General features: G+C 69.2%; 54 protein-coding genes, 1 tRNA gene and 1 riboswitch (2 of these 56 running past the window's edge). Of the genes, 25 read left to right on the top strand and 30 right to left on the bottom strand.

The window, feature by feature from the left end; genetic code table 11:
- The 4 genes from EDD29_RS42700 to EDD29_RS42685 all read right to left on the bottom strand — a co-directional run.
- A protein-coding gene (locus EDD29_RS42700) for a MarP family serine protease (protein WP_246053305.1) crosses the window boundary here: on the bottom strand, positions 1-56 show its 5' portion. Its footprint begins 1156 nt before the window's first position; 56 of the gene's 1212 nt are visible here — the first part of the coding sequence; the start codon lies at positions 54-56; the stop codon falls past the left edge of the window.
- 85 nt (positions 57-141) lie between these two features.
- The gene (locus EDD29_RS42695; RefSeq protein WP_123671042.1) at positions 142-717 is read right to left on the bottom strand and encodes an NUDIX hydrolase; all 576 of its coding nucleotides are present in this window, start codon (positions 715-717) and stop codon (positions 142-144) included.
- 175 nt (positions 718-892) lie between these two features.
- A complete protein-coding gene (locus EDD29_RS42690) occupies positions 893-3310 on the bottom strand; it encodes an ABC transporter permease (RefSeq protein ID WP_211360173.1) in 2418 nt (805 codons plus the stop codon).
- A complete protein-coding gene (locus tag EDD29_RS42685) occupies positions 3307-4062 on the bottom strand; it encodes an ABC transporter ATP-binding protein (protein WP_123669817.1) in 756 nt (251 codons plus the stop codon). Before EDD29_RS42685 ends, EDD29_RS42690 begins: the two co-directional genes overlap by 4 nt.
- An 86-nt stretch (positions 4063-4148) precedes the next feature.
- Here EDD29_RS42685 and EDD29_RS42680 point away from each other — a divergent pair, with 86 nt between their 5' ends.
- Positions 4149-4754, top strand: a complete 606-nt coding sequence (locus tag EDD29_RS42680) for a response regulator transcription factor (protein ID WP_123669816.1) — start codon at positions 4149-4151, stop codon at positions 4752-4754.
- A 4-nt stretch (positions 4755-4758) separates the two neighbouring features.
- On the opposite strand, the gene EDD29_RS42675 is transcribed toward EDD29_RS42680, so the two are convergent.
- The 3 genes from EDD29_RS42675 to EDD29_RS42665 all read right to left on the bottom strand — a co-directional run bounded on the left by EDD29_RS42675 (position 4759) and on the right by EDD29_RS42665 (position 9491).
- Complete coding sequence (locus EDD29_RS42675) at positions 4759-6843, bottom strand: histidine kinase (protein WP_123669815.1); 2085 nt, start codon at positions 6841-6843, stop codon at positions 4759-4761.
- 95 nt (positions 6844-6938) lie between these two features.
- Complete coding sequence (gene nth, locus EDD29_RS42670; RefSeq protein ID WP_123669814.1) at positions 6939-7679, bottom strand: endonuclease III; 741 nt, start codon at positions 7677-7679, stop codon at positions 6939-6941.
- Between the two features lie 222 nt (positions 7680-7901).
- A complete protein-coding gene (locus EDD29_RS42665) occupies positions 7902-9491 on the bottom strand; it encodes an oleate hydratase (RefSeq protein WP_123669813.1) in 1590 nt (529 codons plus the stop codon).
- Between the two features lie 416 nt (positions 9492-9907).
- Here EDD29_RS42665 and EDD29_RS42660 point away from each other — a divergent pair, with 416 nt between their 5' ends.
- The 10 genes from EDD29_RS42660 (at position 9908) to EDD29_RS42615 (ending at position 23510) form a co-directional block, all read left to right on the top strand.
- Positions 9908-10267, top strand: coding sequence for a YciI family protein (locus EDD29_RS42660; RefSeq protein ID WP_123669812.1), 360 nt, complete (start codon positions 9908-9910; stop codon positions 10265-10267).
- On the top strand, positions 10267-11505 hold the full coding sequence (locus EDD29_RS42655; protein WP_123669811.1) for an RNA polymerase sigma factor: 1239 nt from the start codon (positions 10267-10269) through the stop codon (positions 11503-11505). Before EDD29_RS42660 ends, EDD29_RS42655 begins: the two co-directional genes overlap by 1 nt.
- A 210-nt stretch (positions 11506-11715) precedes the next feature.
- Positions 11716-11916: riboswitch (cobalamin riboswitch) on the top strand.
- Positions 11917-12006: 90 nt separating this feature from the next.
- Positions 12007-14229, top strand: a complete 2223-nt coding sequence (locus tag EDD29_RS42650; protein ID WP_123669810.1) for a ribonucleoside-diphosphate reductase subunit alpha — start codon at positions 12007-12009, stop codon at positions 14227-14229.
- On the top strand, positions 14226-15224 hold the full coding sequence (locus EDD29_RS42645; RefSeq protein WP_246053304.1) for a ribonucleotide-diphosphate reductase subunit beta: 999 nt from the start codon (positions 14226-14228) through the stop codon (positions 15222-15224). Before EDD29_RS42650 ends, EDD29_RS42645 begins: the two co-directional genes overlap by 4 nt.
- A gap of 136 nt (positions 15225-15360) precedes the next feature.
- A complete protein-coding gene (locus tag EDD29_RS42640) occupies positions 15361-15747 on the top strand; it encodes a TOBE domain-containing protein (protein ID WP_123669809.1) in 387 nt (128 codons plus the stop codon).
- 22 nt (positions 15748-15769) lie between these two features.
- The gene (gene modA, locus EDD29_RS42635) at positions 15770-16537 is read left to right on the top strand and encodes a molybdate ABC transporter substrate-binding protein (protein WP_123669808.1); all 768 of its coding nucleotides are present in this window, start codon (positions 15770-15772) and stop codon (positions 16535-16537) included.
- A 230-nt stretch (positions 16538-16767) separates the two neighbouring features.
- Positions 16768-17553, top strand: coding sequence for a molybdate ABC transporter permease subunit (gene modB, locus EDD29_RS42630; RefSeq protein ID WP_123669807.1), 786 nt, complete (start codon positions 16768-16770; stop codon positions 17551-17553).
- Positions 17550-18584: an ABC transporter ATP-binding protein gene (locus tag EDD29_RS42625; RefSeq protein WP_123669806.1), complete on the top strand. Its 1035-nt coding sequence runs from the start codon at positions 17550-17552 to the stop codon at positions 18582-18584. Before modB ends, EDD29_RS42625 begins: the two co-directional genes overlap by 4 nt.
- 96 nt (positions 18585-18680) lie before the next feature.
- Entirely contained in the window at positions 18681-22664 is a 3984-nt protein-coding gene (locus EDD29_RS42620; RefSeq protein ID WP_211360172.1) for a bifunctional nitrate reductase/sulfite reductase flavoprotein subunit alpha, read from the top strand.
- Between the two features lie 159 nt (positions 22665-22823).
- A complete protein-coding gene (locus EDD29_RS42615; protein WP_123669805.1) occupies positions 22824-23510 on the top strand; it encodes a Crp/Fnr family transcriptional regulator in 687 nt (228 codons plus the stop codon).
- A 34-nt stretch (positions 23511-23544) separates the two neighbouring features.
- Here the strand turns inward: EDD29_RS42615 and EDD29_RS42610 are convergent, their stop codons facing one another.
- The 5 genes from EDD29_RS42610 to EDD29_RS42590 are packed head-to-tail and all read right to left on the bottom strand — an operon-like array spanning position 23545 to position 26846.
- Positions 23545-24438, bottom strand: coding sequence for an MBL fold metallo-hydrolase (locus EDD29_RS42610; protein WP_123669804.1), 894 nt, complete (start codon positions 24436-24438; stop codon positions 23545-23547).
- Positions 24438-25265: an NUDIX hydrolase gene (locus EDD29_RS42605; protein WP_211360171.1), complete on the bottom strand. Its 828-nt coding sequence runs from the start codon at positions 25263-25265 to the stop codon at positions 24438-24440. The genes EDD29_RS42610 and EDD29_RS42605 overlap by 1 nt, the downstream gene beginning before the upstream one ends.
- 39 nt (positions 25266-25304) lie before the next feature.
- Complete coding sequence (locus tag EDD29_RS42600) at positions 25305-25763, bottom strand: RidA family protein (RefSeq protein WP_123669803.1); 459 nt, start codon at positions 25761-25763, stop codon at positions 25305-25307.
- The gene (sp36, locus tag EDD29_RS42595) at positions 25760-25918 is read right to left on the bottom strand and encodes a Sp36 family protein (protein WP_123669802.1); all 159 of its coding nucleotides are present in this window, start codon (positions 25916-25918) and stop codon (positions 25760-25762) included. Before sp36 ends, EDD29_RS42600 begins: the two co-directional genes overlap by 4 nt.
- Before the next feature lie 16 nt (positions 25919-25934).
- Complete coding sequence (locus EDD29_RS42590) at positions 25935-26846, bottom strand: slipin family protein (protein WP_123669801.1); 912 nt, start codon at positions 26844-26846, stop codon at positions 25935-25937.
- 141 nt (positions 26847-26987) lie between these two features.
- Between EDD29_RS42590 and bagA the strand changes: the two genes are divergently transcribed.
- On the top strand, positions 26988-27974 hold the full coding sequence (gene bagA, locus EDD29_RS42585; protein ID WP_123669800.1) for an ATPase BagA: 987 nt from the start codon (positions 26988-26990) through the stop codon (positions 27972-27974).
- The gene (gene bagB, locus EDD29_RS42580) at positions 27971-29104 is read left to right on the top strand and encodes an ATPase BagB (RefSeq protein ID WP_123669799.1); all 1134 of its coding nucleotides are present in this window, start codon (positions 27971-27973) and stop codon (positions 29102-29104) included. The genes bagA and bagB overlap by 4 nt, the downstream gene beginning before the upstream one ends.
- 58 nt (positions 29105-29162) lie before the next feature.
- Here the strand turns inward: bagB and EDD29_RS42575 are convergent, their stop codons facing one another.
- Positions 29163-29471: a WhiB family transcriptional regulator gene (locus EDD29_RS42575; protein WP_123669798.1), complete on the bottom strand. Its 309-nt coding sequence runs from the start codon at positions 29469-29471 to the stop codon at positions 29163-29165.
- Positions 29472-29726: 255 nt separating this feature from the next.
- Between EDD29_RS42575 and EDD29_RS42570 the strand changes: the two genes are divergently transcribed.
- Positions 29727-31919 carry a transglycosylase domain-containing protein gene (locus EDD29_RS42570; protein ID WP_123669797.1) on the top strand — a complete coding sequence of 731 codons (2193 nt, stop codon included), beginning with the start codon at positions 29727-29729 and terminating at the stop codon, positions 31917-31919.
- A 54-nt stretch (positions 31920-31973) separates the two neighbouring features.
- On the top strand, positions 31974-34274 hold the full coding sequence (locus EDD29_RS42565; RefSeq protein WP_170201792.1) for a penicillin-binding protein: 2301 nt from the start codon (positions 31974-31976) through the stop codon (positions 34272-34274).
- 53 nt (positions 34275-34327) lie between these two features.
- On the opposite strand, the gene EDD29_RS42560 is transcribed toward EDD29_RS42565, so the two are convergent.
- The gene (locus tag EDD29_RS42560; protein WP_425455002.1) at positions 34328-34777 is read right to left on the bottom strand and encodes a GatB/YqeY domain-containing protein; all 450 of its coding nucleotides are present in this window, start codon (positions 34775-34777) and stop codon (positions 34328-34330) included.
- Between the two features lie 79 nt (positions 34778-34856).
- On the opposite strand from EDD29_RS42560, the gene EDD29_RS42555 reads away from it, so the two are divergent.
- Both EDD29_RS42555 and EDD29_RS42550 read left to right on the top strand, forming a co-directional pair.
- On the top strand, positions 34857-35756 hold the full coding sequence (locus EDD29_RS42555) for a metallophosphoesterase (RefSeq protein ID WP_123669795.1): 900 nt from the start codon (positions 34857-34859) through the stop codon (positions 35754-35756).
- 96 nt (positions 35757-35852) lie between these two features.
- Positions 35853-35929 (top strand) — tRNA-Pro (locus EDD29_RS42550).
- Between the two features lie 63 nt (positions 35930-35992).
- Here the strand turns inward: EDD29_RS42550 and EDD29_RS42545 are convergent.
- The 9 genes from EDD29_RS42545 to EDD29_RS42510 all read right to left on the bottom strand — a co-directional run bounded on the left by EDD29_RS42545 (position 35993) and on the right by EDD29_RS42510 (position 42128).
- Complete coding sequence (locus EDD29_RS42545; RefSeq protein WP_123669794.1) at positions 35993-37156, bottom strand: tyrosine-type recombinase/integrase; 1164 nt, start codon at positions 37154-37156, stop codon at positions 35993-35995.
- Entirely contained in the window at positions 37156-37344 is a 189-nt protein-coding gene (locus EDD29_RS42540; RefSeq protein ID WP_123669793.1) for a helix-turn-helix domain-containing protein, read from the bottom strand. Before EDD29_RS42540 ends, EDD29_RS42545 begins: the two co-directional genes overlap by 1 nt.
- Positions 37341-38744 carry a replication initiator gene (locus tag EDD29_RS42535; RefSeq protein WP_246053303.1) on the bottom strand — a complete coding sequence of 468 codons (1404 nt, stop codon included), beginning with the start codon at positions 38742-38744 and terminating at the stop codon, positions 37341-37343. The genes EDD29_RS42540 and EDD29_RS42535 overlap by 4 nt, the downstream gene beginning before the upstream one ends.
- 50 nt (positions 38745-38794) lie before the next feature.
- The gene (locus EDD29_RS46085; protein WP_170201791.1) at positions 38795-38947 is read right to left on the bottom strand and encodes a hypothetical protein; all 153 of its coding nucleotides are present in this window, start codon (positions 38945-38947) and stop codon (positions 38795-38797) included.
- A gap of 149 nt (positions 38948-39096) precedes the next feature.
- Positions 39097-39417 (bottom strand): hypothetical protein, encoded by a 321-nt coding sequence (locus EDD29_RS42530; RefSeq protein WP_123669792.1) that lies wholly within the window; start codon positions 39415-39417, stop codon positions 39097-39099.
- 11 nt (positions 39418-39428) lie between these two features.
- Positions 39429-40118, bottom strand: a complete 690-nt coding sequence (locus tag EDD29_RS42525) for a DUF2637 domain-containing protein (RefSeq protein ID WP_123669791.1) — start codon at positions 40116-40118, stop codon at positions 39429-39431.
- Positions 40118-40336, bottom strand: coding sequence for a hypothetical protein (locus EDD29_RS42520; protein WP_123669790.1), 219 nt, complete (start codon positions 40334-40336; stop codon positions 40118-40120). The genes EDD29_RS42525 and EDD29_RS42520 overlap by 1 nt, the downstream gene beginning before the upstream one ends.
- An 81-nt stretch (positions 40337-40417) precedes the next feature.
- The gene (locus EDD29_RS42515; RefSeq protein WP_123669789.1) at positions 40418-41785 is read right to left on the bottom strand and encodes an FtsK/SpoIIIE domain-containing protein; all 1368 of its coding nucleotides are present in this window, start codon (positions 41783-41785) and stop codon (positions 40418-40420) included.
- 1 nt (position 41786) lies between these two features.
- A complete protein-coding gene (locus tag EDD29_RS42510; RefSeq protein ID WP_123669788.1) occupies positions 41787-42128 on the bottom strand; it encodes an SCO3933 family regulatory protein in 342 nt (113 codons plus the stop codon).
- Positions 42129-42308: 180 nt separating this feature from the next.
- On the opposite strand from EDD29_RS42510, the gene EDD29_RS42505 reads away from it, so the two are divergent.
- Positions 42309-42803: a hypothetical protein gene (locus EDD29_RS42505; RefSeq protein WP_123669787.1), complete on the top strand. Its 495-nt coding sequence runs from the start codon at positions 42309-42311 to the stop codon at positions 42801-42803.
- On the opposite strand, the gene EDD29_RS42500 is transcribed toward EDD29_RS42505, so the two are convergent.
- The 4 genes from EDD29_RS42500 to EDD29_RS42485 all read right to left on the bottom strand — a co-directional run bounded on the left by EDD29_RS42500 (position 42785) and on the right by EDD29_RS42485 (position 45894).
- Positions 42785-43639 (bottom strand): protein phosphatase 2C domain-containing protein, encoded by an 855-nt coding sequence (locus tag EDD29_RS42500; protein ID WP_123669786.1) that lies wholly within the window; start codon positions 43637-43639, stop codon positions 42785-42787. The two genes, EDD29_RS42505 and EDD29_RS42500, sit on opposite strands and share 19 nt — an antisense overlap.
- 14 nt (positions 43640-43653) lie before the next feature.
- A complete protein-coding gene (locus tag EDD29_RS42495) occupies positions 43654-44487 on the bottom strand; it encodes an RNA polymerase sigma factor sigma-70 region 4 domain-containing protein (protein WP_123669785.1) in 834 nt (277 codons plus the stop codon).
- A gap of 129 nt (positions 44488-44616) precedes the next feature.
- Entirely contained in the window at positions 44617-45039 is a 423-nt protein-coding gene (locus EDD29_RS42490; RefSeq protein WP_246053700.1) for an ATP-binding protein, read from the bottom strand.
- A gap of 69 nt (positions 45040-45108) precedes the next feature.
- Entirely contained in the window at positions 45109-45894 is a 786-nt protein-coding gene (locus EDD29_RS42485) for a Scr1 family TA system antitoxin-like transcriptional regulator (protein ID WP_123669783.1), read from the bottom strand.
- A gap of 252 nt (positions 45895-46146) precedes the next feature.
- On the opposite strand from EDD29_RS42485, the gene EDD29_RS45125 reads away from it, so the two are divergent.
- The 5 genes from EDD29_RS45125 (at position 46147) to EDD29_RS42465 (ending at position 52515) form a co-directional block, all read left to right on the top strand.
- Positions 46147-47214 carry a hypothetical protein gene (locus tag EDD29_RS45125; protein ID WP_148086286.1) on the top strand — a complete coding sequence of 356 codons (1068 nt, stop codon included), beginning with the start codon at positions 46147-46149 and terminating at the stop codon, positions 47212-47214.
- 166 nt (positions 47215-47380) lie between these two features.
- Positions 47381-48541 (top strand): protein kinase family protein, encoded by a 1161-nt coding sequence (locus EDD29_RS42480; RefSeq protein WP_123669782.1) that lies wholly within the window; start codon positions 47381-47383, stop codon positions 48539-48541.
- A 1167-nt stretch (positions 48542-49708) separates the two neighbouring features.
- Positions 49709-50071 (top strand): TauD/TfdA dioxygenase family protein, encoded by a 363-nt coding sequence (locus EDD29_RS42475; RefSeq protein WP_170201790.1) that lies wholly within the window; start codon positions 49709-49711, stop codon positions 50069-50071.
- Positions 50071-51006, top strand: a complete 936-nt coding sequence (locus EDD29_RS45120; protein WP_148086285.1) for a hypothetical protein — start codon at positions 50071-50073, stop codon at positions 51004-51006. The genes EDD29_RS42475 and EDD29_RS45120 overlap by 1 nt, the downstream gene beginning before the upstream one ends.
- A 990-nt stretch (positions 51007-51996) precedes the next feature.
- A complete protein-coding gene (locus EDD29_RS42465) occupies positions 51997-52515 on the top strand; it encodes an HflX-like GTP-binding protein (protein WP_211360170.1) in 519 nt (172 codons plus the stop codon).
- Between the two features lie 374 nt (positions 52516-52889).
- Here the strand turns inward: EDD29_RS42465 and EDD29_RS42460 are convergent, their stop codons facing one another.
- On the bottom strand, positions 52890-53108 hold the full coding sequence (locus EDD29_RS42460) for a hypothetical protein (protein WP_123669779.1): 219 nt from the start codon (positions 53106-53108) through the stop codon (positions 52890-52892).
- A gap of 148 nt (positions 53109-53256) precedes the next feature.
- On the opposite strand from EDD29_RS42460, the gene EDD29_RS42455 reads away from it, so the two are divergent.
- Together EDD29_RS42455 and EDD29_RS42450 are read left to right on the top strand one after the other, a co-directional pair.
- Positions 53257-53643, top strand: a complete 387-nt coding sequence (locus tag EDD29_RS42455) for an NUDIX hydrolase (protein WP_246053301.1) — start codon at positions 53257-53259, stop codon at positions 53641-53643.
- 41 nt (positions 53644-53684) lie between these two features.
- Positions 53685-54533, top strand: coding sequence for a metallophosphoesterase family protein (locus EDD29_RS42450; protein ID WP_123669777.1), 849 nt, complete (start codon positions 53685-53687; stop codon positions 54531-54533).
- A 19-nt stretch (positions 54534-54552) separates the two neighbouring features.
- Here EDD29_RS42450 and EDD29_RS42445 read toward each other — a convergent pair whose 3' ends face one another.
- Together EDD29_RS42445 and EDD29_RS42440 are read right to left on the bottom strand one after the other, a co-directional pair.
- Positions 54553-55725, bottom strand: coding sequence for a PP2C family protein-serine/threonine phosphatase (locus tag EDD29_RS42445; RefSeq protein ID WP_123669776.1), 1173 nt, complete (start codon positions 55723-55725; stop codon positions 54553-54555).
- Between the two features lie 216 nt (positions 55726-55941).
- Positions 55942-56780, bottom strand: the 3' portion of a protein-coding gene (locus EDD29_RS42440) for an aminotransferase class V-fold PLP-dependent enzyme (protein ID WP_123669775.1). The gene runs 355 nt beyond the window's last position; only the last 839 of its 1194 coding nucleotides appear in the window; its start codon lies off the right edge, out of view; it ends in the stop codon at positions 55942-55944.

Here is a 56780-nt window from a genome sequence, read left to right as displayed (position 1 = left end):
GCGAAGAGCACGATCAGAACGATCAGGATGACATCAAGGAGGTGGTCGCCCAGCACCGCTTCAAACTACCGGGAGATCCACGTTTTGAGAGTCCCCTGAGGGGACGAGATGGTGACCGGGCGTGTCACCGTACAGAGTGATTCATCCCCGTGCGGCCAGATTGAGGACTTCTGGGGGAAGGTCCTCCACCCGGGTCTCGTCCCAAGGCACCGCCCAGCCTCCGGCGTCCAGGACATTGGTGAGCAGACCCGCCGTGAAGCCCCAGACCAGCATGTCCCGCACCTTGAAGGCCGGTCCGACGAAACCGCCGGGGGCGCGCAGCGCGATCCGGTTGTCCGGATCGACGAGCTCGGCGATCGGCACCCTGGAGACGGAGGCGACCTCCCCCGGATGGCCCGGAGACACCGCGCAAGGGGTGTGCCACCAGCCGGCGACGGGAGTGACCCGGAAGTCGCTCCGCGAGAGGTAGAGCTCCGGAAGGGCCCCCAGAACCTCCACGCCCGACGGCTCCACCCCCGTCTCCTCCTGCGCCTCGCGCAGCGCCGCGCCCACCGGGCCGCCGTCCTCGGGGTCGAGGGAGCCACCGGGGAAGGCGGGCTGCCCCGCGTGCTTCTTCAGCGTCGCGGCGCGCTCCAGCAGCAGGACGTCGGGGCCGTCAGGGCCCTCCCCGAAGAGGATCAGGACGGCGGCCGGACGCGCGGACGGGGAAGGGCGCATGAAGGGGGGCACCGGAAGGTGCGGCGCCCGTTCGCGGAAGAGATCGAGCCATGAAGGAATCACGTTCGGGCAACACCCCTGGGGACGAGAATATTCACGATGGGCACCGGCGGGCAGGCCCGCGCAGGGGTCCGCCGCCCTCAGTGAGACTACCCGCCGGTATCCTCGCGGCTCCCTATTCCCGGAAGCCCAGCGCGTCAGTGGGACGCGGCCGCAGCGCCGCCCGTCCCGCAAGCAGCAGCGCGGCGAAGGCCGGCAGCACCCCTGCCGCGACGACCGTGGCGTACGTCGTGCCGGGGAAGGTGAGTGCGCCGCCCGCCATCGCCGAGGCGTAGGCGCTCAGCGTGACCAGGGCGATCGCGGTGCCGAGTCCCGTCGCCAGCAGGGCCAGTGGCAGCGTCTCCCAGGCCAGCGACCGCATGATCTGGCTCTTGGTCGCGCCGACCAGCCTCAGCAGCGCCAGTTCCCTGCTCCTCCCGAGGGTCGCCACGGCGAGTGTGTTGACCAGCGAGATCACCGCGAAGGCGATGATCATCCCGAGGGCGACGTAGTTGGCCGATGAAGTCCCGGGCAGAGCCGCGGAAGGCGACGCGGCGCCTACCGACCCGCCCAGCGCGGCGGAGATGTCCGCGCCGGTGATGCCCCGGCCCGCGACCAGCAGGAAGTCGCTCATCGGGTCGTCCACATGGCCCGCGACGGTCGCGTAGGGAAGGGTCACTTGGGCGAAGCCCAGTCCGCTCCTGTACACCGCGACGACTTCCGCCGTCACCGGGGTGCCGTCCCCCAGCGCCATCTCCACCAGGTCGCCTACCGCCATGCCGAGCCGCTCCTGGACGGCCATCGTGCCTTCACGCAGGTCCACGAGGGAGCCTTCGACCGTGCGGAGGTCCATCGTCTTGTCCAGCCCCTCGGGCGTGACCCCTTGGGCACGGTAAGGCGAGGAGACCGTCCGCACCGTCGTCCGCACCACCTCGGTGACCGCCTCCACGCCCGGCATCCGCCGGAGCGCCTGCGCGTCCTGCGCCGGAACCTTGGGACCGACGACGAGGCCGGCGCGGATCCCGTCTCGCAACTGGTCCTCGGCGGCCTCGTCGAGGGTGCTTCCGGCGGCCAGGAGGGTGCAGCCGAGCGCGACGACCAGGGTCAGCGGCGCGACCACCGCGGCGGCCCTGTCCGCGCCCGTGCGCAGCTGCTCGGCCGCCAGCCGGCCCGCCGCGCCCGTCCGGCGCAGGGGAGGCGCGATCACGGCGGCGACGACCCGGACGAGCAGCGGGCCGAGCAGGGCCGCCGCGAGGCTCCAGACGAGCGCGGTCAGCGGAGTGAGCGGGCCCGCGCCGCGGTCGGTGGACACCGACGACAGCGTCAGGGTGAGGACGACGGCGCCGCCGGCCGCCGCGACGCCCGCGGCGACCCTCAGGGGCGCGATGCGGAACCCGCCGGGGGCCGCCTCGCCCAGCGCCTCGACCGGGCGGACCCGGCCCGCCCTGCGCCCCGACAGACGGGCCGCCGCCCAAGCCGCCGCCAGGCTCCCGGCGATCGCGGCGGGCGCCGGAAGAAAGCCGGTCACCAGGGGCAGGTTCGGCGGAATCGCCCCGAGATCGACGAATGCCTCGTGCAGCCTCCCCGCGAGGAGAAGCCCCGTCAACGCGCCCGGCACCGCGGCGGCGAGGGCGACGATCAGCGCCTCCTGCCCCAGCATCCGGCTCAGCTGGGCCGGGGTCGCGGCCACCGCGCGCAGCAGGGCGAGTTCCCGGCGGCGCTGAAGACCGGCGAGCGCGAAGATCCCGGAGACGGCCAGCACGGCGACGATGAGGGAGGTGCCCGCGAGGGCTCCCCCCATGCTCATCAGCCGGGTACGGGCGGCGCTCGCGTCGGGGAATTCGGCGTTCCCCCTGGCGTCGCCCGTGTGGACCTCGGCTTCAGTCCCGGAGAGCTCCGCCCGGAGGTCCGCCGCGGACACCTCGCCGAAGACGCCGAACGCGGCGGCCATTCCCGGACGGGCGAGGGCCGGCGCCTCCTCCGGCGCGAAGAAGACCGAACGCTGGGAGGCCAGCCTTTGAGCGGTCACTCCGACGACGGTGTAGTCGCGCGTTCCCGTCGGAGTGCGCACGGTAAGGACGTCGCCCGGTACCGCCCCTCCGTCGACCGCGATCTCTCCGGACCTCCGCGGCTCCCTTCCTTCCCCGATCGTGAACGGGGTGAGGACGGCCGAGTCCCACGAGTGCCCCCAGGAACGCTCACCCGACCCGCGCTCAAGGTAGACGGGTATCTCCACCTCGGGGACGACCTCGGATACGCCCGGTACGGTACGCAGCCTGTCCGCGACCTCAAGGGGCAGCCACGGCCTTTCCGTCACGGCCTTGTGCTTGATCTTCGTCTTGTCCTTCTTCTGCTTGACGAGGTCGATGCTCAGATCGCCGGAGACGACGACGGGGGTCCCGGCGTACCTCTCGGGCGCGACCGAGCCGCGCAGGCCGGTGTCCATGAGCGTCGCGCAGGCCGACACCAAGGCCGCCGCGCAGAAAAGGGCGACGAAGGCGCCCGCGAAGGCCGACTTGCGGTACCGCAGCGAGTTCAGGACCAGGAACCTCACGCCCAGGCCCCCAGCTTCGTCATGCGGTCGGCGACCTGTCCGGCGGTCGGCGCCGCGAGCGTGTCGACGATCCGCCCGTCGGCCAGGAACAGCACCGCGTCGGCGTAGGAGGCCGCCACGGGGTCGTGGGTGACCATGACGACGGTCTGGCCCAGTTCGTCGACGGTCCGGCGGAGCAGCGTCAGCACCTCGCGCGCCGTCATGGTGTCCAGGGCGCCGGTCGGCTCGTCGCCGAAGAGCACCTCGGGGTCGGCGACGAGCGCCCGCGCGATCGCCACCCGCTGCTGCTGCCCGCCGGACAGCTCGCCGGGCCGGTGCCCGGCCCTGCCTTCCAGGCCCACCCGGGCGAGGATCTCCCGGACGCGTTCGCGGTCGATCCTCGCGCCCGCGAGACGCAGCGGAAGAGTGACGTTGTCCCTGACGGTCAAGGACGGGACGAGATTGAACGCCTGGAAGACGAACCCGATCCTTTCGCGCCGCAGAATCGTCAGCCTCTTCTCGTCCATCCTCGTCAGGTCGGTAGCGCCGAGCCGGACCTTCCCGGAACTGACGCGGTCGAGTCCCGCCGCGCAGTGGAGGAACGTGCTCTTGCCGGAGCCGGAGGGCCCCATCACCGCCGTGAAACGCCCCCGGGGCAGCCCGACCGTGACGTCCCGCAGCGCCGCGACCGCCCTTCTGCCCTTGCCGTAGACCTTGCTCACCCCGTCGAGCGCCACCGCGTGTCCCGTGGCCGCCCTCACCCTGTCGCTCATGCCTTCCATGCTGGTCAAAGGGGGGTCGCCGAGACAGGGACGCCGTCATCGATCACCCATGACCTCGTCATGGGTAGGGTCGTGACGTGATCCGTCTGCTGCTCGCCGAAGACCAGCACGTGGTCCGCGCCGCCCTGGTGACCCTGCTCGGCCTGGAGCCCGACCTGGAGGTCGTCGCCGAGGCCGCCACGGGCGAGGAGGCGGTGGCGCGGGCGCTGGTGGAGCGGCCCGACGTGGCGGTCATGGACATCGACATGCCCGTCCTGGACGGCCTCGGCGCGAGCGAACGGCTCCGCGATCGGCTGCCCGGCTGCCGGATCCTCCTGCTCACCGGCCACGGCAAGCCTGGCCACCTCAAGCGCGCGCTGTCCGCGGGCGTCACGGGGTTCCTGCTGAAGACGGCGCCTCCGGACCGGCTGGCCGCCGCCATCCGCGACGTGGCGCAGGGCCGCCGGGTGCTCGACCCGGAGCTCGCCGTCGCCGCGTGGGACCTCGCCGACAACCCTCTGACGCCGCGCGAGACCGATGTCCTGCGGCTGGCCGCCGCCGGAGCCGACGCCGCGGAGATCGCGGGCTCGCTCTTCCTCTCCGCCGGGACCGTCCGCAACCACCTCACCGCGATCGTCGCCAAGCTCGGCGCGCGCAACCGCACCGACGCGGTGCGCGTGGCCGTGGAGGCCGGCTGGCTGTGACCGCTCAGGAGGGCGGCAGCTCGGCCGCCAGCCTGAACCACCGGCCGTCCCGGCTGACGCTGAGCGCGCCGCCCTGCGCCGCGAGGCGGGTGGCGAGGTTGCCCAGGCCCGCGCCGGGCGGGCCGGGCCGTGCGGCCGGATCAAGCCCGTCGCTGGCCACTTCGAGGCGGACGGGCCCCGGCCCGGACGCCACGGTGATCTCGCAGCGGCCCGCCGCGCCGTGTTTGAGCACGTTGGTCACCGCCTCGCGCAGTACGGGGCCCAGCACGGCCGCGGTCCGATCCGGCACCGGACCGCCGTCCCTGACCGCCACGACGATCCCCGCCGTCTCCAGCACCGCGCGGGCCGACTCCAGTTCCTCGACCAGCAGGGGTGTTCGCGCCGTCCCCGCGGCCCCGCGGAGATCGGCGCGGGCGCGCTCGGCGAGCCCGGCGGCGGCGTCGAGCTCCGCGCGGGCCCGCGGCGGGTCGGCCTCCAGCAGCCGGGCGGCCACCTCGCACTTGAGCAGGACCGCGGCGAGGTTGTGACCGAGCAGGTCGTGCAGGTCCCGGGCCGCACGCAACCGCTCCTGGAGGGCCGCGGCGCGGGCCATCCCCTCCCCCGCGGCCCGCAGCTCCCGCACCTGCCGGGCGAGCAGGACGAGCCCGCGCACCACGACACCCGTCACCAGGACGCTCACGGCGAGGTTCACCACGACGGGCGCGGGCTGCCCGAGGAGTGCCGCCGCCCCCGCGACCACGGCCATGACCAGTGCCGTGAGCGACCACGCCGCCGCGGGCGGCAAGGCGATGAGCAGCGATCCCGCGAAGAAGCCGGGAGCGCCCACCCAGGAGACGCCGAGCCAGGGCAAAGGCAGGAAGCTCAACGCGCCTTGCAGGAGGAGCACGGAAGCCGTCCTGCGGTAGCCGCGCATCCAGCCGAGCTGCACGGCGCAGACGGCGACGAGCAGGACGACCGCGTAAGGCATCAGGTACAGCGGCGTCTGCAAGAGCCCCTTGAAGCAGAACCCCACAAGGACGGTGGCCAGCAGCACCACCGAAAGCCGTGCGGACGCACGGTCGACGGACGGGAGCGCCCCCTCCGTGACGGGAGCGGACGCCTCCACCGTGAACCGGCCGTCGGCGCCCAGCTCCGAGGTAAGGGTCCCGCCCGCCTTCCGGAGCCGTTCCGCGAGCCCGTCGAGGGCGCTCGCGGGCCTTTCCGCGGCGCGGACGCCGTCGTCGCTCACCCGCAGGACGACGCGACCGTCGCGGTGCTCGGTCTCGATGGCGCAGACCCGGGCGGTGCCCTCGGCGACCACCCGGGTGACCGCCTCGCGCAAGGCGGCGGCCAAGAGGGACCCGGTCGCGCCGAGCGGCTCGGTGTGGCCCACGCCGACCCGCGCCTCGATGCCCGCGGCGGCGAGCAGCGTCCGGGCCGCGGACACCTCGGGGGCCAGTGAGAGGCCGCGGAACTCCGCGGCCGTCGTGCGGACCGCCGCGAGGGCGGCACGCGCGTCGGCGAGCAGCGCGCCGAGCGAGGCCGCGGTCGGCCCGGGCCGCGCCGCCTCCCGCGCGAGTGCCGCGAGCCCGGCGTCGAGCCGTCCGCGCAGCTCTTCGGCGATGCGCAGGCGCTCCTCCGCGGCGGCGTTGCCGGCCGCGGTCAGCCGGGCCGCCGCGACCGCCTCGACCTGGGCGGCGAGGCGGGTCAGCCCGTAGACGACGAGGGCCATGATCGCCGCGGTGACCGCCGAGTCCAGCGCGGTGGCGCCGACGCCGCTGCGCAGGGCCGCCACGGGGAAGGCGGCGGAGGCCATCAGCAGCGCCCCGGCCTTCGCCGCGCGGCCTTCGGTGAGCAGCAGGGAACCCGCGAGGAGGCCGAAGAGTCCCACGGAAACGTCGAGGCAAAGCACGGCGGTGAAGGTGAGGACCACCTGGAGCGCCAAGGGCACCGGCCCCGGCCATCGGTAGAGCACGTGCCGTAGTTGGAGCACGAAGAGCGCCAGCACGGCGGCGATGGCGAGCGCGGCGCCCCACGCGCCCGGTGCGCGGCTCGGGGCGGCCAGCACATAGACGGCGCAGAAGCTCAGCAGCACCAGGACGACGGTCACCCGCGCGGAAGCCGCGGCACCGCCGACACGTCCCCTGAAAGCCACTGGATCCCGACATCCCCCCACGAGCGCAGGAGGATCCTAGCCCTGCCCCGTCAGGCGAAGGAACGGTCGCGGATGAGCTTGCGGGCGACCTCCGGATCGGTGGGGCCGAGGCCGAAGGACGGGCAGTCCTGAGCGAGGGGGCAGGCCCCGCAGGCGGGCCGACGGGCGTGGCAGCGACGCCGCCCGTGCCAGATCAGCCGGTGCGACAGGAGCGTCCAGTCCTTCTTCGGGAACATCCCGGCGATCTCGGCCTCGACCTTGACCGGATCGTCCTCCTCCGTCCACCCGAACCGCCGCACGACCCGCCCGAAATGCGTGTCCACCGTCAGCCCCGGCGCCCCGAACGCGTCGCCGAGGACCACGTTGGCGGTCTTGCGTCCGACACCGGGGAGGGTGACGAGGTCGGCGAGGCGGCCCGGGACCTCGCCGTCGAACCTGTCGCGGATCGCCGCGGAGAGGCCCATGATCGACTTGGTCTTGGCGCGGAAGAAACCGGTCGGCTTGATGATCGTCTCGACGTCCTCGGGGTCGGCGGCCGCGAGATCGTCCGGGGTCGGATACTTGGCGAACAGCGCGGGGGTGGTCAGGTTCACCCGGGAGTCCGTCGTCTGGGCCGACATCACCGTGGCCACCAGGAGCTGGAACGGGTTCGTGAAGTTCAGCTCGCAGTGCGCGTCCGGGTAGGTCGCGCCCAGCGTCCGGTTCATCCGCCGGGCGCGCCGTACGAGGCCGAGCCGTGTCTCGTCCTGGAACCGCTTCGCCCTCTGCCGGGAGGTCACCTGCGTCGCCATAGCGCCAGGGTAGGACCTCCGGCCCTGTCCCTGCGCCTTCTCCAGGGAGCCGCGGCTCAGGCGGCGAGCGTCCGGTCCTGCGGCACGAACCCGCCTCGCGGCCCGGACTCGGCGCCGGCGGATCGGCGGGGCGGCGCCCAGGAGACCTCGGCCCTCCCCGCACAGGAATCGCGCGGCGGTGGCGGCCGCGCCCGCAAGGGAACGTGATCATCGGCCTTCCGGTCAGCCCAGGGCGGTGCGCAGAGCCGTGAACGCGACCTTGGGGTCGGTGAGGCCGTGGTACATCGGCGGGATGGGCCTGGTGATCCCGTAGTGGTGGTAGACGGCGATCATGGCGGTGCGCACGGAGTACTCCACAGTGAAGACGACGCCTTCGGGGACCTCCGTGAACTGGCCCAGGAACGCGTAGTTCTGCGCGCCCTTCGGGATCACGTACGGACGGTCGCGCACGGCCCGTGGCATGAACTGGGAATCGATGTAGGGCATCTGGACCGTCGTGATCCGCGTCGTCCGGCGCACCTCGTCGGCGATGTCGTCGAAGCCGAGGTGGCCGAGCAGCTCGTCGAGGACCTCCGCGCCCGTGCAGTCGTCCATGGCCTTGCCCACGTAGTCGCCGGGACGGTCGCCGAACAGGCTGTAACCCCACAGCGTGTACGTGTCCGGGTCCTGGTCCCGGAAGTGCGGCTGCGCGGGGACCACGATGGACAGCAGCCAGGACGAGTCCTTCCACGTCACCAGAGCGCCCGAGCCGGGGACGTTGCCCGTGTAGGCGGTGATGCGGTCGAGCAGAGCGGGGCCGTGCAAGGTGAGGGTGAAGGACTCCCACTTGCTTTCGTCCACCGAGGAGCTGAACGCCTGGGGACGACCGAAGTCGGGGGCCTTGGCGGCGAGCCGCTCCCACAGCCGCCACGATCCGTCGCGCTTGTCCCGGATCAACTCCGGCACGGTGTCCCGGTCGCCGTAGGCGGTGTCGGCGGTCATCGAGCCGAGGGTGAGGAACACCCTGTCGGCGGGGTCCACCTCGATCAGAGCGGTCTCGCCTCCGCGCGTCACCTCGAGCGCGGCCACCCGTCGGCAGGCGGCGTCGGCGAAGCGCACGTCCGTGACGGTCGTCCCGAACTCGGTGCGGACGCCCTTGCCCTCCAGCCAGCGGTGGATGGGCAGGATGACCGAGTCGTACTGGTTGTACTTGCTGCGGCGGACGCCGGACAGCGTGTGGATCCGGTCGAACTCCTGCACGAAGGCCAGGAAGTAACGGCGCAGCTCGATCGCCGAATGCCAGGTCTGGAACGCGAAGGTGGTCCGCCACATGCACCAGAAGTTGGTCTCGAAGAACCCTGGCTGGAAGAACTCGTCGATCCTCCGGGACCCGATGAGCCGCTCGGGCAGGGCCAGCAGGCGCATCAGATCGGCCCGGGAACGGGTGTCGAAGCCGAGGTCCGCGGCGTCGGCGATGGACCGGTCGCCGCGGATGATCCGGGACCGGGAACGCGTCGGGTGCTCGATGTTGAACGCCAGGAACTCCTGCCGGACGGAGATGACCGGATCGTCGAGCGTCGGGATGGACTCCAGGAGGTTCCAGAGGCAGACGTAGTGCTCCTCCTCGAACATCCGGCCGCCGCGCGTCACGTAGCCGCCCTCGGCGGTGGGCGCTTTCGACCCGTCCATGGACCCGCCGACGACCGGGAGCTGCTCCAGGATCGTGATCTCCCTGCCGGGCACCCCGGCGTCCCGCACGAGGAACGCCGCGGCGGCGAGCGCCCCGATGCCGCCGCCGACCAGGTAGACCTTGCCCGAGCCGTAGCGCGCCATCGTGTTCCTCCCTGATCATCGCTCTCGGCAGACCTGCCCGGCTTCTACGCCTTTCAGCGCCGCGCTTTCCCGACGGAACGCCCATTTCTCTGCAACCTCGGTGTCCTGTCGGCGCTGCCGGCCGGTGCCGATCGCCCTCGTCTCCCGTCGGCCGACTACCGCGGGCGCGGGCCTTGACAAGCCGGACCTCCTATGACGAATCAGCTGGTGAACGGCAATGTGGATCACCCATCGGCGGTATGCGGGATGACCGCGAACGGTTGATGTGCGGGCGGGATCTTCGGCCTAACGTCGGTGGGGATGACGAGGAGGCGGAAAAATGTTCGGGAATCCGCGTGCGGGATGTCGAGGAAGCCGGTGCGGCTCCGACCAGGGGGTGACAGCGTGCCGGAAGGGCACCGAAGAGAGGGGCGAAGATGAAGTACCTGATGATGATCTACGGCAACCAGGAGAAGTGGGAGTCGATGCCCGCGGAGGAATGGCCGGAGGTCATCGCCGCGCAAGACGCCTTCAACAAGCGCTTCATGGAATCCGGCGAGCTGCTGGGCGCCTATGGCCTCGCCGACGCGGTGGACTCCCGGCTCGTGCGCCGCGTGGACGGCGCGCCTGCGGTCACCGACGGCCCGTACCTGGAGACCAAGGAGTACATGGCGAGCTTCTACCTGCTGGACGTCGACTCCGAGGCGCGGGCGCTGGAGATCGCCGCCGCGATGCCGGGCGCCGATCAGTTCCCGATCGAGGTCTGGCCCGTACCACACGAGGCGCCCCGCCCGTGATGCCGAGCCGTCCCGCCGAGGACCTGCTGCGCGATCTCGCGCCGCAGGTCCTCGGGGCCCTCGTGCGCCGGTACGGCCAGTTCGAGGCGTGTGAGGACGCCGTGCAGGAGGCGCTCGCCGCGGCCGTCGCGCAGTGGCCGAAGGAAGGCATCCCGGAGAACCCGCGCGGCTGGCTCGTCACCGTGGCCGGCCGCCGGCTGCTCGACGCCTTCCGCGCGGAGAACGCCAGGCGCGCCCGGGAGAACGCGCTGGCGGTCGCCACACCGCAGTCCGAACTGCTGGGCGCCGCCGACTCCCCGCCCGAGCGCGACGACTCGCTCACCCTCCTGCTCCTGTGCTGCCATCCGGCGGTGTCGATGCAGAGCCGGATCGCGCTCACCCTGCGCGCGGTAGGCGGGCTCACCACCGCGCAGATCGCGGCGGCGTTCCTGGTGCCGGAGGCGACGATGGCGCAGCGGATCAGCCGGGCCAAACAGGCGATCCGCGCGTCGGGGGCGTCGTTCGCGCTGCCCGCGGAGGCCGAGCTTCCCGAGCGGGTGCGGGCGGTCTCCCGGGTGCTCTATCTGGTCTTCAACGAGGGCTACACCAGCAGCTCCGGCAGCGAGCTCACCGCCCCGCCGCTCGCGGACGAGGCGATCCGGCTTACCAGGCTGCTGCACGCCGCCCGGCCCGGTGATCCCGAGACCACCGGGCTGCTGGCGCTCATGCTGCTGACCGACGCCCGCCGTCCGGCGCGCACCACGGCCGACGGCGACCTGGTCCCGCTGGGCGAACAGGACCGCGCGCTGTGGGATTCCCGCCTCATCGCCGACGGCCTCGCCCTGGTCGGCGAGGCGCTGAGCGGCGGCCCCCTCGGCCCGTACCAGCTCCAGGCCGCGATCGCCGCGGTGCACTGCGAGTCCCCTTCGGTCGCGGAGACCGACTGGCCGCAGATCCTGGGCCTCTACGACCTCCTGCTCAGGTTCGACCCGAGCCCCGTCGTCTCCCTCAACCGCACCGTCGCCCTCGCCATGGTGCGCGGCCCCTCCGTCGCCCTGGAGACCCTGGCCGCCCTCGCCGAAGACCGGCGCCTGGCCGACCACCACCGCTACCACGCCACTCGCGCCCACCTCCTGGAACTGCTGGGCGACGCCCCCGCCGCCGCGGCCGCCTACCTCCAAGCCGCCCACCGCACCCGAAGCCACACCGAACACCGCCACCTCTCCTCCCGCGCCACCCACCTCCACCCACCCGAATGACCGGCCTCCCCACCCCACTTCGCCCACCCGGTCCGCCCCACACCGAAAGACCCGCCCGCCCCTCCGACCGGGTGCTGGGCTGAGCCCGGTGGCTTGCGACCGGGGCGGGATCGAAGGGTTGTCAGGTGCGGAGGTGGGGCTGGGGTGCTTGGAGGTGGGCGGGATGGGGACTCTAGATGTTGAGGTTGTTGGGGGGTGGGGGTACTAGATGTAGAGTTCTCTTGCGTTGGTCCGCCCCTTGGGGGTGGGGAAAGAGGGAACCCGGTGGGAATCCGGGACTGCCCCGCAGCGGTGAAGGGGAACGGAAGCCGTCACAGTGCACTGGGTCCGGGAGGGCCTGGGAAGCGACGGCCGGTAGGCGAGAGGTGTGCGCCCCTGAGTCCGAAGACCTGCCTGCGCTTGTTTCGTCCATAAGCCTCGAGGGAGGGCGGCGGACGCGTGCGCGGAGATCGCCGTGCGCCGTCCTCGTGCGCCTTCGGGCAGTGCTACGAGGGAGAGCAGATGACGGTGACGGTGGCGGCGCACGACCGCGAGCAGGCCATCCGGGAGGCCGCCGCGCGGGTAGCGACGGATCCGGACCAGTCGCGGGTGGCGGCGGGGCTGCTGGCGGAGCTGATCGAAGACGAGGCGGTGGCGGAGGGCGCCGTGTCGTTCTCGGCGGCGGTCGCGCTGGCCTACGGGCAGGGGCTGCTGAACGAGCGGACCGCGGCGTTCGTCGGCGCGCACGCCGGGGAGCTCGACGCGCTCGTCGACGACGCGGGCGACGCGCGCCTGGAGTACTTCGGGATGCGCACGGTCTACGACAGGTACCTGCTGCGCCACCCCGTCACCCGCAAGGTGATGGAGCGGCCGCAGTACTTCTTCCTGCGGGTGGCGTGCGGGCTCGCCGACACGGTCGCCGAGGCCGGGCGGCTGTACGGGCTGATGTCGCGGCTGGAGTACCTGCCGTCGTCGCCGACGCTGTTCAACTCGGGGGCGGCGCGGCCCCAGCTGTCGTCGTGCTTCCTGCTGGACTCGCCGCGCGATGAGCTGGAGTCGATCTACGCCAGGTACGGGCAGGTCGCGCGGCTGTCGAAGTACGCGGGCGGCATCGGGATCGCCTGGTCGCGGATCCGCTCGCGCGGTTCCCTGATCCGGGGCACGAACGGGCACTCCAACGGGATCGTGCCGTGGCTGCGGACCCTCGACGCGTCGGTCGCGGCGGTCAACCAGGGCGGGCGGCGCAAGGGCGCGGCGTGCGTCTACCTGGAGCCGTGGCACGCCGACGTCGAGGAGTTCCTCGAGCTGCGCGACAACACCGGCGAGGACGCCCGGCGCACCCACAACCTCAACCTCGCGCACTGGATCCCCGACGAGTTCATGCGGCGGGTGGACGCCGACGCCGACTGGTCGCTGTTCGACCCGAAGGAGGTGCCCGAGCTCGTCGACCTGTGGGGTGCGGAGTTCGACGCCGCCTACCGGGCGGCGGAGGAGGCCGGCAAGTACGTCAGGCGGGTGTCGGCGCGCGCGCTGTACGGCCGGATGATGCGGACACTCGCGCAGACCGGCAACGGCTGGATGACGTTCAAGGACGCCGCGAACCGGGCCTGCAACCAGACCGCCGAGCCCGGCAACGTGGTGCACCTGTCGAACCTGTGCACCGAGATCCTCGAGGTGACGAGCGACGGCGAGACGGCGGTGTGCAACCTCGGGTCGGTGAACCTCGCCCGGCACGTCGGGCCTGAGGGGTTCGACTTCGCGCGGCTGCGTGAGACCGTCCGGACCGCGGTGCGGTTCCTGGACCGGACGATCGACCGCGGCTTCTATCCGACGGACGAGGCGCGCCGCGCGAACCTGCGGTGGCGTCCGGTGGGCCTGGGCGTGATGGGTCTCGCCGACGTGTTCTTCACGCTGCGGCTGCCGTTCGACTCGGCCGAGGCGCGGGAGCTGTCCACCGCGATCGCCGAGGAGATCGCGCTCGCGGCGTACGGGACGTCGTCGGAGCTCGCCGAGGAGCTGGGCGCGCACCCGTCGTACGGCGCCACCCGGGCGGCGCGGGGCGTGCTGCACCCCGACCATTTCCCCGGCGCGGCGCGCGCCGCGGAGTGGGCTGGCCTGCGCGAGCGGGTCGCCCGGACGGGGCTGCGGAACTCGCTGCTCGTCGCGATCGCGCCGACCGCGACGATCGCCTCGATCGCGGGCTGCTACGAGTGCGTCGAGCCGCAGGTCAGCAATGTGTTCAAGCGGGAGACCCTGTCGGGCGAGTTCCTCCAGGTGAACCGCTACCTGGTGCGCGACCTGCGTGAGCGCGGCCTGTGGATCCCCGAGATCCGGGACGCGATCAAGCGCGCAGAGGGGTCGATCCAGGACATTCCGGTCCTCGACGACGACCTCAAGGTGCTCTACCGCACGGCGTGGGAGCTGCCCCAGCGGGCGCTCATCGACCTCGCCGCCGCGCGCACCCCGTTCATCGACCAGTCGCAGTCGCTCAACCTGTTCATGGCGACGCCGACGATCGGCAAGCTCTCCTCGATGTACTCCTACGCCTGGAAGTCGGGGCTGAAGACCACTTATTACCTGCGGTCGCGCCCGGCCACCCGGATCGCGCAGACCACGGTCCCCGCCCAGGCCGCCGCCACCGCGCCCGCGACGGCGCCCGACGGCGTGGCGCCCGTCGCCGTCATCGACGCGGACGCCGTCGCGTGCTCCCTGGAGAACCCCGAGATCTGTGAGGCGTGCCAGTGACCCTGCTCGACCCCGGCATGGACCTGACGCTCCGGCCCATGCGCTACCCGGACTTCTACGACCGCTACCGGGCGGCGATCCGCAACACCTGGACGGTCGAGGAGGTGGACCTCGCCTCCGACCTCGCCGACCTCGGGAAGCTCACGCCCGAGGAACTTCACCTGGTGAAGCGGCTCGTGGCGTTCTTCGCCACGGGCGACTCGATCGTCGCCAACAACCTGGTGCTGAACCTGTACAAGCACGTCAACAGCCCGGAGGCGCGGCTGTACCTTTCGCGCCAGCTGTTCGAGGAGGCCGTGCACGTCCAGTTCTATCTGACGCTGCTGGACACCTACCTCACCGAGGACGCGGAGCGCACCCAGGCGTTCGCGGCGATCGAGCACATCCCGTCGATCCGGGCGAAGGGCGAGTTCTGCTTCAAGTGGATCGACTCGATCTCCGGCCTCGACGAGCTGCGGACCGTCGAGGACCGCCGGGGCTTCCTGCTCAACCTCATCTGCTTCGCCGCGTGCATCGAGGGCCTGTTCTTCTACGGCGCCTTCGCGTACGTCTACTGGCTGCGCTCGCGGGGTCTGCTCAACGGCCTCGCCTCGGGGACGAACTGGGTCTTCCGCGACGAGTCCCTGCACATGGACTTCGCGTTCGCGGTCGTCGACACGGTCCGGGCCGAGGAGCCGGAGCTGTTCGACGACGGGCTCGCGGCGCAGGTCACCGAGATGCTGGAGGAGGCGGTGGCCGCCGAGCTGGCGTTCGCCCACGACCTGTGCGGCGACGGCCTGCCCGGCATGTCGGCCACCGACATGCGCGCCTACCTGGAGTACGTCGCCGACCGTCGGCTCGCCCGGCTCGGCATGCCCGCCCGTTACGGCACGGCCAATCCGTTCGCCTTCATGGAGCTCCAGGACGTACAGGAGCTGTCGAACTTCTTCGAGCGCCGCGTGTCGGCCTACCAGGTCGCGGTCGAGGGATCGGTGGCGTTCGACGAGGATTTCTGATGGCACCCTGGGACGGGCCGCGCATCCGCGTGGCCCGTCCCGTCCTGGCGAATGCGGCACATTGCGGCCGCTCAGCCAGCAGGTGCGAGTCTTTTGTCCGATTGCTCCTTGAATATGCGATGGGTAGGGTGAGGTCGTGACGACGTTCCGGATCAGCGAGGCCGCCGAACTGCTCGGCGTCAGCGCGGACACCGTCCGGCGCTGGGTCGACGGAGGCAGGCTCGCCGCCGAACGCGACGACAACGGGCACCGCATCGTCACCGGCACCGCGCTCGCGGCCTTCGCGCGCGCCCAGGCCGAGACGGACGGAGCCAGTGACCGGTCATCGGCCCGCAACCGGTTCCGCGGCATCGTGACCGAGGTCCGCAAGGACACGGTCATGGCGCAGGTGGAGCTGGCCGCCGGACCCTTCCGGGTCGTCTCGCTGATGAGCCGGCAGGCCGCCGACGAACTCGGGCTCGAGCCCGGAGTCGTCGCGATCGCCGTCATCAAGTCCACGAACGTCGTCGTGGATCTACCGTGATGACCCCCTGAAGGAGACCCCCGTGTTCCGACGCGCGCTCACCCTCGCGCTGCCCGTCCTCCTCGCCTTCACCGCCGCGTGCGGCGGAGGCGACGACAAGGGAGGTGACGCCACCGAAGCCAAGACCGTGACGGTGTTCGCCGCCGCCTCCCTCACCGAGACCTTCACCGAACTGGGCAAGACGTTCGAGGCCGCGCACGAGGGCGTGACGGTCAAGTTCAACTTCGGGTCCAGCGCGACCCTGGCCCAGCAGATCACTCAGGGCGCGCCCGCCGACGTGTTCGCCTCGGCCAGCCCCGCGACCATGCAGACGGTCACCGACGCGTCCCTCGCGGAGGCCCCGACCACGTTCGTCAGCAACAAGCTGGAGATCGCCGTGCCCGCGGGCAACCCGGCGAAGATCGCGGACTTCGCGGACCTGGCGAAGCCGGCCGTCAAGGTCGCGCTCTGCGCCGAGCAGGTCCCGTGCGGCGCCGCGGCGCTGAAGGCGATCGAAGCGGCCGGGCTGAAGATCACTCCGGTCACCCTGGAGCAGGACGTCAAGGCGACCCTCACCAAGGTCACCCTGGGCGAGGTCGACGCGGCCCTCGTCTACCGCACCGACGTGCTCGCCGCGGGCGACAAGGTCGAGGGCATCGCGTTCCCCGAGGCCGACAAGGCGATCAACGACTACCCCGTCGCCGCCCTGAAGGACGCGCCCGCCGACGGCCTCGCCGCCGAGTTCGTCACCCTCGTCCTCTCCCAGCAGGCCAAGGACCTTTTCACGAAGGCGGGCTTCACGACCCCGTAAGGCACGTCCGCACACAGGCGGTTCCGACTCAAGTCCCCCAGGGGCGCGAAGACCCGGAGACAGAACCCCGCCGAAGTAGAAGGACGGCGTGGAAGACCCGATGAAATACCCCGGAACCGATGGGAGGCGAGGGGCGAGCACGCAGCCGTGCGCCCGCCGCCCGCATCGAGGCGACGCGGAACGAGCGGCCCGGCCAGGGCGGAATCCGAAGAACGAGGAGGTGGCAGGGCATGAAGCGGCGTAGGACGCGGGCCCCCTGGATGCTCGCCGTACCCGCCGCCTTGGCCCTCGCGTTCCTCATCCTGCCCCTGGTCGGCCTGCTCGTCCGCGCCCCGTGGCGGACCCTTCCGCAGCGCCTCGCCGAGCCCGCCGTCCTCGAGGCGCTGCGCCTCTCCCTGATCACCGCGACCCTGGCCACCGCGATCTGCCTTGTCCTGGGCGTCCCGCTGGCCTGGGTGCTGGCCAGGACCCGGTTCCGGGCCCGGCGCCTCGTGCGGGCGCTGGTGACCGTGCCGATGGTGCTGCCGCCCGTCGTCGGCGGTGTGGCGCTGCTGCTGGTGCTGGGCCGCAACGGCCTCGTCGGCAGGTACCTGGACGACGCGTTCGGCATCACGCTCCCGTTCACCACGGCCGCGGTGGTGATCGCCGAGGCGTTCGTGGCGCTGCCGTTCCTCGTGATCACCGTGGAGGGCGCGCTGCGGGCCGCCGATCCCCGGTTCGAGGAGGCCGCGGCGACGCTCGGCGCGTCCCGCTGGACGGTGTTCCGCCGGGTCACCCTGCCGCTGATCGCGCCGGGGGTGCTCGCGGGCGGGGTGCTGTGCTGGTCGCGGGCGCTGGGCGAGTTCGGGGCGACCATTACCTTCGCCGGGAACTTCCCCGGCGAGACCCAGACGATGCCCCTCGCCGTCTACCTGGCGCTGGAGACCGACCCGGAGGCCGCGATCGTCCTCAGCCTCGTGCTGCTCGCCGTCTCGGTGGCGATCCTCAGCGCGCTCCGCGAAAGGTGGATCCCATGAGCGGGCTGCGCGCCCGGCTCGGGGTGCGGCGCGGCGGGTTCCTGCTCGACCTGCCACTGGACGTCCCGGGCGGCGAGGTCGTCGCCCTCCTCGGCCCCAACGGCGCGGGCAAGACCACCGCCCTGCGCGCGCTCGCGGGCCTGGTGGACCTCGACGAAGGCGAGATCGTCCTCGGCGCTGCGCGGCTCGACGCGCTGCCCGTCGAACGCCGCCCGGTCGGGATGGTGTTCCAGGACTATCTGCTGTTCCCGCACCTGTCGGTGCTGGAGAACGTCGCGTTCGGGCCGCGCAGCCGGGGCGTCCGGCCCGGCATCGCGCGCGAGCGGGCCCGGGAGCTCATCGCGCGGGTCGGCCTCGCCGGATACGAGAAGGCGCGTCCCCGGGAGCTGTCCGGCGGGCAGGCGCAAAGGGTGGCGCTCGCCCGCGCGCTGGCCGTCGAACCCGAACTGCTGCTCCTCGACGAACCGCTCGCCGCGCTCGACGCGCACACCAGGCTGGAGATCCGCGCGGGCCTGCGCGCCCAGCTCGCCGACTTCGGCGGGGTCGCGGTCCTGGTCACCCACGACGCCCTGGACGCGATGGTCCTCGCGGACCGGATCGTGGTCATCGAGGACGGCCGGATCGTCCAGGAGGGTCCGCCCGCGGAGGTGGCCCGCCGCCCCCGCACCGACTACGTGGCCCGGCTGGTCGGCCTGAACCTCTACCGGGGGACGGCCGGAGAAGGCCACGTCGACGTCGGGGGGCTGCGACTCTCCGTCGCCGAGCCGTTGGAGGGTCCCGCGTTCGTGGCGTTCGCGCCCGGCGCCGTCGCGCTCTACCGGACCCGCCCCGATGGCAGCCCGCGCAACCTGTGGGAGGCGGTCATCGACGGGGTGGAGCGGCAGGGCGGGACCGTCCGGGTGCACCTCACCGGGCCCATCGCGGCGGCCGCGGACATCACCCCCGCCGCCGTCGCCGACCTCGAGCTGCACCCCGGCGCGACGGTCTGGGCGGCGGTCAAGGCGACGGAGACCCACGCCTATCCGGCGTGACCTCACCACGGCGGTGATGCACGTGTGTGGCGGACGTAACCCCGCGTTACAGGGCTATGTGACATTACGGTAACGAGGATTCCTTACCGTTTTCGGGTGAGTACCAGTGTGAAGACGGTCTGCGCCTATTGCGGTGTCGGCTGCGGCATGGTCCTGGAGATCGCGGGCGGCAAAGTCGTCAAGGCCTCCGGGGACAAGGCGCACCCGGCCAATTTCGGCCGCCTGTGCACGAAGGGGGCCACCACGGCTGACATGCTCGCCGCCCCCGGCAGGCTCACCACGGCCCTGCGGCACACCGACGGCGGTCCACGCCCGGCGGACGCCGACGCGGCGATCAGCGAGACGGCCCGCCGGCTCCGCGCGATCCTCGACGAGCACGGCCCGGACGCGCTGTCGTTCTACGTCTCGGGCCAGATGTCCCTGGAGGCCCAGTACCTCGCCAACAAACTGGCGAAGGGCTTCGTGCGGACCAACCAGATCGAGTCGAACTCGCGGCTGTGCATGGCGAGCGCGGGCACGGGCTACAAGCTCTCACTCGGCGCGGACGGCCCGCCCGGCTCCTACACCGACTTCGAGCACGCCGACCTGTTCCTGGTGATCGGCTCGAACATGGCCGACTGCCACCCGATCCTCTATCTGCGCATGATGGAGCGGGTGAAGCAGGGCGCGAAGCTGATCGTGGTCGACCCCCGGCGCACCTCGACCGCCGCCAAGGCCGATCTCTACCTCCAGGTGAAGCCGGGCACCGACCTCGCGCTGCTCAACGGCCTCCTGCACCTGCTGGTCGAGGCGGGCGCGACCGACACGGCGTTCATCGGCGCGCACACCGAGGGCTGGGACGCGCTGCCCGCCTTCCTCGCCGACTACGACCCCGCGACGGTCGCGGCGCTGACCGGCCTCGCCGAGGACGACCTGCGCCGCGCCGCCGCGCTGATCGCGGAGGCGCCGAACTGGATGTCGTGCTGGACGATGGGCCTGAACCAGTCGACGCACGGCACCTGGAACACCAACGCGCTGGTGAACCTGCACCTGGCGACGGGCGCGCTGCTGCGTCCGGGCAGCGGCCCGTTCTCCCTCACCGGCCAGCCGAACGCCATGGGCGGCCGCGAGATGGGCTACATGGGCCCGGGACTGCCCGGTCAGCGCTCGGTGGTCTCCCCGGCCGATCGGGCCTTCACCGAGGACATCTGGGGCCTTCCGGACGGCACGCTGCGCACCGAGGTCGGCAAGGGCACCGTCGAGATGTTCCAGCGGATGGCCGACGGCGCGATCAAGGCGTGCTGGATCATCTGCACCAACCCCGTCGCCTCGGTGGCCAACCGCAGGACGGTGATCGCCGGGCTGGAGGCGGCCGAGTTCGTCGTCGCCCAGGACGCGTTCGCCGAGACCGAGACCAACGCCTACGCCGACATCGTGCTGCCCGCGGCCCTGTGGACCGAGGGCGACGGGGTCATGGTCAACTCCGAGCGGAACCTCACCCTCACCGCCAAGGCCGTCGAGCCGCCCGGCCAGGCCCTGCCGGACTGGCAGATCATCGCCCGCGTCGCGTGCGAGATGGGCTTCGCCGACGCGTTCACCTACGGAAGCGCCGAAGAGGTCTTCGAGGAGCTGAAGCGCTTCCACAACCCCGCGACCGAGTGGGATCTGCGCGGCGTCACCTACGAGCGGCTGAGGCGGACCCCCGTGCAGTGGCCCGCCGCCGACCCCGAAGGCGACGACCGCAATCCCGTCCGTTACGTCTCCACCGGAACCCCCGTCTTCCCCACGCCGAGCGGCAAGGCGGTCTTCTATGCCCGCCCGCACCTCGACCCCGCCGAACTCCCCGACGACGACTACCCGTTCACCCTCAACACCGGCCGCCTCCAGCACCAGTGGCACACCCTCACCAAGACCGGGAAGGTGGCCAAGCTCAACAAGCTCAACCCCGGCCCGTTCGTGGAGATCCACCCCTCCGACGCCGCGGCCCTGGGCATCGCCGAGGGCGACGAGATCGAGGTCGCCTCCCGGCGCGGCCGCGCGGTGCTGCCCGCGGTGGTGACCGACCGGGTGCTGCCCGGCTGCTGCTTCGCCCCCTTCCACTGGAACGACCTGTTCGGCGAGTACCTCAGCGTCAACGCCGTGACCAGCGACGCGGTGGACCCCCTCTCCTTCCAGCCCGAGTTCAAGGTCTGCGCGGTCGCGCTGACCCGGGTCGCCGCCCCCTCCCGCCCCGAGGCCCCCGCGGGCCCCGAGAAGGCCGCGCCACCCCTCGGACTCACCTCGCGACCCACCGTAATGAGCGCCTCCGACATTCTCGGCGCCCCGCTGCCACCCCCGCCCGTCCTGGACGAGGCGGGCCGCCGCTACCTCGCCGGGTTCCTCGCCGCGCTCAAGACCGCCCCTCCCACGCCCGGAGAGGTGCCCGTCCTGCCCGCGGGGGCACCCCTGTCCCCCGACGACGCCGTGTGGATCAACGGGATGCTCGCGGGCCTCTACAGCCGCGGGGACTCCGCGCCCGTCCCGCCCGGCCCCGTCCGGACGGTGCTGGTGCTGTGGGCCTCCCAGACGGGCAACGCCGAGGACTTCGCGGCGGACGTGGCCCGGCGGCTCGCCGGGGCCGGGCTGAGCGCCCCCCTGGTCAACATGGACGACACCACGCCCGACGCGCTGCGCGAGGCGTCGGAGGTCCTGGTGATCACCAGCACCTTCGGCGACGGCGACGCCCCGGACAACGGGTCGGGCTTCTGGGACTCCCTGTCCTCGGCGGAGGCGCCCCGGCTGGACGGGGTCCGCTACTCGGTCCTCGCCTTCGGCGACTCCAGCTACGACGACTTCTGCGGGCACGGCCGCCGTGTGGACGACCGGCTGGGCGAGCTCGGCGCCGTCCGGCTCGCCCCGCGCGTCGACTGCGAGCCCGACTTCGAGCCGTCGGCCCGGGGCTGGCTGGATGAGGTCGTCCAGGCGCTCTCCCCTGGCGTCCCCCCGGCGGCCGCCCCTGCGGCCCCCGCCTCCCCGGCTCCGCCCGCGCCCCGCAAGGCGGCCCCCGTGACCGCCCCGCTGACGGGCAACCGCCTGTTGAGCCTCCCTGGCGCCGCCAAGGAGGTCCGCGAGTTCGCCTTCGACATCTCCGGCACAGGGCTGACGTACGAGGCGGGAGACGCCCTCACCGTCCGCCCGGTGAACTGCCCCGACCTCGTCGAGGAGTGGCGCAAGGCGGCGGGCCTGCCCGAGGACGTGGATCTCTCCTCCCGCGACCTGACCAAGATCACCCCGGCCCTGCTGCGCTTCCTGTGCGACCGCACGGGCGACAGGCTGCTGAAGAAGCTCCTGCGGCCCGGCAACGAGCACGAGCTCAACCAGTGGTCGTGGGGCCGCCAGGCCGTCGACGTGGTCGCCGAGTTCCCCGTGGCCGCCGCGCCCGAGGAGTGGGCCGAGGTCCTGCGGCCGCTCTCCCCGCGCAGCTACTCGATCTCCTCGAGCCCCGCCGCGGACCCCGACGAGATCAGGCTGACGGTCTCGGTGGTCCGCTTCGAGAACCTGCGCGGCCGGGTGCGCAAGGGGGTCGCGTCGACCTTCCTCGCCGATTCCCCGGCGGGTACCGAAGTGCGGATCGCGGTCCAGCGGTCCCCGCACTTCCGTCCGCCCGCCGACCCCTCCACCCCGATGATCATGGTCGGCCCGGGCACCGGAGTCGCGCCCTTCCTCGGCTTCCTCGACGAGCGGGCCGCGCGCGGGGCGAAGGGCCGGAACTGGCTCTTCTTCGGCGAACAGCGCGCCTCGACCGACTTCTACCACCGGGAGAACCTGGAGTCCTGGCACGGTGACGGGTTCCTCACCCGGCTGGACCTCGCCTTCTCCCGGGATCAGCGGGCCAAGATCTACGTCCAGGACAGGATGCGCGAGCACGGCGCGCGGCTCTGGGAGTGGCTGGAGGAGGGCGCCCACTTCTACGTCTGCGGCGACGCCCAGCGCATGGCCAAGGACGTCGACGCGACCCTGCGCGGAATAGCCGTCCTGCACGGCGGACTCACCAAGGAGGCCGCCGATCGCTATGTGAAGAAACTCGCTAGTGACAAAAGGTACGTACGGGACGTGTACTGAAGTTACCTGAGAGTAAGCTGTTACCAAGGGCACTGGCTGCTACACGAGGCCGGTGGATCGGTAAAGTCAGGACTCGGACGCGCCAAGACCCCACGTTCACTCGCTCGGTGCGAGGTGCGTCACACTGGGCATACAAGTGCGTGTTCGGGAGGAGAAGGCGTGTCGGACCGCGATATCGAAGTACTCAGTAAGGCCCCGCTGTTCCAGGCGCTGGACGATGCAGGCGCCAAGGCGCTGCGCCAGCACGTCAGCGAGGTGCGCCTGGCCAGGGGCCAGAGCCTGTTCCACGAGGGCGACACCGGCGACCGGCTCTACGTCGTGCTCGACGGCAAGATCAAGCTCACCAGGATGGCCCCCGACGGCCGCGAGAACCTGCTCAGCGTGCTCGGCCCCGGCGAGATGTTCGGCGAGCTGTCGCTGTTCGACCCCCGGCCCCGCACAGCCGGCGCGATCGCGGTGACCGAATGCCGGCTGGCCGGGCTCGGCCACGACGAGCTGCGCCCGTTCCTGACCGCCCACCCGGAGGTCGGGATAGCGCTGCTCCAGGCCCTGTCGGAGCGGCTGCGCCGCACCAACGAGGTGATGGCCGACCTGGTCTTCACCGACGTGCCCGGCCGGGTCGCCAAGGCCCTGCTGGACCTCGCCGAGCGCTTCGGCCAGCCCACCGACAACGGTCTGCACGTGCACCACGACCTCACCCAGGAGGAGCTGGCCCAGCTGGTGGGCGCCTCCCGGGAGACCGTCAACAAGGCGCTCGCCGACTTCGCGGCGCGCGGCTGGCTGCGGATCGAGGCCCGCGCGGTGGTCATCCTGGACATCGAGCGGCTGCGCAAGCGGTCGAAGTGACCGTCCGGCCGCCCTCCTCCCACCCCAGAAGGGGTCAGCGGCCGGACGCGAGGTAGTTCATCTGCGCCTGGACGGACCACTCCGCCGCGGGCCACAGCTTCCTGTCCACGTCCGCGTAGACCGTCTCCACGACCTCGCGGGCGGTGGTGGCACCCGCCTCCAGCGCGCCGCGGACCTGCTCCAGCCGCGCCCTGCGATGCCCGAGGTAGGCCGCGACGGCCTTGGCGGGCTCCTCCAGGACGGGTCCGTGCCCCGGCAGGATCCGGTCGATCCCGTGCTCGGCGGCGTGGTCGCTCATCCGCTGGAGCGAGTCGAGGTAGTCGCCGAGGTCGCTGACGATCGTCGTCCCGTAGCCGAGGACGGTGTCCCCGGTGAGGACCGACCGCTCGGCGGGGAGCCAGAACGACAGGGAGTCCTCGGTGTGCCCGGGGGTGCCCCATACGCGCAGCTCCAGGCCGTCGGCCTCGATGACGTCGCCTTCGACGAGCCCCTCGCCGCCGTGCCTGTGCCTGGGGTCCAGCGCGCGCACGGGCGCCTTGGCCATGCGGGAGAAGCGCTTGGCTCCCGCGGCGTGGTCGTGGTGGCCGTGCGTCAGCAGGATGTGCCCGACGTCCAGGCCGCGCCGGTGCACCTCGGCGAGGACCGCGCGCAGGTGCCGTCCGTCGTTCGGCCCCGGATCGACGACGATCGCCCGCTTCGCCCCGGGTTCGGCGAGGATCCAGCTGTTGGTCCCGGTCAGCGTCATCGGGGACGGGTTGACGGCCAGGACGGCCGCCGCCCGGTCCGTCCCGCCGATGACCGTCTCGGGGAGCCCCCGGGCCGCGAGACGGCCGAGGACGCCCCCGCGCGACCCCATCATCGCCAGGGCCGCCGAAGGTTCGGCGAGGAACTTCCGCGCCGCCTGGATCTCACGCCGTGAAATACCCATCACGCCTCATATTGGTGTGAAGCCTCGTCTGGAAGGACAAGATACGGAACCCCGTCGATGATCTTCGCATCGGGCTGGTGCACGGCGAACCTGTGTTCCGCGGCCAGCACCTCGGCCACGCTCCCGTAGGCGGTCAGGCTCTTCAGCATCGCGATCGTCGGCGGCAGCATGAACCACTCACCGCGGGTCACCCGCTCCAGCCCCTCGGCGGGCCGCACCCAGGCGACCCGGTCGGCCTCGGTGCTGACGTCCAGGGCCCGCTGCCCCTCGGGCAGGGCCGCGACGAAGAAGCGGGTGTCGTACCTGCGCTTCTCGATGATCGGGGTGATCCAGTGCCCCCACGGCCGCAGGAGGTCCGCGCGCAGGACCAGCCCGTTCGCGTCGAGGAAGCCCGCGAGCGAGTGGGAGCGGTCCAGCAGGGCGAGGCGGTCGGCCTCGTACGGCGCGGTGTCCTCCACGATCTTGTCCGGGGACGGCCCCGCGAGCAGGACGTGCGCCTCCTCGAAGGTCTCCCGGACGGCGGCGCACACCAGCGCGCGCGCGGTTCCCTCGTCGGCCCCGAAGACCTCGCCCCAGGACGTGAAGTCGGTCACCGGCTGGTGGTACTCGGCGTCACGGGCGTCGACGCCCCCGCCGGGGAAGACGTACGCGCCGGGCGCGAACGCCATCGAGGAGACCCGCCGGAGCATGAAGACCTCGAGGCCGTCCGCCCGGTCCCGCAGCAGCAGCACGGTGGCCGCGTGCTTCAGGACCGGGGGCTGGACGCGCCCCGACTCCAGGTCCCGGATGCGCTCCAGGAACTCGGCGGGAAGTTCAAGTCCGTTCATCCGGACAATCTGTGCGCTGTACAACCGATAAGTCAAGCGTTACCTGACTTCGGCGATCAGCTCCACTTCGACCGGCGCGTCCAGCGGAAGCACGGCGACGCCGACGGCGCTGCGCGCGTGCACGCCCGCGTCGCCGAACAGCTTGCCCAGCAGGTCGCTCGCACCGTTGACGACCGCGGGCTGCCCGGTGAAGTCCGGGGCACTCGCCACGAACCCGACGACCTTGACGATCCGCACGACGTCGTCGAGGTTCACCTGGGACGCCAGGGCGGCCACCGCGTTCAGCGCGCAGATCGCCGCGAGCTCCGCCGCCCGCTCGGGCGTGACGGACGCGCCGACCTTCCCGGTCGCGGGCAGTTCGCCCTTGACCAGGGGGAGCTGCCCCGAGGTGTACACGTAGTCCCCGGACCTGACGGCCGGGACGTAGGCCGCCAGCGGCTTGGCGACCTCGGGCAGGTCGAGGCCCAGCTCGCGCAGCCGCTCCGCGACCGCGCTCACGGCAGCGGCCGCTTGAAGTAGGCCACCAGGGTGTCCCCGCCCTGAGGGCCGGGGATGACCTGGACGAGTTCCCACCCGTCGGCGCCCCAGTTGTCGAGAATCTGCTTCGTCGCGTGGATCAGCAGAGGTGCTGTCGCGTACTCCCACTTGGTCATGGGACCAGCGTAGAGGTCACTCCAGTCCCTTCGGGCGGACGGCCTCGCCCTGCGGCGGCTCGGCGCCGGCGAGCTCCGCGACGTCGGGCAGGTCCTGCATCGTCGCCTCCAGCGCGGGAGGCTCCTCGACCGGCTGAGCCACGGGCTCGGCCGCGCGCTCCTCGCCCGGCGTCATCTTGTCGAAGAACCGCAGCAGTTCCACCGGCAACGGCATGATCAGCGTGCTGTTCTTCTCGGCCGCCACGTCCGTGACGGTCTGGAGCAGGCGCAGCTGGAGCGAGGCCGGGTCCTTGGACAGCTCGTGCGCCGCGGCGGCGAGCCGCTTGGACGCCTGGTACTCGCCGTCCGCGGTGATGATCCGGGCGCGGCGCTCACGCTCGGCCTCGGCCTGGCGGGCCATCGAGCGCTTCATGCCCTCCGGCAGCGACACGTCCTTGATCTCCACCCGCTCGATCCGGACGCCCCAGGGCCCTTCGGTCATCTCCTCGATGATCGCCCGCAGCGCGGTGTTGATCTTGTCGCGCTCGGACAGCAGTTCCTGCATCTCGGCCTTGCCGATGACCGACCGCAGCGAGGTCTGCGCCACCTGGGAGACGGCGTAGACGTAGTTCTGGACGTTGACGATCGCCTTGCTCGGGTCGATCACCCGGAAGTACACGACCGCGTTGACCTGAACCGTCACGTTGTCCTGGGTGATGCCGTCCTGGCTGGGCACCCCCATCGCCACGGTCTGCATGTTGACCTTCTGGAGCCGGTCGGCGATCGGGATGATGAGCGTCAGGCCGGGGCCCCGGACGCTCTCGGTGAGCAGCCTCCCGAACCGGAACACGATGCCGAGTTCGAACTGCTGGACGATCCGGACGCCGGTGGCGGCCCCGATCAGCAGGAGAAAGATCAGAACGCCTAGTAGCAGGATGAGAGCTGACATCGAGCACCTCCACGCAGATCTGGTGCAGATCAGACGGGACCGAGGGTGTCCCCGGTTCCAGACTAGGCCGCGGATCGCGTATCAGGGATTACTTACCGACGCACTGATGATCTTCAGGGGTCGAACGATAACCTCGAAGACGTGAGCGTTGAAGACACCGATTGGGACGGCGTGCGACTGCACATCGTCACCGGCAAGGGCGGGACGGGCAAGACGACGGTGGCCGCGGCCCTCGCGCTCGCCCTGGCGTCCGGCGGCAAGAAGGTGCTGCTCGTCGAGGTCGAGGGCAGACAGGGCGTGGCCCAGCTCTTCGACGTCCCCCCGCTGCCCTACGAGGAACGCAAGGTCGCGGTGGCCCACGGCGGAGGAGAGGTCTTCGCCCTGGCCATCGACACCGAAGAGGCCCTCATCGAGTACCTGGAGATGTTCTATAACCTCCGCCGTGCCGGGAAGGCCCTGACCAAGCTGGGCGTCATCGACTTCGTCACCACCATCGCCCCCGGCCTGCGCGATGTCATCCTCACCGGCAAGGTCACCGAATCCGTGCGCCGCAAGGAGGGCAGGAAGTTCAAGTACGACGCCGTCGTCATGGACGCCCCGCCGACCGGGCGCATCACCCAGTTCCTCAACATCTCCGACGAGGTCTCCAACCTGGCCAAGGTCGGCCCCGTGCGCAACCACGGCGACCTCGTCATGAGCGTCATCCGCTCCCCGCAGACCCGTGTCCACTTCGTCACGCTCCTAGAGGAGATGCCCGTCCAGGAGACGCTGGACGGCATCCACGACCTCGGCGCGTCCGGGATCGGGATCGGCGGCGTCGTCGTCAACATGGAGCGGCCCGCGATCCTCTCGGCCGAGGCGCTGGACTCCGCGGGCGAGGGCGCGCTCGACCTGGAGGAGGTCACGCGCGGTCTCAAGGCGTCCGGACTCGAGCAGCACGCCGCGGACCTCGCCGCGGCGCTGGCCGCCGAGGCCGGCGAGCACTCCCAGCGCACCGGCCTGGAGCAGCGCGAGAAGGCGCGCATCACCCACCGGCCGCGCTACGACCTGCCCTTCCTGCCCGACGGCATGGACCTCGCGGGCCTGTACGAGCTCGCCCAAGCCCTGCGCGACCAAGGAGCGGCGTGAAGAACCTCGACATCGACGCGCTGATCGACGACCGGCGCACCCGCATCATCGTGTGCTGCGGCGCCGGCGGCGTCGGCAAGACCACCACCGCGGCGGCCCTCGGCGTCCGCGCGGCCGAACGCGGCCGCGACGTCGTCGTGCTCACCGTGGACCCGGCGCGGCGGCTCGCGCAGTCGCTCGGCCTGTCGGAACTCGACAACAGCCCGCGCAAGATCCAGGGCGTCGAGGGCGAGGGCGAGCTGCACGCCATGATGCTCGACATGAAGCGCACCTTCGACGAGATCATCGAGGCGCACTCCGACCCCGACCGGGCCAAGCTGATCCTGGCCAACCCCTTCTACCAGTCGCTGTCGTCGTCCTTCTCGGGCACGCAGGAGTACATGGCGATGGAGAAGCTCGGCCAGCTGCACCGCTCGCACGCGTGGGACCTCATCATCGTCGACACCCCGCCGTCCCGGAACGCGCTCGACTTCCTCGACGCGCCCGAGCGGATGGGCCGCTTCCTCGACGGCAGGTTCATCAGGCTGCTGCTCGCCCCCGCGAAAGCGGGCGGGCGCATCGGCATGAAGGTGTTCACCGCGGGGTTCAGCATGGTCACCGGCGCCGTCACCAAGGTGCTCGGCGGCCAGCTCCTCAAGGACGTCTCCACGTTCGTCACCGCCTTCGACACGGTCTTCGGCGGCTTCCGGGAACGCGCGGAGAAGACGTACGAGCTGCTGAAGTCGCCCGGCACCGCGTTCCTCGTCGTCGCCGCGCCGGAACCCGACGCGCTGCGCGAGGCCACCTACTTCGTCGACAGGCTGAACTCCGAGCGGATGCCGCTCGCCGGGCTCGTGGTGAACCGGATGGCGATGTCCGCGGCGCACTCGCTGTCCTCCGCGCGCAGTGCCGCGGCCGCCGAGATGCTCTCCGAGCGCGGCGACCACCCGCTGACCGCGTCGCTGCTGCGGCTGCACGCCGAGCGGATGCAGCTCGCCGCCCGGCAGGAACGGCTGCGCGACCACTTCGCCGCGGCCAATCCGACGGTCCCGGTGACGACCGTGCCGGCGCAGGCCGAGGACGTCCACGATCTGGACGGGCTGCGTGTCATCGGCGCGGCGATGGCCACATCCGGCCAGGGATCGATCTGACATTTAGGACGAAGAAGACCCGGGTACCTACGAGGTACCCGGGTCTTCTTGTTCAGACTCAGCTCGCGACGAGCTCGTCGGAATCGTCAGAGGTGCGCTCGTACTCTTCCTTCGCCGTCTCCAGCAGCTCGCGCCATGAGGTGACGCCGGGCTTGCGCCGCAACAACGCGCGACGTTCCCGTTCCGTCATCCCGCCCCACACACCGAACTCGATCTTGTTGTCCAGCGCGTCGGCCAGGCACTCCGTTCGTACCGGGCAGCCCCGGCAGATGAGCTTGGCCCGATTCTGAGCCGCGCCCTGAACGAACAGGGCGTCCGGGTCCGCGTTACGGCAGGCGGCACGGGCGGTCCAATCCGTGATCCACATCTTGGCCCCACTCCCCTAGGGTCTTGTGTAGTTGTGGGCTCCTTGGCCAGACGGGCGCGGACGTCAGGCCGCCAAAACAAAAGCCGTGGGGAGAAACTTACGGAAGCGAGGGGCGATTCAACAGACCCCAGAGGGCCCATTCTCGATATAGCCCGCTGGGGCCATGACGCGCCTGATGACTAGTCACTGCTACAGTGCACGGTTCGCCCGCGCAGCAGCCGAGTAGCGCGGTACTCCTTGGGTACCTTGATCGACATGCTCGAATCGGGGGATCGGGAAAGCAGGATCGGCGTGCTCCGCCGGCTCGTCGCGGCGAGCGCCACCGCGGGCGGCCTCGTGGCGCTGCTGCTGGTGCCGGCGGTAGGCGCGGCCGGGCTCGGGGTGCGCAAGGCCGCCGACGACTTCAAGAACATGAACGTCGAGCGGATCACCCGCTTCCCGTCGGAGAAGTCCGTCGTGTACGCCGCCGACGGCACCCCGATCGCCACGTTCTTCGACGAGTTCCGCGACCCCGTCCGGCTCGACCAGGTCGCGCCCGTCATGCGGCAGGCGATGATCGCCATCGAAGACTCCCGCTTCTACGAGCACGGCGCGCTCGACGCCAAGGCCGTGCTCCGAGCGGTCACCCGCAACGCCGAGGCCGGGGAGACCCGGGAGGGCGGCTCCACCCTCACCCAGCAGTACGCCAAGAACCTTCTCCTCTCCAACGCGCGCACGAAGCGGGACCGTCAGCGCGTCACCGCCACCACGTTCATGCGCAAGGTGCGCGAACTGCGGTACGCGCTCCAGCTCGAGCAGACGATGTCGAAGGACTCGATCCTGGAGGGCTACCTCAACATCGCCTACTTCGGCGCGGGCGCCTACGGCGTCCAAGCGGCCGCGCAGAGGTACTTCAGCAAGCCCGCCTCCAAATTGACCCTCCCTGAAGCGGCACTCCTCGCCGGCATCACGAAGAACCCGTTCGCCTTCGACCCCTTGCTGCATCCGAAGGCCGCCAAGGAGCGGCGCGACATCGTCCTCGCCCGCATGGCGGAGCTCAACGTCATCGGCGCGGCCGAGCAGCGGCGCGAGACCGCGCGGAACGTCCACCTGTCCCCGAAGCAGCCCAAGGGAGGCTGCTCGACCAGCCAGGTGCCCTTCTACTGCATGTACGTGCGCGCGGAGATGATCCGCGTCCTGTCCAAGGGCAGGCCGGAGCGGCTCAAGGAGGCCGCCGACCGGCTCCAGCGCGGCGGCTTCACCATCCGCACCAGCTTCGACACCGGCATCCAGGAGGCGGTCCAGCACGCGGTCGACACGCGGACGTCGGCGTCGTCCGACCGGGTCGCGGCCCAGGCCATGGTCGAGGTCGGGACCGGCAGGCTCAAGGCGCTCGTCACCTCCAAGGAGTTCGGCACCGCCAAGCCCAAGACGACGCTCAGCCTCGCCGCCGACGCGGCGCACGGCGGCGGCATCGGGGTGTCCGCGGGCTCCACCTTCAAGATCTTCACCCTGCTCGCGGCGCTCGACGCCGGCCTGCCCGTCCGCACCTCCTTCCCCTCACCCGGCGGCATGACCATCGGCGGCTTCACCACCTGCAAGGGCCGCGAACTGCCCGCCTGGCACGTCGGCAACTCCCACGAGAGCCAGTCCGGCAGGTTCACCATGCGCACCGGCACCTGGGGCTCGGTGAACACCTACTTCGCGCAGCTCCAGAAGGCCGTGGGCCTCTGCAAGGCGGTGAAGATGGCCGAGCGGTTCGGGATGGCGCGCGGCGACGGCTCACCACTACAAGAGGTCCCGCCGCAGGTGCTCGGCAGCAACGAGGTCGACATGGTGCACCTGTCGGCCGCCTACGCGGGCATCGCCAACCACGGCGTGTACTGTCCGCCCGTCTCGATCGTCGAGGCGACCGGGCCCGGCGGCAGGCCCGTCCGGCTCGACACGCCCGAGCGGCAGTGCCGCAAGGCGGTCTCGCCCTGGGTCGCCGACACCACCTACGACATCATGCGCGGCGTGCTCGGCCCGCGCGGCACCGCGAAGGGCATCGACAAGCCTTCGAAGGACGCGGCGGGCAAGACCGGCACCTGCGAGAACTTCTCCTGCGCGGTCTTCGCCGGGATCTCGCGCGACCTGGCCTCGTCCGTCGCCTACTGGGACTACCGCGGCGGCTTCCGCTACCCCGTCAGCGGCGTGTACGGGGCGGGCATCCCCGCGGAGATCTGGTCGGCGAGCATCAGCGCCGCCCACCGGGCCTACCGGCCGTCCGTCCACCTGCCCGACACGCGCGGGATGTCCCTGGGCAGCGCCTTGACGACACTCGACCGGGCGGGCTTCCGCACCACGGTCTCGCTCGGCCCCGTGACATCGCACCTGCCCAAGGGCACCGTGGCGTTCACCTCGCCCTCGACCCAGATCACCAGGGGCGGCACGGTCACCGTATTCCTCAGCAACGGGCGAGCGCGATGAGCTGAAAGCCCCTTATCGGACGGCATGGTCGATCGTTCCGGGTACCGTAGCCCCGTGCTGCCTTCGACCAAAGCCCGGAAATCGACAGTGCTGACGCTGCTCAAGCTCCTCGCGGCCAGCGCCGCGGCGGGGGTGCTCGTCGCCCTCGTGGTGCTCCCGGGCATCGGCGGCACCGGTATCACCGCCCGCGAGGCCGCGGACGGCTTCATGGACATGGACGTCGCGGAGATCACCCGCGCGCCCGCCGAGAAGACCGTCGTGTACGACTCCAAGGGCAAGGTCATCGCGACCTTCTTCGACGAGTACCGCGAGAACGTCCAGCTCGAGCAGATCTCGGACAACATCAAAAAGGCGATCGTCGCGATCGAGGACTCCCGCTTTTACGAGCACGGGGCCCTCGACCTCAAGGGCACCATCCGGGCGCTCTCCCGCAACGCCACCAACGGCGGCACCGTCGAGGGCGGCTCGACGCTGACCCAGCAGCTCGCCAAGAACATGCTGGTCAACAACACCGACAGCGAAGAGGGCTACGAGGCCGCGACGGAGGCGACCCTCAACCGCAAGCTCCGCGAACTGCGCCTCGCCCTCCACCTCGAGCAGACGATGTCGAAGGACGAGATCCTTCGCGACTACCTCAACATCGCCAACTTCGGCGCCGGCGCCTACGGCATCCAGGCCGCCGCCAAGCGGTACTTCAACACCACCGCGGCCAAACTCACCCTCGTCCAGGCCGCGACCCTCGCCGGGATCACCAAGAACCCCTACGGCTACGACCCGACCCTGCACCCCGAGTCCGCGCTGGAACGGCGCAACACGGTCCTCGCCCGGATGCAGCAGCTCGGCGAGATCACCGCCGAGGAGGCCGCGGAGGCGCACGACCAGCCCTTGAAGCTCAACGAGTTCCACCCCAAGGGCGGCTGCGAGGCGAGCTCGAGCCCGTACTTCTGCAACTACGTCTACAACGAGATGGTCAACATCTTCATGGGCGACGCCAAGCCCAAGGACGCCAAGGAGAAGGAAGAACTCCGCGAGAAGGCGCGCAAGCAGCTCCTGCGCGGCGGCTACCAGATCCACACCACGCTCGACCCGAAGGTCCAGAAGGCCGCCGACCAGGCCGTCAAGTACGCGACCGAGCCGACCGGCTGGAAGGTCAACGTCGAGGCCGTCGTGCAGCCCGGCACCGGGAAGGTCCTCGCGATCTCCAACAGCAAGAAGTACGGCCCCGGCAAGGGCCAGACCACGATCAACCTCGCGGCCGACGAGGCGCACGGCGGCAGCGTCTTCGGCGTCGACGCCGGATCGACGTTCAAGGTCTTCACCCTCATGGAGGCCCTCGACCAGGGCCTGCCCATCCGGACGTCCTTCTCCTCGCCCGCCTCCACCGTCGTCAGCGGATTCCCGGACTGCGCCTACGACTATCCGCCGGCCGTCAACGGACGCCTGGGCGGCGGTTCCTGGCCCGTCGCCAACGCCAGCGACTCCGAGTCCGGCACCTTCAACATGAAGACGGGCACCTGGCACTCGGTCAACACCTTCTACGCCCACCTCGAGAAGGAGGTCGGCGTCTGCGAGGCGACCGAGATGGCCACCAAGTTCGGCATGATCCGGACCAACGGGCAGCCGCTCCAGCCGATCCCCTCGCAGGTCCTCGGCGTCAACCCGATCGACATGGTCCACCTCGCCGCCGCCTACGCGGGCATCGCCGCGCGCGGCAAGTACTGCGCCCCGAACGTCATCACCAGCGCGGTCGGCCCCGACGGCAAGAAGGTCGACCTGCCCGAGACGAAGTGCGACCAGGTCGTCGACGAGCAGGTCGCCGACGCGACCACGATGATCCTCGAAGGCGTCCTCACCCAGGGCACCGCGCGCGGGCTCGGCATCGGACGGCCCGCCGCGGCCAAGACCGGCACCTGTGAGAACTACTCCTGCGCCGTCTTCGCCGGGTACACCCCGAACCTCGCCGCGGCCACCGCGTACTGGGACTTCCGCGGCGGCCACGCCCACCCCGTCACCGGCATCTACGGCGCGACGATCCCCGGCCCGGTCTGGCAGCGGACCATGAGCGCGGCGCTCTCCGGCGTCGAGGTGATCGACTTCAAGGCACCCGTCAAGGACTTCGGCGACGTCAAGGAGATCCCCGTCCCCGACGTCAAGGGCAAGCCCGTCGGGGAGGCCGAGGCGATCCTGCGCGAGGCCGGGTTCACCACCCGGGTCGCGGGCAAGCAGGTGCGCTCCAACGCGCCGCGCGGCACCGTCGCCCGGGTCTCCCCCGGCCGCGCCGAACCCGGCACCACGGTGACGATCTACGTCAGCTCGGGCAGGGGCGGCGGAGGCGGGCCCGGCGGCGGACACTGAGACGGCGAACGGCCGCTCCCCCACCTGGGGGAGCGGCCGTCTGCGTCACGGCGTCAGGAGGCGAGCTGGCGCTTCACCTCGGCGGCGACCCGGCCGCCGTCGGCCCGGCCCGCCACCTTCGGGTTCACCACCTTCATGACCGCGCCCATCGCCCGCGGCCCTTCGGCGCCCGACTCGGCGATCGCCTCGCGCACGAGCGTCGCCAGCTCGTCATCGGAGAGCTGCTGCGGCAGGTACGCCTCGAGAACGGCGCCCTCGTCCCGCTCCGCCTGCGCCTGCTCGGCGCGGCCGCCGCCGGCGAAGGCCTCCGCGGCCTCCTTGCGCTTCTTGACCTCCCGCGCGAGCACCTTGACGATCTCGTCGTCGCTCAGCGTCCGCTCGGTCTTGCCGGCCTTCTCCTCGTTCGTCACGGCCGCCAGCGCCATCCGCAGCGTCCGCTTGCGCACATCGTCATGGGCCTTGAGCGCGCTCGTGAGGTCCGACTCGAGCTGTTCCTTCAACATGACCACCATCATGCCCTGACGACCTGGGCGGATCACTCCCTTTATCCCGCCGATGCCCGTCGTCTGGCAGCATTGACGGATGCGGAAGCTTCTCGCGGCCCCATTGGGCCTCCTCGGCGCCGGCGCGGCGACCTTCGCCTACGCGTCGCTGATCGAACGCAACTGGTTCATGTTGCGCCGGCACGAGGTGCCCGTCCTCAAGCCTGGAGCCCGCCCCGTCAAGGTGCTCCACCTGTCCGACGCGCACCTGACGCCCGGCCGCACGCGCATGATCCGGTGGGTCCGCGCCCTCGACGCGCTGGAACCCGACCTCGTCATCAACACCGGCGACTCGATCTCCCACCCGGACGCCATCGGCCCGTTCCTCGAACTCCTCGGGCCCCTCCTGGACCGTCCAGGCGTGTTCGTCTACGGCTCGAACGACATGTTCGCCCCGACGTTCAAGAACCCCGCCCGTTACATGTGGCGCACCTCACAGAAGGACTACAAGAAGCGGGGCGGCACCCCGAACCTTCCCTACCTGGAGCTCGGCGCGGCCCTGAAGGCGTCCGGCTGGCTCGACCTGAACAACCACATGGGCCGTCTCAAGATCGCCGACCTCGACATCGAGTTCGCGGGCATCAACGACTCCCACATCAACCTCGACCGCTACGACGCGATCGCGGGCCCCGTCGACCCGCGCGCCGACCTCACGATCGGCGTCATGCACAGCCCCGAGCCCCGCAACCTCGACCGTTTCGCCGCCGACGGCTACCGCCTCCTCCTCGCCGGCCACACCCACGGCGGCCAGGTCTGCGTCCCCTTCTACGGCGCCCTCGCCACCAACTGCGGCATCGACCGCCCCCGCGTCAAGGGCCTCCACCGCTGGAACGCCTCCTGGCTCAACGTCTCCGCAGGCCTCGGCACCTCCCCCATGGCCCCCTTCCGCTTCTGCTGCCCCCCCGAAGCGACCCTCCTCACCCTCACCCCACCCCCCTGACCCCCGAACCCCCACCCTCCCGATATCCGATTCCCGTCCACCCCCCAACATCCTGTAGACTCTCCGAGGCGCCAAAAACCGCAAGGTTACCGGCACCGGGGTGTAGCGCAGCTTGGCAGCGCGCTTCGTTCGGGACGAAGAGGCCGTGGGTTCAAATCCCGCCACCCCGACCAGTCCAGGGCCGTGATCGAGAAATCGATCACGGCCCTGAGTGTCTAACTGGGTGACTAAGCCCGTCACTCCCCCTTGAAGATCCGATCCATGGCCGTCGCCCCCGTCTGGATCACCGGCCGAATCTGATGCCGGTACACCGTCTCCGTGACCGCCGTACTGCTGTGCCCAACCAGCTTCGCGATCTCATCAATCGACAGCCCGCCATCCGACAGCAGCGACACGAAGCTGTGCCGCAGCTCCCGCGGCGTCCAGGAGTCCGCGTAGATCCCTTCGGCCCCGCGGATCGCGTTCCGGAAGTCCCGCCGAACGTGCGAGGCGTCGAGCGGCGTGCCGACCTTGGAAGCGAAGACGAGGCCGTGTTCCTTCCAGCCCTCCCCCGCAGCGGCCTTCTCCCTCCTCTGCTGTGCCCGCTGGGTCTTCAGGGCGTCAATGGCCCGAGCCGGAAGCGCCAGCGTCCGCCGGGACTTCCTGGTCTTCGTGTCCCCACCGGCCCGCACCGACCGCCACACGGCGATGTGCGGCGGGACTTCTGGCACGTCTCCCTTGGCCGGCTTCCCCTTCAGGTCGACGTGCTCCCAGCGCAGATCCCGCAGTTCCTCGGTCCGCGCCCCGGTCAGCAGCGAGACCGCGATGTACGGGTGCATCCGGTGTTCCTCGGACTTGGCGAGGAGCGCGACGGCCTGAGCGAAGTTCAGCGACCGCGACGGCCGCCCCGCCGTCCCCTGAGGGACCGCGCACAGCTCCACCACGTTCCGCTTCACCTTGTCCCGAGCCATGGCCCGCCGCACCGACCGGTTCAGCACCGAGTGCAGCGCCTGCAACGTCCTGGTGCTCAGCGTCTTCGCCTTGACCTCCAACCACCGTTCGACGTCCTCGGCCGACAGCTCCCGGAGCTTGCGCGCCCCGAGGTCGGGAATGATGTACGTCTTCGCATGAATCGTGCAGGTCTCGACGGTCTTCGCCGCCTTGTCCGCGAGCCCGAACCGAAGCCAGTCCTCCACGGCGTTCTTGACCGTGTAGTTCGTCGGCGCGATGGCCAGCCCGTCTTCGTGGTCCCGAAGCACCTCCTTCAGCTTCTCCTTCGCCTCGGTCTTCGTCCGGCCGGCGCCCTTCCGGACAATGCGCCTGCCCGCGGGGGTGTAGCCCACGGTCACACTGGCGATCCAACGCTGCCGGGATTCATCCCAGTGCAGCCCGCCGTCTCCGCGTGCGCGTCGTTTGGTCATCAGGCGGCTTCCCTTTCAAGGAGCGCGACGTACTCGCGCAGGGCCGATGCGGGGATCAGGCGGGTACGCCCTTCCTTGACCGAGCGCAGCCGCCCGGAGCGAAGAAGTTCGTAGACGACGGTCCGGCTCAGCCGAAGCCGCGCAATGACGTCAGAGACTCGGTAGAGAGCCTGCTCGGGTCCGTTCAAGTGGTGTTCCTTCCGATCGGGTGAAAGGCCGGAAGCTTCTGGCCGCACAGCGCAGCCGAGAGCAGGAGTTCGCCGGGGGTATGGCCGCGGCCGACCATGCGCCAGTCGCGGACGACGAGAACGGTGTCTTCTGCGAAGAGAGGCAGCCGCCCGGTCGTGACTTCCTCGGACTGCTGGCGCTGGTGTTCGGCGCGCGCTTCGCGCAGGGCCCCGAGGGTGGTCGAGTACCGGCGGCTCTTGGTGGAGAAGTGGCCGCGGAAGCCGAGCATGTGAGCCCACTCCGCCAGCCGCAGATCCTCCAGCCCCGGCAACGCGCCGAGGCGGAGGCATTCGCCGATCAGCCGCCGGGGGTGGGCGCGCAGGTCGAGCGTGTCGAGGTCGGTTCCCGGGGAGAGACGCCGGTCGACGGTCCCGACGCATTCGGCGGCCTTGGTGGCGTACTTGGCGATGTAGCCGGCCACGGCCTGATCCGTCAGCTCACCAGAGGCGTTGATCGGTCGGATGTCGAGTTGCAGGCCCCAGGCGAACGCCCGCGGACCCAACCCGTCAGCAGCCGGAGAGGACGCCCGGACGGCCCCGGCCGCGTGCTGGACGGCATCGGTCAGTGCGTCGAAGGTCGCCCAGGTGGGCGGGGTGGAGGTGGGTCCGTGTGGTCCGTCGAGGCGGATGACGGCGTGGAAGTGGACGAGGCCGCGCCGCTGGTACTCGGCGACCTTGGCGAACGACACCACCGCCGAGGTCTTCAACTCGGTCAGCGTCAGGCCCGCGGTCTTGGCCAAGCGTCGACGGAGCGCGAGGGTGAAGCGTCGCCACAGTTCGGGCGCGAGCGCGTTGAACAGGACGTGCCCGGTGTAGTCGTAGCAGTCGGGGCAGAGCGGTTCGCCCAGGCGCGGGTCGTCAGGGTGGTGGTGTTCCCCGCAGCCCAGGGCGTTGCCGTGTGGGCAGGTGCCGCCGCTTCGCCGAGGGTGGCAGGGCGAGGTCTTGCCGGTCCTGGTCTTCCGGGTCGTGTGAACGGGGCCGAAGGACGGCGCCGTCAGCGTCACGAACGCGGCCGGATGCCCCGTCACAGCGTTCGGGACGCCCTTGCCGCCGACGAGGCCGGCCCGGACGAGTTGATAGGTGTCGGCCCGGTAGACCTCAGCGCAGGCAGGGCAGCGAGAGGCCCGCCGGGTCTTGCAGGCGACCCGCAAGACGCCGTCTGGTTCGGTCGAGGTCGAGTAGTGGCGGAGGACTTCACCGGTCGCCGGGTCGAGGTGGGTCACCCTGCCGCGCAGGTGCACCGGCTGTGCGCATCCTCCGGTGTGCTTGACCTGTGTCGCCCAGCGTCCGTAGTCGGCGCGGGTGGCCCGGTCTGCGAGGGTCTGGGAGACGGTCGGGCTGATGAGTTCGGCGGGGTTCACGCGGTGAAGTCCTCCAGGTCGAGCAGCAGGGACGGAGCAGCGCGAGCGGGCTAGAGGGCGCGGGTGAAGACGGCGACCGCATCGGCGAGGCCGGCCAGAGCGCGGCCGATGGCCAGAGCGGCTTCCGCAGCGCCGGTCGGGTGCCGGAGGACGAACAGCAGGAGGACGAGGACTGCGACGAGGTATCCAGCGCGGCGGAGCATGGGTTCTCCCGGGGATCAGGTGTTGCCGTGTCCGTGGCAGAGGGGGCAGGTGTCCCCCTCGCTGGTGAGTCCGGCCCCGCCGCAGTCGCAGCAGCGGTCACGGCCGCCGAAGGGCCGCGGCGAGGGCTCAGGAGCTGCCGGAGTGGTCATCAGGCCGGGTCGGGGTTGGCGGAGTTCGTGATCTGGGGGACGTGGCAGATCTGGTAGCGGAGGCCGGAGAAGTGGGTGGTGATGAGCAGGTGGCCGCCGTAGGTGCGCTCTTCCACGGGCAGACCGAGGGCGGTGGACAGGTGCCGGATTTGGGCGGGTCCGGTGGCGTGGTCGGTGTCGTGGATGAAGACCAGGAGGTCGAAGCAGTGGCCGTCGATGGGGGCGGCGGGGTTGTTCTCCAGCCAGTCGGCGAACTGGCGGAGGCCGCGGATGGTGTTGAGGCGTCGCATCAGGTCGGCGGACAGGATCTGCTTGCTCATGCGGATTCCGTTCAGGAGGTGCGGACGAGGCGAAGGAGGTCGGAGGCGAGCTGACTGGACACGCCGAGCCGAGCCCGGAGCGCGTCGCGGGTGATGGGCTTGCCATGAGCCGAGGCGTGTTCGTCGGCCACGCGCCGGGCAAAGGACAAGAGCTGAGGAGCCGGACCGGAAGCCGGAACATCCGGTTCAGAGGACGGCCGGCTGTCTTCTGTCTGGCCGGGGCCGGGGTCGAGGGCGGGCCGCGAGGACGGTTCGTCCTGCTCGGGACTCGCCGAGGACGGCGCCGGAACGGTCTCTCCCGCTTCGTCCTGCACGGGCCGGGCACCGGCGCGCCGCTCCAGCATGGAGACGGCGACGAGGAAGGCCCCTGCGGGCGTGCCAGCGGTGATCCACCCCCAGGCGGTGGGTTCGGCTTGGGCGAGGTTGGCGCCGAGGGAGAGCAGGATGCCGCCGAACAGGACGAGGTTCGGCCACGAGAACGGGCCGACGTCGCGTCCGGTCCGGGCGTCCCTCTGCCGTTCTCCGGCCGCCATGACGCAGGTGAGGTCGATGCAGACGGCGATGGCCCAGGCCATCCAGCCGTGCTGACCGTGTTCTTCTGCCGTGTCGCGGATGTGGGTGAAGGAGCCGGCCGCGGCGATGACGGCCAGGACGAGAACGGGCCCGGAGTCGGCGACGAAAGCCAGGACGCGCGATCCCATCACGCCGCCCGCCGGTCGAGGAGGGCCAGGAGCGCGACCATCTCGGCGTCGCAGGTGTGGTCGTCCGCCCAGGTGGCGACCCACCCGTACAGGTCGGAGGACGCGGTGTCGGTGCAGCGGACGCGGCGGGCGAGGTGACGCCCGTTGACGAGGTCGGTGGTGATGGTGACCGGGTCGAGCGATCGACCGGGGTTCGAGCGGCGGGCGGGCTTGGGCATCGGGGTCTCCGGTCTGTGGCATGGGTCGGGTAGGGACCTGGCGCGAGGGCGGTCGCGCCGACCGTGGAGAGAGCGGGTGCGCTACGCGGCGCGAGGAGGGTGCACGGCCGGGTCGTCGACCGTGGCGCGCGGGCCGGTGAGGGAGCGGATGAGGTCGGACCAGGCCGGAGTCAGGTGGGCGAAGGTCTTGGCCGCGTGTTCTGCTTCGTCTTCGGTGATCAGGACCGTCCGGGCGCGGCTCCAGGTGCCGTCCTGTCCGGCGACGATGGCGACGCCGGGAGTCTCGGCGGGGATGGCGCGTGCTGCGTCGAGGGCAGCGGGGTCGAGGTCGCCGAGGGTCATGTTCGCCGTCTCCGGATCGTTCACCCGGTGGCAGACCCGCCCGGACAGCTGTGAACGGAGCGCGGTCACGCCAGGCCCGAGGTCAGAGCCGATGCGCTGGCCGGACACGATCAGGTAGACCGCGAACGCCCGCCCCAACTGCGCGACTCGCAACAGGCCGGTTGCGGTCTTGGCGACTTCGTCTTTCTCGGACTTGTCGGCCATGAGGAACAGCTCCGCGACCTCATCGACCAGGACCACGACCGGCACGGGCCGGATCTCCTCGGGAAGCTGCCAGACATTGCGAGCACCGGCGGTCCGACAGAGGGTCATCCGGTCTTCCAGGATCGAGACCAGGCCGTCAAGGAGTCGGACCGAGCCTGCCCGCGTCGTCGCCAGCGCGGACAGCCGAGGCGCGTAGGGAGTGAGTTCCACGCCGCCCTTGAGGTCGAAGCCGACGAGCGCGATGGGTTGGGGCGCGAGACCGCGGATGATGGCGTTGACGAGCGTGGACTTTCCGGACTGGGTCGCGCCGGCGTTGAGCCAGTGCGGCATGACCTTCAAGTCCATGATCCAGGGCATCCCGGTCTCCAGCATCCCCGGCCGCACCGTCAGCAACTCCCCGGTCTCCGGCGAGGCCGTGACGTCAGTGAGCGGATCGACCCGGTTGACGACGAGGACGACGCGGCCGGGCTTGTCGGGCAAGACGCGGACGGAGTGGACCCCCCAGGCGTGCGCGAGCCGTTCGGCCGCCGCCTGGTAGTCCGCGGGAACCTGCCCGTCGTGCAGCCGCACCCCGACCCGCCAGCCGAGCGAGGTAGGACGAGGCAGCCCGAACCGCGGAGCCTTGTCCACCGCCACCGTCCGAACCTTGCGCCGCTGCGTGTAGGACGTCGACGCCGAGGTCGACACCAGCGGCACCACCTCCAGCGACCAGCGAAGCCGGTTTCGCTTGCGCGACAGCTTGCAGCCCGCCGCGACCTTCGGCCAGGTCGCGAACACCCAGGCCCACCGCACCGGGAACCCGACGCAGAACCAGAACGAACCCGGCGCCAGCCGACGCCAGGCCGCGGCCCCGGCCGCCGCAGCGACCAGGACCACGAGCACCAGGACGTTTTCCGCCGCCATCTCAGGCCGCCTGCACGTCCGCGCCGGCGGGAACGATCCGGTCGGCCTTGAACGCGATCCCCCACTTGAGAACCCCGTTGATGTGCTGCTCCCACGGGAACCCCACGAGCCGGACCGGCGTCACGATCTGCCCGATGCTCAACCCCGGGTCCCCCGAGACGGCGACGTTCACCAGCTCCACCCGCCCCGACTCGTTGTCGGCGACCGACAGCCCCACGGTGAAGACCGTGTTCCCCTCCTTGTCCTGCTTCACCTCCCCCGTCTCCATGCTCAGCAGCTTCGGCCGTGGCGGCGCCACGCACACGAAGATGAACCGCCCCAGGTCAACCGGGATGCTGCGCACCTGCTACCTCCCAAGAATCTTTGTCGACCCCCCTAGACACCCGCATCGTCGAAGATGACTGTCTAGGGGGCTACTCACATCAGAGTAGGCGACGCACCGGCTTCTGTCTAGGGGGGTCGACAGAGCTGCCCTTGAAGTCTGATCAGCGCGATTCCGCCCCCGGTGCGCGATGATGCGGCCATGGCGGAGAACGATGCGGACGCTCTGAAGCTGTTGCATGAACTGGACGACCCTGAGTGGATCGAGTGGCCGCGCGGCTACGACCCTCGAAAGACGGGACGGCTGTTTGCTGACCTTCTAGCCCGCCTCAATGTCGCCTTTGAGAGCCTTTGCGTGTCTGAGCAGGACGTACAGGACTCCAGCGAATACGGCCGCATCACCATCCCGGACAAGGCGACGATCGCCGGAACCCGCATCGTGGTGTGCGTCAGCAAGTTCGGCTCTCTCGCCCTGATCTGCGCTGACAACCCCAGGGCTTACCTCGGTACCGAAGAAGCACAGCAGGAAGGCGTGCTGGACGCTACCGACCTGGCCACCACCCGTGCTGCACTAACCGGTCTCGGTTACGTGGTGATCCCCGAGGAACTCATCGAGAACGAATACGAGGGACAAACCCTTCTCCGCACGCCTGGTCAGCGAGTCAGCTGGTGGGATCGCTACTTCGGAGAACGATGAGAGGTTCCAGGTAGCTCATCGGTCCAGCGCACAATCGTCGCGTCATCGAAGGCTTTGCCGCGAGGCCACCGGGACCCGTCCGGGTCACTCGCCTCAACCTGCCGAGTCCAGCGGATCAGCGCCTCAGCGCCGTCATCGGCGACGACGCGCAGCAGTTCGCCCCATGAGGCGACGCCGAAAAGGTCGACCAAACGAGTGGCCCCGTCCGTCAGCAGCGTCACGGACTTGACGTCCGCGAGCGGTACAGCGCCGGCCACCGCTTCATAGGCCGCACCGGGATCGGTGCTCGCAACCCAGAATCCGCCGACCTTGTTCCGGTGCGCGGCCATCTTCTCCACCCGCGTGAGAAGCCCGTCCGCGTACCCGTCCTCACCGATCAGCGAGGCGTCGCCCGCAGTCCCGATGACCCGGCCCCTCACATCCTCGATCCGGTCATCCGTGACGATCAGCGGTTCGCCCTGGTGGAACTCCACGATGACCGTCGAGTCCGCGAGCGCCACGTACTCCAGCACGTCCCCGTTGGCACGGACCGCGAGCACGGTAGCCGAAGGCGAATGCGGGTTCCCGAGGTCGCACGGCTCCCCATGCGCTTCCACTACGCGCTTGATCGCCGCCTCCAGCGCGTCGACGATCGGAACGGCCGGGTCGGCGAGTTCGGCCACGAGCAGCCCGCCGAGCGTCCGCGCGTACCAGGCGACCGAGTGAACGCACCCACTGTCAAGCCCGGCCGGGGCCCCGGCCCCATCGATCAGGACGGCAGAACCAGCACCGACCGCGGCGAAGTCCTCATTGGGATGATCGACGCGGCCGGCCAGGGTGGAGACGTGAATGCGCACGCGCCCCACGGTACCTATGCGTGCTTGTAGACCGGCGTGAGCAGTTCCGTCCGCACCGGCTCATGCGTCTGCGCGTCGTACTCGGTCCCCACGACGACGGAGAACGCCTCATCGCCGACCTGCCCCCACAACGACCCGATGTCCGTGGTCAGCAGGTGGACGACCCCCAAGGACCCCTCAGGGTGGACACCCGCGATCACCAGGATGTTGCCTTGCCCATCCGGCCGAGGCAGCCGCCCGAGGTAGCCGACGTCATAGGGCCTTTGCGGTTCTTCTTCCTGCCCGGATCGGTAGCCCTGGCCCGTCCGCGTGTCCCGCAGCAGCCAGCCCACGTCATCGCGCTCCCACGCAATCACCGGGTCTTTCGCATACGTCTCCCGCACGGCCTCGGACATCCGCGGCCCGCAGACGACGAGCAGCCCCGTCCGGTTGAGATCCACGACCCCGTCGACTGAGACATGGTCATAGTCGACCTTGAGGTCGAACGTCCGCGCCAGCTCCTCAAGCTGCTTCCCGGTGTTGAGGTCGTCCAGCGCCACATACGTCCGGTCGGAAACCGGGTCAGGCCGCAACGGCGTCACCACGGTCACGTTCCCCACGCCGAGGAACGCCCCTTCCGGCGCCGGCCCCGTATGCCGGATCTGGTGAATCCGCCCCCGGCTCAAGCCCGCTTCCTTCGCGATATCCGCGTACGACAGCCCTTGCGCGTGAAGATCCTGAATCAGGCGTCGCCGAAGCCGACTCAGCTCAGTCACTTCCTGCTGCGCCTCAGCCAGCCGCGAGGTAGTAGCCCGCAGCAGCTCATACGGATCTTGAATCCGCGAGATCCGTTCGAACTCGCCCGGCATGTCACCGCCTCCTCCGCTCATCACCGAGTCTAGGACCCTAGACACAGCCCGGAGAAGTGGATCACCCGTCGAGGAGTCCACCGCCTGGATCTTCCGCCGCCGCCGAGGTATAGGAGGCCCACCCATCCCTCAAACCCCGCCCGCCACCGCCCCCTCCTCCGGATCATCAGGAAAGACCGCCCACACCCTCCGCCCCACCCGTACCTCGTCCACGCCCCACTTGTCGGCAAGCTTCGCGACCATCGCGAGCCCCCGCCCATCCTCGGACTCGTCATCCCAGTCAGCCGCAACCGGACAGGTCAGCGCCCCGAAGTCGACGACCCCCACCTTGATCGAGTCGTCGAACCTCTCCACCTCCACCACGAACCGCCCACCCGGCAACCCACTGACCGTGTGCTGAATCGCGTTCGTAGCGAACTCGTTCATGGCCAGCACCGCCCGGTACAACGCCCCGGCCTCATGCCCCGCGGCCACATCCCGGACGAACCGCCGAGCGTTCACCAACTCCGCAGCATCCCCATCGAACATCCGAGACCACCGGCCCACGGTCATCACCGCCTATCCGTCTAGGGGTCTAAACACCCGTCGGATTGGCAGGGTAAGCCAGCCAGTCATGATTATTCAATGTTTTCGCTGTATAGACCTCAGGACGTCGGCCAGGTCCAGCCCAGCCCGCTCCACCAGAGCCACAGCCTCCACCCCGAAGACCGCCCGCCCCTTCACCTCTTGGAACGCCCGCAGGTACGCCCCAACATCAGAGGCCGCGGTCAGCGTCAGCTCCCGCGTATACGTCTCGACCACCACCGCCTCCTCCCCGAGCACCGTGAACCCATGCGCCGGCAACCCACCACCCGGCCGGTTCAACGGCACCACCCCGAACTCCACCCCCTCCAGCCCAGCCACCTCGACCAACCGCGCGAACTGCCCCACCATGCACTCCCCCGACCCCGGCCAAGCCCGAAGCACCCCCTCACCCACCACAACCTCCACCCGCTTACCCGCCAGGTCCACCCCACCCCCACCAAGGCCAGCCGCGACTGAGTACTCCGCCGTCCTCAGCACCGAAGGCACAACCCCCACACCGACCCCACGAACAACCTCAACCCGCTCGACAGTCCCAGCCGCAGCCCCAGCACGAAGCGACGTCCCAGCATCCACCCGCCTGCCCGCAGTCTCCACATAAGCCTCACGAGCAACCCTCACCAACCCGAGCGCCTCATCCCCACCCAACGCCTCAAGCACCCGCACGACCACCTCAACATCCCCCACCCGACGCCCCGTCTCCACCCGAGAAACCGTCGCCTGAGTAACCCCAGCCCTCCGCGCCACCTCAACACCCGACAACCCAGCAGCCCCCCGCAGCCGCCGAATCTCCGCCCCAAGCTCACGAAGCCTCTCCCCACCCATGCCAGCGTTCTACCACCCCCGTCCAGCCCACCAGGACCACAACCAACCAGCTCCACACCACCAGCCCACCCGGATGAGAACTTTCTCTACGGTTTCAAGCCCGCCCGCTCCGCGGCCGGGGCCGATCCGCGCGGGCCGGGCATGCGGCCTCTCCGGGCCGACCCGACCCGAACGGACCGGCACGCTTCTCGGCTACATGCGAAAACTCTAAAATCTGAGCGCACCTTACATATGGCCAAGTATCCTCGCTCTATGGTTTCAGAGAGACCCTATGTTGACGAAACACCCCTTGGCCAGGAGCTAGAGAAACTATGGCGTTCAGATGTTCCACCCATATCTACGGTTCTCCATGCTCGTTGGTGGCAGCTTGAGACATGGCTCCGATCACTTGTCTACGTGGAACTCCGCGCCAAATATGGCGATGCCTGGACTGATCATCTTCCAAGGCAAGCGGAAAAATACGAGAATAACGACCAGGGTCTCAGTTACATGGCAAGCCCCGATATGGGGCTACGCATGGCTTATCTAGACGTCGGACCACTGCTTGACCTGGTAGGCGCGGAAGAGTACAGGAATATTCTTGAACCAGTAACGATGGATCACCGCGTCTGGAATGGCAGAGCCTTCGAGCTCAAGAAAATCAGAAAGCATATCGCCCATTGCCGCCGGCCTCATGAGGATGATCTAGCAAAAGTTCGTCAAGTTCTTCGGGATCTTGAACACGGTTCATTCAAGGCGCTGTCTGCCTACAATAGACAATTCTCTCCAGTAGATCTCACCGGAGATCCAGTGGTTGACGCATGGATTAACGGAAACCACCAAGGGCATTTTCTAGTAGACCACGCATCTAGACGCTACAAAACAGAAATCGAAATCAAATACTCAGCACGGCCCTGGGTTGATAGCACTCCGTCGACTCCGGAAATCGCAGGATCTGAGGGCTATATATGGCATCTGATCATCTACGCAAGAGAAGGCGGATCGTTTCGCGTAGAGCAGATTTGGCGCGACTGGATCAGTAACAACATAGAAATCCGTGATCTCATCATATTTTTCGGTTGTCACTCTGCAAACCATTTGGACATATCCATCTCAGCCAAGTCGGATTCGACTAGGGTAGTCGAAGCGTTCCATTTTCTCATTAATGCCGCGCTGTCATGCCATGTGGCGTTTACAAGGGGATCAAGTCCTGATTCTCTTGACCTTCTTGATGAGAGAGTTAGGAGGTTCGCTAAGAAGTCAGATGCCCGGGTTCAGTTTGAGTCCCCTTGGACAATAGTTGACGACAGCACCCAGCCAATCACCATCTTCTCGGCGTAATAGGCGTTCAGGAAAATGACGCCTACTGGATGAGGCAGCTCTACGATGCCAGCTTGACTGAGGTCGGTGAATAAACCATTTACCACGCCGCTCCCGATCCGGGACTTTCCTCGCCCGGTAGGCTAGGAGACTTCTGGCTCAAGATATACGAGGAGGTCAATAGAGCATGGCTGATCCGGTAGAAATGATGCTGGATGATCTCACCGACAAATACGCAAATGAATCCGTCTCGAAAGAATTCCTGCGTCTTTACACTGACGAAGGAAGATTCGGGAGGATATTTGCGGGCCTGCACGAGAAGCTAAACGAGCATTTCATAGCGATCAATGGCAGGGCGAAGTCAGGTCGCCACTACTGGGCCGACAATAGTCGGGCACTGATAGCGCTAATTGATGAGCTATCCGAAACGCTTAGCATATTGCGCAGAGCCGGTTTCAATATTCTTTTCATTGACTACTACGACGCAGTCATACGGCGATGCAAGCCATGGCTTGCAATGACTCACGGAAGTGAAATTCCTGAGGGTTTCGAGTACATCGAGATTTTCAGATATGAGCCGGTATTTTCTCAGCCCGAGACGGCCATAGCAATCAAGAAGCAAAGGACAACGGCCAAACTCCAGCTTATAGGGGAAGGTTCGTATGCTCATGTTTTCTCGTTTGTAGATCCCGATTATAATATCAAATTTGCCGTTAAGCGAGCAAAAAAGGGTCTAGACGAACGAGATTTGCATAGGTTTAAAGAAGAGTTCAAAATTCTGCGGCGACTTAGCTTTCCGTATGTTGTCGAGGCTTACGAATATGACGAAGCCCGCAATGAGTACAAGATGGAGTTTTGCAACGAGACGTTGCGTGACTTTATTCGAAAGCGAAATAACAAACTCAGTTTCGGCACCCGTAAGCGGATTGCGCTTCAGTTCCTTTATGGAATCAACTATACTCATAGCCAGCGGCTATTTCACCGCGACCTTGGTCTCCAGAATATTCTCCTTAAGGTTTATGCGGGTAACGCAGTACTGGTTAAACTCTCTGATTTTGGCCTAGCCAAAGACCACACATCGAATTTTACTCGTACGCACACCGAGATGCGCGGCACCATACGTGACCCTATGCTGGCCAGTTTTAGGGAATATGGAATGCCGAATGAAGTATATGCAATAGGATGGATACTATCTTACATATTCACAGGAAGAGAATCTCTGGCAAAAGTGGCTGATGACGTAGGTGAGATTGTTCACAAATGTACAAATAGTGATGTTGGATTTCGGTACTCAAATGTTCAGGAGATTATTGTTGATGTTGAACGTCTTGAATCCATCGATCGCTAGCATGGGAGCGTGGTCAGGTATTGGTCCGCCGCCCGCCGATTTTGCTAACGTAGTGCTATCAGCACGCTTGAACGGTGACGGATGAGAATGGACTCAAGAACGGTCCTAGCCCAGCTCAGAAGGCAGATGTAGACGGGTGTAAATAGTCTTGATCTTGCTTGTAAACAGCTGCTCTGAGCAACTGTGGTTGCTCGAGCTCGAAGCGGGGGCCGCGGCCCCCAGCCCCCCGCCAGCCGGAGGACTCGACCGCGCGCTTCTCTCTGTCACACCGTCTGGCCGTTCGCGCGGTCAAGCCCTCCGGAACGAGCGCGGGTAGGCGCGGCAGCATGGTGGGAAAACGTCGAGATCGACGGCGTCCTGGTGGACAAGGGGAAGCCCAGCTAGGGGCCTCAATCGCAGGCCATTAGCGTGCCATTAGGCAGGGTGATCAAGCCCCGTCGGGGGGACTTACAGATAACATCGCCCCGCAGCTCAGAGGCTATGCGGGGCTAGATCCAGGCAATTCCCAAGCTGACCGCGCGAGTTCGACTCCCGTATCCGCTCTGATCACAAGGTCCTTGCGCAGGGCGTTGATCCGGCTTGGGTTATAAGGATCGTTGCAACAAACGACGCAGCAGCACGAGCCTGAGCCCAGCAGAGCCAGCTCAGGCAACCGAGGTCCAGCGCACTCGCGGGACCAGAGAGTGACACCCGGGATGGACGAGCGCGGACTCTGCCAGACCTTAGGTGCCCGTCGAGCGGAAGCGACTGGCCCCCAGATGTCCTCACGGGGCGGCCGCGTCGGGGCAGCCAGCAAGCCGGGACACAACGCGGGCCCGCTGTTTGGTTGGACAACAATTTAGCCATCGCACATGTTTCAGGAACCAGAAACGCTAGGCTACGCAAGCGAGTGATATCTGGAACCTGGGGTTTGCGCTGACCACACGTAGTAAGCAGGCAGAATCTGCCTGGCAAGAGCACCTCGACTTCCACGGCTATGCGGTGCTCGACGGTATGCCGATTCACGCCGTTGCCCCCACCTTGGGCGACGCCGGCCCAACGCAACTTCTGGAAGCCCAAAGCCAGTCCGCAGCAGCCCCCTGGAGCCTTTCAGGTGTCTACGGGCGCTCAGCTTTCCCCTGGCACACAGACGGAGCAGTCTCTACACGTCCACCACGGTGGATACTCATGCGCGCCGTAGAGATCGAAGCGCCCACTGCAACAGAGGTTCTCATGCCGTCGTCCGGCTTGATCGCCTCGCTCCGGAGGACAGTACTGCGAGTGGTCGACAAGGCAGGACGTGCCCGGCATCTTCCTGCGGTGGTCACGCTACCGGACGGTGAATTGAGACTCCGCTGGGATCCTCGGATCTGCACGCCGAGAATGGGGATCACCGTTGAAGATGTTGAGGAGCAAGCAGCTACCACGCACGTGAACTGGCATCCAGAGCGAATGTTGATCCTGGATAATTTCCGGATGCTGCACCGCCGCCCGCCGGTTCCTGATGGTGTGAACCGGATCTTGGAACGCACTTATGTCTGGAGCAGCTAATGTGGGATTATGAAGGATTTGTAGCCAAAGCCCAGCTTTACTTCCACCGGGCGGAGAGCGCACATAGTGCTGATGACGCAGCAGTCACGTGGCTCCTTCTCGGGCTGGAGTTTCTAATGCGGTCCCCGTTGGCCAAGATTCACCCCACGCTGCTTGCTGATCCGACCGGGGATTCAATCATGCACGCAGCCGGGTACCCCGCTGCTCCCCGCAAAGACGGCGCGCTACCCCAACCCAAGTCGATCACTGCTACCACTGTAAGGCTACGTCTATCCAGGATCGTTCCGGATTTCGCCACGGTCGATGAAGAAGCGGCTTACTTGCTTGGGCTCAGAAACGCAGAGCTGCACACAAGTAGCTCAGCTCTCAACATTTCTGATCACCACTGGTTGCCGAAATTCGTTCGCGTCACTGAAGTGCTGTGCGCACATCTCCACCTCGATCCCGACGATGTTGTAGGCGAAGAGCTCATGCGCCACGGCCGTGGACTTGCCGCCGAAGCGGACAAGAAGCTTAGGCATGAAGTCTCCGAGCGAATCAGGCTGGCGAAAGCATACTTCAACTCCCTGCCTTCAGCACCACCTCAGGAGGCTCCACCTGCAAAGATGTTCCCGAGTTGGGCGTGGACGATGAAGGATTACGAAGCTCTCAAAGAGCGAATCACTGAAAAGGTTCCGTGCCCGGCCTGTGGTTCCGATGCTGACGAAACGCTTGAGCTTGCCAGAGCCACTCGTGAGCAACTGATCGACGATCAAATAGTTCGTGATGTCGTCTACTTGGCGACTGCACTCGCTTGCCCCGGCTGCAACTTGAGCCTGACGAGCAATTCGGAGATCGCCGCCGCTGACCTTGAGCAGCAACGCACATGGACGGTCGAGACCAGCATCCAAGATCGCTACTTGGAGGACTATGAGCCGGACTACGGAAACGATTAGGTAATTTCCCCGATCACGTTACTCAGCAATTAGGAACGCGATCGGGTTCGCCGTTCATCCTAACGAACACTTCGGACCAGTGCCGAGGAACGCAGGCTGCTTCTGCGGGAGCCACGGGGAGTAGGGCTGATGGGCCGAACCGGTGCAAACAACCAGAGACTGTTGACTGGACCCCGATCAGTGCGGCGCAGCCTAAGGCTGGCGTGTGGCCGGGATGATTGGTTGAGGGGCCGCTTCCTGTTCTCGGGGCCTAAAGGCACCTACCTTCCGGGCTGTCTTGCTACCGGGTGAGCCAGCCAAGGTGGGTGACGAAGTGAGTGACAACTGCGATGGGCGAGCACGGACCCTGACAGACCTTTGCGGACTCTCAGAGCAGGTCAAAGCCTGATCGGCACCTGTGAAGATCGCGATTTGCTTCGTTCGGGACGAAGAGGCCGTGGGTTCAAATCCCGCCACCCCGACCAGCCGCTGAGGGCCGTGATCCATTGGATCACGGCCCTCAGTGTGTTACGAAGTCACGGGTCGGCCAGGGGGCCTCAGCCCCGAATACCGACAGATCATCTAGTTCGGTGCCGAGAACGGCTGGGGCGCAGGACCCTACCTCCGAGGAACGCCGAATGCCGGGCCACTTTCTAGACCATCCCAACCCTCCCGCGCCCGACCTCAACGGCTTCTGACGGGATCGATTGGCATTGGCCGGAAGCCGAAACAACATGTCGGAGGCGCCCGCTACTCTCCCGCAGAAGGCCGGACAGGACGCCCCATGCGGGATTACGCGGCGAAGGAGGGCGGGTGAGAGGACGCTCCCGGGTTCGCCCGCGGGCCGCCGAAGAAGCCCAGTGGCCCCGCCCTCCTCCGGCTCGTGGCCGATCGGGTGCCAAGGCCGCTGCCGCCCCCGGACGCTCTGGACCCCGGCCGCCGACGAGTCGGCCCTGTGCCGGCGGTGATCGCAGGGTCGGTGGTGGAGGCGGGTTGCTAGCGTCTTGAGTCATGCGGTACTCGCGGTGGCGCCCACCGGTTCGGAAGGTTCGCGGGAGTGAGGGCGTGCCCTCGGCGGTGCTCGAACCGTCGGCGGCGATCTGTGCGAACGGTGTGGTCATCGCCGGGCTGTTCTCGGCGAAGCGGAAGGACCATGGCGAGGTCATGGATGCGCTCGCCGCGGAGGTGACCGGACTCGGTGGGAGCGTGGTGGGGCGGTTCGTGCAGCGGCGGGGGATCTCCGGGCACCGGAAGGGCGGGTCTTCGGGCGGGAAGGCCAACATGGATCGGCCTTACTCCTCACGGATGCTGATGACCTCGGGAAAGGTGCGGGAGATAGCCACCTGCCTGGCCCAGACCGACGCCGGCGCCGTGGTCTTCGCCAACGAGCTGACCGGGCGGCAGCGGAGAGCCCTAACGCGGTCACTCGGATGTCCGGTGTTCAGCGGCAGGGATCTTTCGGTGTCGACTACGCCGACGGGGAATCGGACGGGCTCTCGACGGCCTTCGCGGACCGGCCCGAGTGAGTGACGACTCTGCGAGACGGCACCGGCGGGTTCTGGTGGGTCGTCCTCAATGCGGTGACGTGGCGACGGAAGTCCTCGGCATGGATCAGACCGACGACCTTCGGGCGCTCGACCGGGTGGTCGCCTTGGCCTTGCATCGAGGGGCCTATGTGCTCCACGAGGACGCCCGGGAGGTCGGCGGAGAATCCACGGCGCAGCGTTGGAAGAGGCCGCCTCTCTCCGGTTGGTGATCGAGGATTTCGCTGGGCGGACGGACACCGCCGACGAGATGCTCGCAACAGGCTCTGGTGGCGCTCGCGGGTGTTGCGCCTGAGGTGGTCGGGGTGCCGCGCATCGCCGAGGTTCATCTCGGCGATGGGCCGCGTTGGATCCCGAGGGTCAGGGGGTGGGGCGGGCGGGGATGATGCGGCCTCTGGCGCCGTTGGAGCGGAGGTAACGGATGGCCTGGATGAGGCCGAGGACGAAGAAGGCCACGAAGATGAGGAGGCGGGCGAGTGAGTCGTCCAGGCCGAAAGCCAGATCTGCGGCCAGGGCGGCCGCGGTGCCGATGAGTAGCCACCAGAAGGCGGTGATTCCTAGGGCTTTTAGCCACTTCATGGGGGGTTCCGCTCGTTGAGGGGTTGGGTGCTGGGAGCAACGTAGCGTTGGTCCCGGGGTCTGTGGATAACTTTCTGCGGGGTCGTGCGGGCGGGTTACGATCGGGGCCGGGACTGGGAGAGGGGTCGGGGTGGCTGGGGTTTTTCCGGTGTCGGTCAAGGGGGTCGTGGTGGACGGGGAGGGGCGGGTGCTGCTGCTGAAGAACGAGCGGGAGGAGTGGGAGCTGCCAGGGGGGAGGCTGGAGGCCGGGGAGGGGCCCGCGGAGTGCGTGGTGCGGGAGATCGAGGAGGAGAGCGGGTGGCGGGTCGAGGCCGGGGAGCTGCTGGACGCGTGGGTGTACGAGCCGCTGGCGGGACGGTTCGTGTTCATCGTGACGCACGGGTGCGCGTTGCTGGAGGGGAACACGGGGCCTCGGATCAGCCACGAGCACAAGGAGATCGGGCTGTTCCGGGAGGAGGAGGTGGCCGGGCTGGTGATGCCGCAGGGGTACAAGGACTCGGTGGCGCGGTGGTTCGGGCGGTTGGCGGCGAACTGAGCCGGCGGGGGTGCGAACGGGTGGCATGTTTCACGTGAAACATGGGGAGTGGAGGGCATGATGTGGGGGTGGAACCTAGGCTTTTGGCGGTTAGTGATCTGCATGTGTCTTATGCGGATAATCGGGTGGTCACTGAGGGTCTGCGGCCTACGTCGGATGAGGACTGGCTCATCGTGGCGGGGGACGTCGCGGACAAGGTGGCCGATATCGAGTGGGCGTTGCGCACTCTCACGCGGCGGTTCGCGAAGGTCGTCTGGGTCCCCGGGAACCACGAGCTGTGGACGGTCCGGGACGCGGCCGACGGCCTGCGCGGAGTCGCCCGGTACGAGTACCTCGTCGAGATGTGCCGGGGTCTCGGCGTCGTCACGCCGGAGGATCCGTATCCCCTGTGGGAGGGAAGCGGCGGCCCCGCTCTCATCGCGCCGCTCTTCCTGCTCTACGACTACTCGTTCCTTCCGCCGGGGTGCACGACCAAGGAGGAGGGACTCGCATACGCGTACGAGACGGGCATCGTGTGCGTCGACGAGAACCTGCTGCACCCGGATCCGTACCCGAGCCGCGAGGCCTGGTGCGCGGCTCGGGTGGCGCTCACCGAGCGGCGGCTCGCGGCGTGCGACCCGGAAGTGCCGCTGGTCCTGGTGAACCACTGGCCGCTGGTGCGCAACCCCACCGAGGTGCTCTGGTATCCGGAGTTCGCGCAGTGGTGCGGAACGACGGCGACGGCCGACTGGCATCGCAGGTTCAACGTCAAGACGATGATCTACGGTCATCTGCACATCCCGCGCGAGACCCGGTACGACGGCGTCAGGTTCGAGGAGGTGTCGCTGGGCTATCCCCGCGAATGGCAGAAGCGGGCGAAGGCCCCCGAACTGCCCCGCGTGGTGCTGTGATCGGAAGCGCTCAGCACCGTCAGGGGAGGATTTCGGCGATGAGGGCGGTGGCGTTGTCGCGGCCGCCCAGGTTCTCGGCGCGGGCCACGAGTGCGGCGGCGAGGCCGGGGGCCGAGGGGTGGGCGGAGGCGAGTGCGGCGAGGTCGTCGCCGAACCAGGTGTCCGACGGCACGGCGGCGCCGTCGCTGAGCAGGACGAGGAGGTCACCGGGGACGGTCTGCACCGACGTGGTGAAAGGTTCGTCGGCGTAGCCGCCGAGGTGCCTTGTCAGCAGCGATCCGCCCCACTGGGCGGCCGGGTCGGTACGGATCTCCTCGGCGAGGACGGTCTGGTCGGGGGTGAGCCGGAAGGCGATCCGCGCGCCGTCGGGGAGCCTCCGGACCAGCCAGGCGGGACTGTCGCCGACGAGGGCGAGGTCCACTTCTCCCGAGGGGGCCACGGAGGCGCCCAGGAAGGTGGAGGCGCCCTTCGTCAGCGCGTTCACCGCGGTGTCGGCGACCGCGACGCCCGCGGTGAGGCCCTGGTGGTCGTCCCGGCAGAAGTAGGCGCGGACCGCCTCGACCGCGGCCCGGGCCGCCCGCGCGCCCGAACCGTCGCCTTCGCCGGTGACGCCGTCGCAGACGACGAGGAGGACCGCGCCGTGGATGTCGCGGACGACGGCGAAGGCGTCCTCGTTGTCCATCTCGGGGTCGCCCTTGGCCTTGCGCGAGCCGACCGCAGTCTCGGCCGCGGGGCGCACGCGCACCTCGCCGTCTTCGCCTTCGGTCCGGACCGCGGCGAGGACCGCGCGCGGGTCGGCGCCGACGAGCAGGGCGCGGACGATCGCGTCGAGCCCGTGCGGGAACTCCCCGGCGTGCAGGTCGAGCAGGGCGAACACGTCGCCGAGGTCACGGGGCGGCCGGCCCGCCGCGACCCGCACGAGGCCGTGGACGATCGCCCAGACGTCGCGCGCCCGCGCGCCCGGAGTGTCCGGCAGAGGCGGTTCGCCGGAGCCGAGCGGGGGCACTTCGAGCACCTGCCACCCGTAGGTCGCGTGCCAGCGCAGCGCCCCCGGCCACAGGCAGCCGGGCCCCATCCGGGTGAGGCTGTCGGCCAGCAGGTCCCAGAGGCCCGCGAGCTCCTCCATGAGCATCCCGGCGGGCAGCCCTTCCCGGTCTCCGAGTACCGGATAGGGCTCTTCCGCCCATTCCACACTGATCCGCCCCAGCAACTCCCACCCCCATCGGCCCCACCATCGTGACCGTCCGCAGTCCGCCCGACAACCCCGACACGACCTGCTCCCCCAACGAACCGAGACCCGCCGAGCCGACCAGGCGCGGGACGGGCCACGGGGTCGGACGGCGAGGAGCGTGAGGTCGGACGGCGAGAGGGGTGGGGGCGGACGGCGAGGGGGCCAGGCGGGAAGCGGTCAGGCGGGGAGGGTCGAGAGCGCGGTGAGGAGGCGGTCCACGTGCTCGTCGGTGGTGCCCAGGCCGAGGCTGGCGCGGAGGGCGGTGGTCTCGGGGGAGGAGGTGAGGGTGGCGACGAGGGGGTGGGCGCAGAACTTGCCGTCGCGGACGCCGATGCCGTGGACGTCGGAGAGGTATTCGGCGACGGAGCGGGCGCTGTGGCCGTCGACGGTGAAGGAGACGATGCCCACGCGGGGGTGGCCGGGGCCCCAGAGGGAGAGTTCGCGGACGCCGGGCAGAGCGGCGAGGCCGTCGCGGAGCCGGGCGAGCAGGCGCTCCTCCTCGGCGACGATGCCGTGCCAGTCGGTGAGGGCGCGGCAGGCCGCGGCGATGGCGATCGCGCCGAGCACGTTGGGGGTGCCCGCCTCGTGCCGCTGCTCGGGGTCGGCGGCCCAGGCGACGGCGCCTTCGGCGGTGACACTGCGGGTGGCGCCGCCGCCGCGCAGGTACGGGTCGGCGGCGCGCAGCCAGTCGGCGCGGCCCGCGAGGACGCCTGCGCCGAACGGCGCGTACAGCTTGTGGCCGGACAGGGCCACGTAGTCGTACGGGGCGGCGTCGAACGGACGGTGCGGGGCGAGCTGGGCGGCGTCGATCGCGATGCGGGCGCCGCAGCGGTGGGCGACGTCGGCGAGCTCGCGGATCGGCCACAGCTCCCCGGTGACGTTCGACGCGGCGGTGACGACGAGCAGGCGCGGCCCCTCCGGGCAGGCGCGCAGCGCGTTCTCGGCGGCGGTGAGCGCCTCGGCCGGGCTCGCGGGGATCGGCAGCCGGACGGCGCGGCGCCACGGCAGCTGGGTGG

It is taken from the genome of Actinocorallia herbida (assembly GCF_003751225.1).
GTDB classification, from domain to species: Bacteria; Actinomycetota; Actinomycetes; order Streptosporangiales; family Streptosporangiaceae; genus Actinocorallia; species Actinocorallia herbida.
Note: the sequence above shows the minus strand (reverse complement) of the source record. Positions and strands in the feature narration are given on the sequence as shown.

Coding starts and splice junctions, on each gene's coding strand:
- EDD29_RS42490 (WP_246053700.1), bottom strand. CDS start 45,039: ATGACCGTGGGCCGGTGGTCTCGGATGTTCGATGGGGATGCTGCGGAG.
- sp36 (WP_123669802.1), bottom strand. CDS start 25,918: ATGACCAAGTGGGAGTACGCGACAGCACCTCTGCTGATCCACGCGACG.
- EDD29_RS42590 (WP_123669801.1), bottom strand. CDS start 26,846: ATGTCAGCTCTCATCCTGCTACTAGGCGTTCTGATCTTTCTCCTGCTG.
- EDD29_RS42650 (WP_123669810.1), top strand. CDS start 12,007: ATGACGGTGACGGTGGCGGCGCACGACCGCGAGCAGGCCATCCGGGAG.
- EDD29_RS42695 (WP_123671042.1), bottom strand. CDS start 717: ATGCGCCCTTCCCCGTCCGCGCGTCCGGCCGCCGTCCTGATCCTCTTC.
- EDD29_RS42655 (WP_123669811.1), top strand. CDS start 10,267: ATGCCGAGCCGTCCCGCCGAGGACCTGCTGCGCGATCTCGCGCCGCAG.
- EDD29_RS42555 (WP_123669795.1), top strand. CDS start 34,857: ATGCGGAAGCTTCTCGCGGCCCCATTGGGCCTCCTCGGCGCCGGCGCG.
- EDD29_RS42660 (WP_123669812.1), top strand. CDS start 9,908: ATGAAGTACCTGATGATGATCTACGGCAACCAGGAGAAGTGGGAGTCG.
- EDD29_RS45125 (WP_148086286.1), top strand. CDS start 46,147: ATGGTTTCAGAGAGACCCTATGTTGACGAAACACCCCTTGGCCAGGAG.
- EDD29_RS42570 (WP_123669797.1), top strand. CDS start 29,727: ATGCTCGAATCGGGGGATCGGGAAAGCAGGATCGGCGTGCTCCGCCGG.
- EDD29_RS42475 (WP_170201790.1), top strand. CDS start 49,709: ATGCGCGCCGTAGAGATCGAAGCGCCCACTGCAACAGAGGTTCTCATG.
- EDD29_RS42665 (WP_123669813.1), bottom strand. CDS start 9,491: ATGGCGCGCTACGGCTCGGGCAAGGTCTACCTGGTCGGCGGCGGCATC.
- EDD29_RS45120 (WP_148086285.1), top strand. CDS start 50,071: ATGTGGGATTATGAAGGATTTGTAGCCAAAGCCCAGCTTTACTTCCAC.
- EDD29_RS42610 (WP_123669804.1), bottom strand. CDS start 24,438: ATGGGTATTTCACGGCGTGAGATCCAGGCGGCGCGGAAGTTCCTCGCC.
- EDD29_RS42575 (WP_123669798.1), bottom strand. CDS start 29,471: ATGTGGATCACGGATTGGACCGCCCGTGCCGCCTGCCGTAACGCGGAC.
- EDD29_RS42495 (WP_123669785.1), bottom strand. CDS start 44,487: ATGCCGGGCGAGTTCGAACGGATCTCGCGGATTCAAGATCCGTATGAG.
- modB (WP_123669807.1), top strand. CDS start 16,768: ATGAAGCGGCGTAGGACGCGGGCCCCCTGGATGCTCGCCGTACCCGCC.
- EDD29_RS42460 (WP_123669779.1), bottom strand. CDS start 53,108: ATGAAGTGGCTAAAAGCCCTAGGAATCACCGCCTTCTGGTGGCTACTC.
- EDD29_RS42525 (WP_123669791.1), bottom strand. CDS start 40,118: ATGGGATCGCGCGTCCTGGCTTTCGTCGCCGACTCCGGGCCCGTTCTC.
- EDD29_RS42465 (WP_211360170.1), top strand. CDS start 51,997: ATGCGGTACTCGCGGTGGCGCCCACCGGTTCGGAAGGTTCGCGGGAGT.
- EDD29_RS42520 (WP_123669790.1), bottom strand. CDS start 40,336: ATGCCCAAGCCCGCCCGCCGCTCGAACCCCGGTCGATCGCTCGACCCG.
- nth (WP_123669814.1), bottom strand. CDS start 7,679: ATGGCGACGCAGGTGACCTCCCGGCAGAGGGCGAAGCGGTTCCAGGAC.
- EDD29_RS42515 (WP_123669789.1), bottom strand. CDS start 41,785: ATGGCGGCGGAAAACGTCCTGGTGCTCGTGGTCCTGGTCGCTGCGGCG.
- EDD29_RS42450 (WP_123669777.1), top strand. CDS start 53,685: ATGGGGAGTGGAGGGCATGATGTGGGGGTGGAACCTAGGCTTTTGGCG.
- EDD29_RS42505 (WP_123669787.1), top strand. CDS start 42,309: ATGGCGGAGAACGATGCGGACGCTCTGAAGCTGTTGCATGAACTGGAC.
- EDD29_RS42485 (WP_123669783.1), bottom strand. CDS start 45,894: ATGGGTGGGGAGAGGCTTCGTGAGCTTGGGGCGGAGATTCGGCGGCTG.
- EDD29_RS42685 (WP_123669817.1), bottom strand. CDS start 4,062: ATGAGCGACAGGGTGAGGGCGGCCACGGGACACGCGGTGGCGCTCGAC.
- EDD29_RS42545 (WP_123669794.1), bottom strand. CDS start 37,156: ATGACCAAACGACGCGCACGCGGAGACGGCGGGCTGCACTGGGATGAA.
- EDD29_RS42530 (WP_123669792.1), bottom strand. CDS start 39,417: ATGAGCAAGCAGATCCTGTCCGCCGACCTGATGCGACGCCTCAACACC.
- EDD29_RS42560 (WP_425455002.1), bottom strand. CDS start 34,777: ATGTTGAAGGAACAGCTCGAGTCGGACCTCACGAGCGCGCTCAAGGCC.
- EDD29_RS46085 (WP_170201791.1), bottom strand. CDS start 38,947: ATGCTCCGCCGCGCTGGATACCTCGTCGCAGTCCTCGTCCTCCTGCTG.
- EDD29_RS42605 (WP_211360171.1), bottom strand. CDS start 25,265: ATGAACGGACTTGAACTTCCCGCCGAGTTCCTGGAGCGCATCCGGGAC.
- EDD29_RS42625 (WP_123669806.1), top strand. CDS start 17,550: ATGAGCGGGCTGCGCGCCCGGCTCGGGGTGCGGCGCGGCGGGTTCCTG.
- EDD29_RS42480 (WP_123669782.1), top strand. CDS start 47,381: ATGGCTGATCCGGTAGAAATGATGCTGGATGATCTCACCGACAAATAC.